At 61.3% G+C, this 57,671-nt stretch carries 49 protein-coding genes, 5 tRNA genes and 1 pseudogene (2 of these 55 cut by a window edge); 27 read left to right on the top strand and 28 right to left on the bottom strand.

The features are described from left to right. The 9 genes from CXQ82_RS04345 to CXQ82_RS04305 form a co-directional block, all read left to right on the top strand. Positions 1–614 carry the 3' portion of an ABC transporter substrate-binding protein gene (locus tag CXQ82_RS04345; RefSeq protein ID WP_101266480.1) on the top strand. The gene continues 988 nt to the left of window position 1, outside the view, so only the last 614 of its 1,602 coding nucleotides appear in the window; its start codon lies off the left edge, out of view; the stop codon is at positions 612–614. 258 nt (positions 615–872) lie between these two features. Next, on the top strand, positions 873–2,501 hold the full coding sequence (locus tag CXQ82_RS04340; RefSeq protein WP_101266478.1) for an ABC transporter substrate-binding protein: 1,629 nt from the start codon (positions 873–875) through the stop codon (positions 2,499–2,501). 331 nt (positions 2,502–2,832) lie between these two features. After that, positions 2,833–4,410, top strand: coding sequence for an ABC transporter substrate-binding protein (locus CXQ82_RS04335; RefSeq protein ID WP_371917350.1), 1,578 nt, complete (start codon positions 2,833–2,835; stop codon positions 4,408–4,410). A gap of 172 nt (positions 4,411–4,582) precedes the next feature. Continuing rightward, the gene (locus CXQ82_RS04330) at positions 4,583–5,986 is read left to right on the top strand and encodes an OprD family porin (RefSeq protein ID WP_101266473.1); all 1,404 of its coding nucleotides are present in this window, start codon (positions 4,583–4,585) and stop codon (positions 5,984–5,986) included. Between the two features lie 80 nt (positions 5,987–6,066). Next, on the top strand, positions 6,067–7,665 hold the full coding sequence (locus CXQ82_RS04325) for an ABC transporter substrate-binding protein (protein WP_101266471.1): 1,599 nt from the start codon (positions 6,067–6,069) through the stop codon (positions 7,663–7,665). 76 nt (positions 7,666–7,741) lie between these two features. Beyond that, positions 7,742–8,752: an ABC transporter permease subunit gene (locus tag CXQ82_RS04320; RefSeq protein WP_003171721.1), complete on the top strand. Its 1,011-nt coding sequence runs from the start codon at positions 7,742–7,744 to the stop codon at positions 8,750–8,752. Between the two features lie 10 nt (positions 8,753–8,762). Beyond that, on the top strand, positions 8,763–9,674 hold the full coding sequence (locus CXQ82_RS04315) for an ABC transporter permease subunit (protein WP_101273717.1): 912 nt from the start codon (positions 8,763–8,765) through the stop codon (positions 9,672–9,674). A 10-nt stretch (positions 9,675–9,684) separates the two neighbouring features. Further along, positions 9,685–10,653, top strand: coding sequence for an ABC transporter ATP-binding protein (locus CXQ82_RS04310; protein WP_101266469.1), 969 nt, complete (start codon positions 9,685–9,687; stop codon positions 10,651–10,653). Continuing rightward, positions 10,653–11,624 carry a peptide ABC transporter ATP-binding protein gene (locus CXQ82_RS04305; RefSeq protein ID WP_101266467.1) on the top strand — a complete coding sequence of 324 codons (972 nt, stop codon included), beginning with the start codon at positions 10,653–10,655 and terminating at the stop codon, positions 11,622–11,624. Before CXQ82_RS04310 ends, CXQ82_RS04305 begins: the two co-directional genes overlap by 1 nt. 113 nt (positions 11,625–11,737) lie before the next feature. Here the strand turns inward: CXQ82_RS04305 and CXQ82_RS04300 are convergent, their stop codons facing one another. The 3 genes from CXQ82_RS04300 to CXQ82_RS04290 all read right to left on the bottom strand — a co-directional run bounded on the left by CXQ82_RS04300 (position 11,738) and on the right by CXQ82_RS04290 (position 14,184). Next, the gene (locus CXQ82_RS04300) at positions 11,738–12,001 is read right to left on the bottom strand and encodes a hypothetical protein (protein WP_101266465.1); all 264 of its coding nucleotides are present in this window, start codon (positions 11,999–12,001) and stop codon (positions 11,738–11,740) included. 96 nt (positions 12,002–12,097) lie between these two features. Further along, positions 12,098–12,337 (bottom strand): hypothetical protein, encoded by a 240-nt coding sequence (locus CXQ82_RS04295; RefSeq protein WP_256581875.1) that lies wholly within the window; start codon positions 12,335–12,337, stop codon positions 12,098–12,100. 263 nt (positions 12,338–12,600) lie between these two features. Next, on the bottom strand, positions 12,601–14,184 hold the full coding sequence (locus CXQ82_RS04290; RefSeq protein WP_101266461.1) for a peptide chain release factor 3: 1,584 nt from the start codon (positions 14,182–14,184) through the stop codon (positions 12,601–12,603). Positions 14,185–14,515: 331 nt separating this feature from the next. Between CXQ82_RS04290 and CXQ82_RS04285 the strand changes: the two genes are divergently transcribed. The 5 genes from CXQ82_RS04285 (at position 14,516) to CXQ82_RS04265 (ending at position 19,612) form a co-directional block, all read left to right on the top strand. Further along, on the top strand, positions 14,516–15,232 hold the full coding sequence (locus CXQ82_RS04285; RefSeq protein ID WP_004372306.1) for an ABC transporter permease: 717 nt from the start codon (positions 14,516–14,518) through the stop codon (positions 15,230–15,232). Between the two features lie 20 nt (positions 15,233–15,252). Further along, on the top strand, positions 15,253–16,146 hold the full coding sequence (locus tag CXQ82_RS04280; protein ID WP_101266459.1) for a glycine betaine ABC transporter substrate-binding protein: 894 nt from the start codon (positions 15,253–15,255) through the stop codon (positions 16,144–16,146). A 12-nt stretch (positions 16,147–16,158) separates the two neighbouring features. After that, positions 16,159–16,812: an ABC transporter permease gene (locus CXQ82_RS04275; protein WP_027604864.1), complete on the top strand. Its 654-nt coding sequence runs from the start codon at positions 16,159–16,161 to the stop codon at positions 16,810–16,812. Continuing rightward, entirely contained in the window at positions 16,809–17,966 is a 1,158-nt protein-coding gene (locus CXQ82_RS04270) for a betaine/proline/choline family ABC transporter ATP-binding protein (protein WP_099587069.1), read from the top strand. Before CXQ82_RS04275 ends, CXQ82_RS04270 begins: the two co-directional genes overlap by 4 nt. 482 nt (positions 17,967–18,448) lie before the next feature. Next, entirely contained in the window at positions 18,449–19,612 is a 1,164-nt protein-coding gene (locus CXQ82_RS04265; protein WP_010213203.1) for a type III PLP-dependent enzyme, read from the top strand. Between the two features lie 49 nt (positions 19,613–19,661). Here the strand turns inward: CXQ82_RS04265 and CXQ82_RS04260 are convergent, their stop codons facing one another. Further along, the gene (locus tag CXQ82_RS04260) at positions 19,662–20,411 is read right to left on the bottom strand and encodes a tetratricopeptide repeat protein (RefSeq protein ID WP_101266456.1); all 750 of its coding nucleotides are present in this window, start codon (positions 20,409–20,411) and stop codon (positions 19,662–19,664) included. A 1-nt stretch (position 20,412) separates the two neighbouring features. Next, the gene (locus CXQ82_RS04255) at positions 20,413–21,093 is read right to left on the bottom strand and encodes a Fe2+-dependent dioxygenase (RefSeq protein WP_101266454.1); all 681 of its coding nucleotides are present in this window, start codon (positions 21,091–21,093) and stop codon (positions 20,413–20,415) included. A 206-nt stretch (positions 21,094–21,299) separates the two neighbouring features. Between CXQ82_RS04255 and CXQ82_RS04250 the strand changes: the two genes are divergently transcribed. Continuing rightward, on the top strand, positions 21,300–23,603 hold the full coding sequence (locus tag CXQ82_RS04250; RefSeq protein ID WP_101266452.1) for a TonB-dependent siderophore receptor: 2,304 nt from the start codon (positions 21,300–21,302) through the stop codon (positions 23,601–23,603). A gap of 135 nt (positions 23,604–23,738) precedes the next feature. Continuing rightward, the gene (locus tag CXQ82_RS04245; protein ID WP_101266449.1) at positions 23,739–26,264 is read left to right on the top strand and encodes a sulfite reductase flavoprotein subunit alpha; all 2,526 of its coding nucleotides are present in this window, start codon (positions 23,739–23,741) and stop codon (positions 26,262–26,264) included. Between the two features lie 132 nt (positions 26,265–26,396). Here the strand turns inward: CXQ82_RS04245 and CXQ82_RS04240 are convergent, their stop codons facing one another. The 4 genes from CXQ82_RS04240 to ptsP all read right to left on the bottom strand — a co-directional run bounded on the left by CXQ82_RS04240 (position 26,397) and on the right by ptsP (position 33,656). Beyond that, positions 26,397–27,938, bottom strand: coding sequence for an alkaline phosphatase (locus CXQ82_RS04240; RefSeq protein ID WP_101266447.1), 1,542 nt, complete (start codon positions 27,936–27,938; stop codon positions 26,397–26,399). A gap of 190 nt (positions 27,939–28,128) precedes the next feature. Next, the gene (locus tag CXQ82_RS04235; protein WP_101266445.1) at positions 28,129–29,844 is read right to left on the bottom strand and encodes a PTS fructose-like transporter subunit IIB; all 1,716 of its coding nucleotides are present in this window, start codon (positions 29,842–29,844) and stop codon (positions 28,129–28,131) included. A gap of 11 nt (positions 29,845–29,855) precedes the next feature. Next, complete coding sequence (gene pfkB, locus CXQ82_RS04230; protein WP_101266442.1) at positions 29,856–30,797, bottom strand: 1-phosphofructokinase; 942 nt, start codon at positions 30,795–30,797, stop codon at positions 29,856–29,858. Further along, the gene (gene ptsP, locus CXQ82_RS04225) at positions 30,798–33,656 is read right to left on the bottom strand and encodes a phosphoenolpyruvate--protein phosphotransferase (RefSeq protein WP_101266439.1); all 2,859 of its coding nucleotides are present in this window, start codon (positions 33,654–33,656) and stop codon (positions 30,798–30,800) included. Positions 33,657–33,950: 294 nt separating this feature from the next. Here ptsP and cra point away from each other — a divergent pair, with 294 nt between their 5' ends. Together cra and CXQ82_RS04215 are read left to right on the top strand one after the other, a co-directional pair. Then, on the top strand, positions 33,951–34,946 hold the full coding sequence (gene cra, locus CXQ82_RS04220; RefSeq protein ID WP_101266436.1) for a catabolite repressor/activator: 996 nt from the start codon (positions 33,951–33,953) through the stop codon (positions 34,944–34,946). 2 nt (positions 34,947–34,948) lie between these two features. After that, on the top strand, positions 34,949–35,725 hold the full coding sequence (locus tag CXQ82_RS04215) for a TatD family hydrolase (RefSeq protein WP_101266434.1): 777 nt from the start codon (positions 34,949–34,951) through the stop codon (positions 35,723–35,725). Here CXQ82_RS04215 and CXQ82_RS04210 read toward each other — a convergent pair. The 6 genes and pseudogenes from CXQ82_RS04210 to CXQ82_RS04190 all read right to left on the bottom strand — a co-directional run bounded on the left by CXQ82_RS04210 (position 35,672) and on the right by CXQ82_RS04190 (position 42,024). Further along, a complete protein-coding gene (locus tag CXQ82_RS04210) occupies positions 35,672–36,103 on the bottom strand; it encodes a hypothetical protein (RefSeq protein WP_101266432.1) in 432 nt (143 codons plus the stop codon). The two genes, CXQ82_RS04215 and CXQ82_RS04210, sit on opposite strands and share 54 nt — an antisense overlap. 125 nt (positions 36,104–36,228) lie before the next feature. Beyond that, positions 36,229–36,933, bottom strand: coding sequence for a methyl-accepting chemotaxis protein (locus tag CXQ82_RS31825; protein WP_371917349.1), 705 nt, complete (start codon positions 36,931–36,933; stop codon positions 36,229–36,231). A 153-nt stretch (positions 36,934–37,086) separates the two neighbouring features. Further along, positions 37,087–37,290: pseudogene (locus tag CXQ82_RS31820) on the bottom strand (HAMP domain-containing protein); the annotation flags it as partial. A gap of 1,125 nt (positions 37,291–38,415) precedes the next feature. Beyond that, on the bottom strand, positions 38,416–39,252 hold the full coding sequence (ampE, locus tag CXQ82_RS04200) for a regulatory signaling modulator protein AmpE (RefSeq protein ID WP_101266428.1): 837 nt from the start codon (positions 39,250–39,252) through the stop codon (positions 38,416–38,418). Next, positions 39,249–39,812 (bottom strand): 1,6-anhydro-N-acetylmuramyl-L-alanine amidase AmpD, encoded by a 564-nt coding sequence (ampD, locus tag CXQ82_RS04195; RefSeq protein ID WP_101266426.1) that lies wholly within the window; start codon positions 39,810–39,812, stop codon positions 39,249–39,251. The genes ampE and ampD overlap by 4 nt, the downstream gene beginning before the upstream one ends. A gap of 61 nt (positions 39,813–39,873) precedes the next feature. After that, positions 39,874–42,024, bottom strand: a complete 2,151-nt coding sequence (locus CXQ82_RS04190; RefSeq protein WP_101266424.1) for a DUF1631 domain-containing protein — start codon at positions 42,022–42,024, stop codon at positions 39,874–39,876. A gap of 245 nt (positions 42,025–42,269) precedes the next feature. Here CXQ82_RS04190 and nadC point away from each other — a divergent pair, with 245 nt between their 5' ends. Then, positions 42,270–43,118, top strand: a complete 849-nt coding sequence (gene nadC, locus CXQ82_RS04185; RefSeq protein ID WP_101266421.1) for a carboxylating nicotinate-nucleotide diphosphorylase — start codon at positions 42,270–42,272, stop codon at positions 43,116–43,118. A gap of 46 nt (positions 43,119–43,164) precedes the next feature. Here nadC and CXQ82_RS04180 read toward each other — a convergent pair whose 3' ends face one another. From CXQ82_RS04180 to CXQ82_RS04165, 4 genes are all read right to left on the bottom strand, one after another. Next, on the bottom strand, positions 43,165–43,470 hold the full coding sequence (locus tag CXQ82_RS04180) for a DUF6388 family protein (RefSeq protein ID WP_101266419.1): 306 nt from the start codon (positions 43,468–43,470) through the stop codon (positions 43,165–43,167). A gap of 150 nt (positions 43,471–43,620) precedes the next feature. After that, positions 43,621–43,693: transfer RNA gene (locus CXQ82_RS04175), tRNA-Thr, on the bottom strand. Between the two features lie 48 nt (positions 43,694–43,741). Beyond that, positions 43,742–45,142: an O-antigen ligase gene (locus tag CXQ82_RS04170; RefSeq protein ID WP_101266417.1), complete on the bottom strand. Its 1,401-nt coding sequence runs from the start codon at positions 45,140–45,142 to the stop codon at positions 43,742–43,744. 34 nt (positions 45,143–45,176) lie between these two features. Then, positions 45,177–45,590: a pilin gene (locus tag CXQ82_RS04165; protein WP_101266415.1), complete on the bottom strand. Its 414-nt coding sequence runs from the start codon at positions 45,588–45,590 to the stop codon at positions 45,177–45,179. Between the two features lie 202 nt (positions 45,591–45,792). Between CXQ82_RS04165 and CXQ82_RS04160 the strand changes: the two genes are divergently transcribed. The 4 genes from CXQ82_RS04160 to yacG are packed head-to-tail and all read left to right on the top strand — an operon-like array spanning position 45,793 to position 48,681. Then, positions 45,793–47,001: a type II secretion system F family protein gene (locus CXQ82_RS04160; RefSeq protein WP_101266413.1), complete on the top strand. Its 1,209-nt coding sequence runs from the start codon at positions 45,793–45,795 to the stop codon at positions 46,999–47,001. After that, positions 46,998–47,864, top strand: a complete 867-nt coding sequence (locus tag CXQ82_RS04155) for an A24 family peptidase (protein ID WP_101266411.1) — start codon at positions 46,998–47,000, stop codon at positions 47,862–47,864. The genes CXQ82_RS04160 and CXQ82_RS04155 overlap by 4 nt, the downstream gene beginning before the upstream one ends. Continuing rightward, positions 47,861–48,484 (top strand): dephospho-CoA kinase, encoded by a 624-nt coding sequence (gene coaE / locus CXQ82_RS04150; RefSeq protein WP_101266409.1) that lies wholly within the window; start codon positions 47,861–47,863, stop codon positions 48,482–48,484. Before CXQ82_RS04155 ends, coaE begins: the two co-directional genes overlap by 4 nt. After that, entirely contained in the window at positions 48,481–48,681 is a 201-nt protein-coding gene (yacG, locus tag CXQ82_RS04145) for a DNA gyrase inhibitor YacG (RefSeq protein ID WP_003188437.1), read from the top strand. Before coaE ends, yacG begins: the two co-directional genes overlap by 4 nt. Here yacG and CXQ82_RS04140 read toward each other — a convergent pair. Both CXQ82_RS04140 and CXQ82_RS04135 read right to left on the bottom strand, forming a co-directional pair. Next, a complete protein-coding gene (locus CXQ82_RS04140) occupies positions 48,678–48,893 on the bottom strand; it encodes a hypothetical protein (protein ID WP_003171680.1) in 216 nt (71 codons plus the stop codon). The genes yacG and CXQ82_RS04140 overlap by 4 nt on opposite strands. A gap of 65 nt (positions 48,894–48,958) precedes the next feature. Beyond that, the gene (locus tag CXQ82_RS04135) at positions 48,959–49,648 is read right to left on the bottom strand and encodes an energy-coupling factor ABC transporter permease (RefSeq protein ID WP_101266407.1); all 690 of its coding nucleotides are present in this window, start codon (positions 49,646–49,648) and stop codon (positions 48,959–48,961) included. A 130-nt stretch (positions 49,649–49,778) separates the two neighbouring features. On the opposite strand from CXQ82_RS04135, the gene CXQ82_RS04130 reads away from it, so the two are divergent. From CXQ82_RS04130 to CXQ82_RS04120, 3 genes are read left to right on the top strand one after another with little or no spacing between them, the layout of a single operon-like run. Continuing rightward, on the top strand, positions 49,779–50,408 hold the full coding sequence (locus CXQ82_RS04130; protein ID WP_010213242.1) for a DUF1780 domain-containing protein: 630 nt from the start codon (positions 49,779–49,781) through the stop codon (positions 50,406–50,408). Between the two features lie 56 nt (positions 50,409–50,464). Further along, positions 50,465–50,638 (top strand): DUF3094 family protein, encoded by a 174-nt coding sequence (locus tag CXQ82_RS04125; protein WP_016976295.1) that lies wholly within the window; start codon positions 50,465–50,467, stop codon positions 50,636–50,638. A 60-nt stretch (positions 50,639–50,698) separates the two neighbouring features. Continuing rightward, entirely contained in the window at positions 50,699–51,997 is a 1,299-nt protein-coding gene (locus CXQ82_RS04120) for an NAD(P)/FAD-dependent oxidoreductase (protein WP_065900570.1), read from the top strand. A gap of 192 nt (positions 51,998–52,189) precedes the next feature. Here CXQ82_RS04120 and CXQ82_RS04115 read toward each other — a convergent pair. From CXQ82_RS04115 to rluD, 7 genes are all read right to left on the bottom strand, one after another. After that, positions 52,190–52,266: transfer RNA gene (locus tag CXQ82_RS04115), tRNA-Pro, on the bottom strand. 94 nt (positions 52,267–52,360) lie between these two features. After that, a tRNA-Lys gene (locus tag CXQ82_RS04110) sits at positions 52,361–52,436 on the bottom strand. 5 nt (positions 52,437–52,441) lie between these two features. Further along, positions 52,442–52,518: transfer RNA gene (locus CXQ82_RS04105), tRNA-Pro, on the bottom strand. A gap of 9 nt (positions 52,519–52,527) precedes the next feature. Continuing rightward, positions 52,528–52,603, bottom strand: a tRNA-Asn gene (locus CXQ82_RS04100). 300 nt (positions 52,604–52,903) lie between these two features. After that, positions 52,904–55,468, bottom strand: coding sequence for an ATP-dependent chaperone ClpB (gene clpB / locus CXQ82_RS04095; protein WP_101266405.1), 2,565 nt, complete (start codon positions 55,466–55,468; stop codon positions 52,904–52,906). A 147-nt stretch (positions 55,469–55,615) separates the two neighbouring features. Next, complete coding sequence (gene pgeF, locus CXQ82_RS04090; RefSeq protein WP_101266403.1) at positions 55,616–56,341, bottom strand: peptidoglycan editing factor PgeF; 726 nt, start codon at positions 56,339–56,341, stop codon at positions 55,616–55,618. Next, positions 56,338–57,300: a 23S rRNA pseudouridine(1911/1915/1917) synthase RluD gene (rluD, locus tag CXQ82_RS04085; protein WP_005784662.1), complete on the bottom strand. Its 963-nt coding sequence runs from the start codon at positions 57,298–57,300 to the stop codon at positions 56,338–56,340. The genes pgeF and rluD overlap by 4 nt, the downstream gene beginning before the upstream one ends. A gap of 149 nt (positions 57,301–57,449) precedes the next feature. Between rluD and CXQ82_RS04080 the strand changes: the two genes are divergently transcribed. Beyond that, positions 57,450–57,671, top strand: partial view of an outer membrane protein assembly factor BamD gene (locus CXQ82_RS04080; RefSeq protein WP_101266402.1) — the 5' portion only. Its footprint extends 804 nt past the window's final position; only the first 222 of its 1,026 coding nucleotides appear in the window; the start codon lies at positions 57,450–57,452; the stop codon falls past the right edge of the window.

Genomic DNA, 57,671 nt, shown 5'->3' with positions numbered 1-57,671 from the left:
AATTGGCGCAAAACGCCCTGCCACCGGCGCAGTGGTCTTATGACCCGTCCATCAAGGATGCGCCTTACGATCCAACCAAGGCGCGGGCGCTACTAAAAGAAGCAGGGGTTGCACCAGGTACCACCATCAATTTGTGGGCGATGACAGTCCAGCGCGCCTCCAACCCGAATGCACGAATGTCAGCACAAATGATCCAGCAGGATTGGCAGAAAGTCGGGATCAAGGCCAATATCGTTAGCTATGAGTGGGGCGAGTACATCAAACGCGCTAAAAATGGCGAGCACGATGCGATGATTTATGGCTGGACCGGCGACAACGGCGACCCCGATAACTGGTTGGGCGTGCTCTACAGTTGTGCTGCCGTCAAGGGCAGCAACTACGCCAAATGGTGTAACCCAGCCTATGACAAGCTGGTGCAGCAGGCCAAGGTCAGCAGCGACCGCGAACAGCGCATCAAGTGGTATCAACAGGCGCAAAAAATCCTTAAGGAACAAGTGCCTATAACGCCTATTGCAAACTCGACGGTTTTCCAACCCCTGCGCAAGGAGGTCAAGGACTTCAAGATCAGCCCCTTCGGCCTCACACCGTTCTACGGCGTAAGTCTAGATAAGTAACAGCAGCGCCCCAACCGAGTGCGCTAGACGCCTCGGTTGAGCCTTCCTGGTGCATCCTCTGCACCGAAAAAACCCTCAAAAACGACGCAATTGTGTAGAAACTTTCATAATTGCGACATTCCTGTACGTTCGTACCACTCTTTGCCTATTGCAACGGTTCAGCATCTTGCAATGGGTATGGCGCCTGCATAAGTATCCGCAGGCCGACTCACGAGGTCGCCCTCACCACCAAAAATGACAACAAATCATGAGGCCAACATGCTTAAACACGCAGTCCTTCCGTTATTAGTGAGCGCAGGCCTTATGGCCGCAGCCCCATTCGCCCAAGCGGCGACTAACCTGGTGTTCTGCTCCGAAGGGAGCCCGGCTGGTTTTGACCCAGGCCAGTACACCACCGGAACAGACTTCGATGCCTCGGCCGAAACCATGTTCAACCGTCTGACCCAGTTCGAACGCGGCGGCACCGCTGTGATTCCTGGGCTGGCCACCAACTGGGACGTGTCCCCGGATGGCCTGACCTACACCTTCCATCTGCGCGACGGCGTCAAGTTCCACACCACCGCGTACTTCAAGCCGACCCGTACCTTCAATGCCGATGACGTGCTGTTCACGTTCAACCGCATGATCAACAAGGACGACCCGTTCCGCAAAGCCTACCCCACCGAGTTCCCGTACTTCACGGACATGGGGATGGACACCAATATCAAGAACATCGAGAAAGTCGATGACCACACCGTCAAGTTCACCCTTGGCACCGTGGACGCGGCCTTCATCCAGAACCTGGCGATGAGCTTCGCGTCGATCCAGTCGGCCGAATACGCCGCGCAACTGTTGAAAGAAGGCAAAGCCGCCGACATCAACCAGAAGCCAATCGGCACTGGCCCGTTCGTGTTCAAGAGCTACCAGAAAGACTCGAACATCCGCTACACCGGCAACAAGGACTACTGGAAACCTGAAGACGTGAAGATCGACAACCTGATCTTCGCCATCACCACCGACCCGTCGGTGCGTATCCAGAAGCTGAAGAAAAACGAATGCCAGGTCACCCTGTTCCCACGTCCGGCCGACCTCAAGGCGCTGGGCGAAGACAAGGACCTGAAACTGCCGAACCAGGCCGGTTTCAACCTCGGCTACATCGCCTACAACGTGATGGACAAGGTCAAGGGCAGCGACCAACCAAACCCGCTGGCAGACATCCGCGTGCGTCAGGCACTGGACATGTCGGTAAACAAACAGCAGATCATCGACTCCGTGTACCAGGGCGCGGGCCAACTGGCCGTCAACGCCATGCCGCCGACCCAATGGTCGTATGACACCACCATCAAGGATGCCAAGTACGATCCTGAGAAAGCCAAGGCACTGCTCAAGGAAGCTGGCGTCAAGGAAGGTACCGAGATCGTTCTGTGGGCCATGCCGGTTCAGCGTCCGTACAACCCGAACGCCAAGCTGATGGCCGAGATGCTGCAAAACGACTGGTCCAAGATCGGCCTCAAGGTCAAGATCACCAGCTATGAGTGGGGCGAGTACATCAAGCGCTCCAAAGGCGGCGAGAACCAGGCCATGATCATTGGCTGGAGCGGCGACAATGGTGACCCGGACAACTGGCTGAACGTGCTGTTCGGCTGCGACTCGCTGGCCGGTAACAACTTCTCCAAATGGTGCGACAAGAAATTCGACGGCATCGTAAAAGAAGCCAAGGCCACATCGGACGTCGCCAAACGCACCGAGCTGTACAAGCAGGCGCAACATATCCTCAAAGATGCAGTCCCGATGACACCTATCGCGCACTCGACGGTGTATCAACCCATGCGCAACACCGTACAGGACTTCAAGATCAGCCCGTTTGGCTTGAACTCTTTCTACGGCGTGAGCGTAAGCGGCAAGTAAGGATCAGTAACGGCGACGTTTCATCACGTCGCCGTTATTGCATCCGCCTGGACCCTAGGCAACAGAGCGCATTCGTCACCGCTGCGTCCTACAGCAACGGACCGCGACATGCAGTTCTATTGCCTACAAGGTCTATCCACTTTGGCGCATTTACTGCCAGGTCCGCGGCCCATAACGTCGTAGGACAGCAGAAGCGCCAGCATGGAAAAGGTACTTGCTGTGTGTGGGATCAGTGATGTCTCCCTGGCCGAAAGCCAGGGTGATTGCTCGCTGATGACAATTACAAACAAGGATCGGGATCGTCATGCGCCATACCACCGTTCTATCCGCAATGTTTGCCACCAGCCTGCTGGCTGTGGCCACGATGGGCCAGGCCGCCGACAAGAAGAGCCTGGTGTTCTGCTCCGAAGGCAGCCCGGCGGGCTTTGACACTGCGCAATACACCACGGCCACCGACAACGACGCGGCCGAACCGCTGTACAACCGCCTTGTAGAGTTTGAAAAAGGCGCGACCAACGTGGTGCCTGGGCTAGCGACCAAGTGGGATATTTCCGAAGACGGCCTGACCTACACCTTTCACCTGCGTGAAGGGGTGAAATTCCACAGCAGCAAGGAATTCAAGCCGACGCGGGACTTCAACGCCGACGACGTGCTGTTCACCTTCAACCGCATGCTTGACCCCGACCACCCGTTTCGCAAGGCCTACCCCACCGAGTTTCCGTACTTCAACGGGATGAGCCTGAACAAGAACATTGCCAAGGTCGAGAAAACCGACCCGCACACCGTGGTGATGACCCTGAACTCGGTGGACGCCGCGTTCGTGCAAAACATCGCCATGAGCTTCGCCTCCATCCTCTCGGCCGAGTACGCCGAGCAGTTGCTCAAGAGCGGCAAGCCCAGCGACATCAACCAGAAGCCGATCGGCACTGGCCCGTTCGTGTTCCAGCGCTATCAGAAAGACTCGCAGATCCGCTACGTGGGCAACAAACAGTACTGGGACCCGAGCCGGGTCAAGCTGGACCAGCTGATTTTCGCCATCAACACCGACGCGTCGGTGCGCGTGCAGAAGCTCAAGGCCGGTGAATGCCAGGTCACCCTGCACCCGCGCCCAGCGGATGTGGACGCCCTCAAGGCCGACCCGAACCTGCAACTGCTGACCAAGCCCGGGTTCAACCTCGGCTATATCGCCTACAACGTGCGCCACAAACCCTTCGACCAGCTCGAAGTGCGCCAGGCGCTGGACATGGCGGTGAACAAGCAAAGCATCCTGAATGCCGTGTACCAGGGCGCGGGGCAACTGGCGGTCAACGCCATGCCGCCGACCCAATGGTCTTACGACGAGACCATCAAGGACGCCGCCTACAACCCGGAAAAAGCCAAGGAACTGCTCAAGGCCGCCGGCGTGAAGGAAGGCACCGAAATCACCCTGTGGGCGATGCCGGTGCAACGTCCGTACAACCCCAATGCCAAGCTGATGGCCGAGATGCTGCAAAGCGACTGGGCCAAGATCGGCCTCAAGGTCAAGATCGTCAGCTACGAGTGGGGCGAATACATCAAGCGCACCAAGAACGGTGAGCACGATATCAGCCTGATCGGCTGGACCGGCGACAACGGTGACCCGGACAACTGGCTGGGCACCCTCTACAGCTGCGACGCCATCGGCGGGAACAACTACTCCATGTGGTGTGACCCGGCGTACGACAAGCTGATCAAGCAAGCCAAGGTCGTCACCGACCGCGAACAACGGACTGTTCTGTACAAACAGGCGCAGCAACTGCTCAAGCAGCAGGTGCCGATCACGCCAGTCGCCCACTCGACGGTCAACCAGCCGTTAAGCGCCAAAGTCGAAGGTTTCAAAGTGAGCCCCTTCGGCCGCAACGTGTTCTCGGGCGTCAGCATTACCCCATAAGAAAATAACCGGATGCAGGAGGGCGGGAAACCGCTCTCCGGCAAACGTGCAGCCTTTTGTTGGGAAATTTCCCACGGCAAACGTTTGCACTAGCTTGAACGAGTTACACACCCAAATAGCCGGATCACCAAAAAAGACCGGCATTAAAAAGAGAACCAAAGGAGCTTCACCCATGAAACTGAGCAGCAAAGCGCTTCTGGCCCTGGCCATCAGCAGCATCACGGCCACCGCCTACGCTGAACCCGCCAGCCAGGACTTCGTTCCTACCACATTGGCCGGCTCCAGCGCCCAAGGCGAAGCCAAAGGCTTCATCGAAGATTTCAGCCTGGGCGGCACCACGCGTAACTGGTACTCCCACGAAAGCCTCTATCGTGGCGGTTCCTTCGACTACACCGAGCATGGCGTAGCCAAGACCGACCGTAATCGTACCAACTGGGTACAGGGCACCATCATCAACGCCAGCTCGGGTTTCACCCAGGGCACTGTAGGCGTGAAGACCGAAGTAGCGGTGTACAACGCCCTGGTTCTGGACCGCAGCAAGCGCGACATCAAGGGCGGCTCCAACCGTACCCTGGCTGATTCCGACGGCAACGCTGTAGACCAGTGGAGCAAACTGGGCCTGGCCAACGTGCAGTTCCGCGTATCGAACACCACGCTGACCGCCGGTCGTCAGAACTTCAGCACGCCAATCGTCGACACCATCGGCAACCGTGCGCTGCCGTCGAGCTTCCAGGGCGTGAGCTTCAACAGCGAAGAGTTCAGCAACCTGTCGTTCCAGGGCGGCGCGTTTGACCGCGTTTCGCCACGTACCGAACAGAGCCTGTCGAAATTCCGTTCCGAGTACAGCGCAGGCGGCGCAGGTGGCGCGACCACCGACAAGGTCTACACCCTGGGTGCCAACTACCAGCCGTTCAAGAGCCTGAAGACCAGCGTCTTCGGTGCCAACGTCAAGGACTTCTGGAACCAGTACTACTTCGGCGCAACCCACGAGTTGGGTGACAGCCAGACCCTGTCCCTCACCACCGGCCTGAACTACTACAAGACCGTGGACGAAGGCAAAGCGCTGATGGGCGAGATCGACAACGATACCTACTCGCTGTCGCTCGGCCTGGCTCACCAGGCTCACAGCCTGACCTTCTCCTATCAGGCAGTAGACGGTAACGAGTACTTCGACTACCTGCACGAAACCAACGGCATCTACCTGGCCAACTCCCTGACGTCCGACTTCAACGGCCCGAACGAGAAATCGTTCCAGATCGCCTACGCCATCAACATGGCCGAATACGGCGTCCCAGGCCTGAAGTTCAACGCCTACTCCGCTCGCGGCTGGGGCATCGATGGTACTCACTACCGTAGCGGCAACGGCGCACTCGGCTACGGCGCGCAGATTTTGACCCAGGATGGCGAGAAGCATCAGGAATACGGTGTCGGCGCGAGCTACGCAATCCAGAGCGGCCCACTCAAGGCCACCGCGATTCGTGCCACCTACGTGGAACACCGTGCCAGCGCCAACCAATCCGACGGCAGCATCAAAGAATTCCGTCTGGTTACCACCATCCCGTTCAACATTCTTTAATTAGTACCAGGTAAACGCCGGGCTCAGGACGAGCCCGGCGTCTACGCTTGTCTGGTCCCATCGATTGCAGAGGGCTCTGAATGAAAATGCTTCCGCTACAAGCCGCCATTGCTGCCGCCCTTTTGAGCGTGGCTGTGGGCATTTCGGCCAAACCGCTGGTGGTCTGCACCGAAGCCAGCCCGGAGGGTTTCGATCCGGTCCTGTACACCACGGCCGTCACCGCTGACGCCGCCGCGGAAACCATGTTCAACCGCCTGGTGGACTTCAAGCCCGGCACCACCGAAGTCATCCCCGCGCTGGCCAAAGACCTGCCCGAGATCAGCGCCGATGGCCTGACCTACACGTTCCACCTGCGTGACGACATCAAGTTCCACACCACCGACTATTTCAAACCCACGCGCAACCTGAATGCCGACGACGTGCTTTGGAGCTTCCAGCGCCAGCTGGACCCGAATCACCCGTGGCACAACAAGTCCAACGTGGGCTACCCGTACTTTGAAAGCATGGGCTTCAAGGAACTGCTCAAGAGCGTGACCAAGACCGACGATCACACTGTGGTCTTCACCCTGACCCGCCCTGAAGCACCGTTCCTGGCCGACCTGGCCATGGCGTTTTCTTCGATCCACTCCGCCGAATACGCCGACCAGTTGCTCAAGGCCGGCAAGACCGATGACCTGAACGCCAAGCCGATCGGCACCGGGCCGTTCATCTTCACCCGCTACGCCAAGGACGCCCAGGTGCGTTTCAAGGCCAACCCGGACTACTTCCGTGGCAAGCCACCGGCTGATCCGCTGATCCTGGCGATTACCACCGATAACAACGTGCGCCTGCAGAAACTCAAGGCCAACGAATGCCAGGTCGCGCTGTATCCGAAACCGGATGACGTGCCGAGCATGAAGGCCGACCCGAACCTGAAAGTCGCGGAGCTGGCGGCGATGACCACCGCCTATACCGCCCTGAACACCACCCACAAGTACATGAGCGACGCACGCGTGCGTCACGCGATCAACATCGCGTTCGACAAGAAAGGCTACAACGAGTCGTTGTATGGCAAAGGCAACGCCGTCGACGCCACCGGCCCGTACCCACCGACCCTGCTGGGCTTCAACGACAAACTGAAAAACCCGCCACGCGACCTCGACAAGGCCCGCGCCCTGCTCAAGGAAGCCGGTGTACCGGAAGGCACCGAATTCACCCTGTTCACCCGCAACGGCGGCGGCCCGACCAACCCCAACCCGATGCTCGGCGCCCAGCGCATGCAGGCGGATCTGGCCCAGATCGGCTTGAAAGTGAACATCAAGGTCATGGAATGGGGCGAAATGCTCAAGCGCGCCAAAGCCGGCGAGCACGACATGGTTTCTGCCGGTTGGGCGGGGGATAACGGGGACCCGGATAACTTCCTCACCCCTAACCTGAGTTGCGATGCCGCCAAAAACGGCGAAAACTACGCGCGCTGGTGTAACAAAGAGTTTCAAGACTTGATCGACAAGGCGCGCGCTGACGCTGAACCCACCCAGCGTGCCGCACTCTATGAACAAGCACTGGACGTTTTCGACAAGGACCAACCATGGATTCCCATGGCTTACCCGAAAATGTTTACCGCCATGCGTAAGAACGTCGAGGGTTATACCCAAAGCCCTCTGACCACAAATAACTTCGCCACCACTCAGGTGAAGTAAATAAGAGAAACGCTCGGCACCGCCCACCAGGACGGTGCCGAACCTGCCTAACCGGCTGATTGAGGTACACAACAAGATGTTTAGTTTTATTGCCCGCCGACTGGGGTTACTGATCCCCACGTTTTTCGGCATCACTTTGTTGACGTTTGCGTTAATTCGCATGATCCCTGGCGACCCCGTCGAAGTCATGATGGGCGAACGCCGCGTCGACCCCGAGATGCACGCACAGGCAATGGAACGCCTTGGCCTTAACAAGCCGCTGTATGCGCAATACCTGGACTATGTCGGCAAGCTCGCCCAAGGCGACCTGGGTGAATCCCTGCGCACGCGCACCAGCGTGTGGACCGAGTTCACCGCGCTCTTCCCGGCGACCCTGGAACTGTCCATGGCCGCCCTGTTGTTCGCCGGTATCCTGGGCCTGTTGGCCGGGGTGATCGCGGCACTCAAGCGAGGATCCCTGTTCGACCACGGGGTGATGGGCATCTCCCTGGCGGGATATTCGATGCCGATCTTCTGGTGGGGCCTGATCCTGATCATGTTCTTCTCGGTAAGCCTGGGCTGGACCCCGGTTTCCGGGCGGATCGACCTGCTCTACGACATCGAGCCGCGCACCGGCTTCATGCTGATCGACACCCTGCTGGCCGACGAGCCGGACGCGTTCTGGGACGCCCTGCACCACCTGATCCTGCCGGCCATCGTGCTCGGCACCATCCCGCTGGCAGTGATTGCGCGGATGACCCGTTCGTCGATGCTCGAAGTGTTGCGTGAAGACTACATCCGCACCGCCAAGGCCAAGGGCCTGTCGCCGGCACGCGTAGTATTCGTACACGGCCTGCGTAACGCGCTGATCCCGGTACTCACCGTGGTCGGCCTGCAAGTCGGTACCCTGCTGGCCGGTGCGGTACTGACCGAAACCATCTTCTCGTGGCCTGGCATCGGCAAATGGCTGATCGAAGCCATTGGCGCGCGGGACTACCCGGTGGTGCAAAACGGCATCCTGCTGATCGCCTGCCTGGTGATCCTGGTGAACTTCGTGGTGGATATCCTCTACGGCTTCGCCAACCCACGCATCCGTCACCAGCGCTGAGATCATGACCATGACCACACCTACTCCAGTGTCAGCAGTCGATCAAAGCCTGCTGTACCCGTCCCCGTACAAAGAATTCTGGCAAGCCTTCTCCAAGAACAAAGGCGCGGTTGCCGGCCTGCTGTTCATGCTGCTGATCGTGTTCTGCGCGATCTTCGCCCCTTGGGTGGCGCCGCATAACCCCAGCGAGCAATACCGCGACTTCATGCTGACCCCGCCGTCGTGGCTGGAAGGCGGGCAGATCCAGTTCCTGCTCGGTACCGACGAACTCGGCCGCGACTTGCTCTCACGCCTGATCCAGGGCTCGCGCCTATCGCTGCTGATCGGCTTGTCGTCGGTGGTGATGTCGCTGATCCCGGGCATCCTGCTGGGTCTGTTCGCCGGGTTCTTCCCGCGCTTGCTCGGCCCGACCATCATGCGCTTGATGGACATCATGCTGGCCCTGCCGTCGCTGCTGCTGGCCGTTGCCATTGTCGCGATCCTCGGCCCTGGCCTGATCAACACCGTGATCGCCATTGCTATCGTGTCGCTGCCATCCTATGTCCGTCTGACCCGCGCGGCGGTGATGGGCGAATTGAACCGCGACTACGTAACTGCCGCCCGCCTCGCCGGCGCCGGCCTGCCGCGCCTGATGTTCATCACCGTGCTGCCTAACTGCATGGCACCGCTGATCGTACAGGCCACCCTGAGTTTCTCTTCGGCGATCCTCGATGCCGCGGCCCTGGGCTTCCTTGGCCTTGGCGTACAACCGCCAACCCCGGAGTGGGGCACCATGCTGGCTTCGGCCCGTGACTACATCGAACGCGCCTGGTGGGTGGTGAGCCTGCCTGGTTTGACCATTTTGCTCAGCGTGCTGGCAATCAACTTGATGGGCGACGGCCTGCGCGATGCGCTGGACCCGAAACTCAAGAACGCCGCCTGAGGAGATTCCCATGTCACTGTTAGAAATCAAGAATCTCAATGTGCGCTTCGGCGACAAAACCGCCGTGCCGGTGGTCGATGGCCTCGACATCTCCGTCGACAAAGGCGAAGTACTGGCGATCGTTGGCGAGTCGGGCTCGGGTAAATCCGTGACCATGATGGCGCTGATGGGCCTGATCGAGCACCCCGGCATCGTCACCGCCGACTCGCTGACCTTCGACGGCAAGGACATGCTCAAGCTGAGCAACCGCCAGCGTCGCCAGATCGTCGGCAAAGACCTGGCGATGGTGTTCCAGGACCCGATGACCGCGCTGAACCCCAGCTACACCGTGGGGTTCCAGATTGAAGAAGTGCTGCGCCTGCACCTGAAAATGTCCGGCAAGCAAGCCCGCAAGCGTGCCATCGAACTGCTCGAAAAAGTTGAAATCCCAGGCGCCGCCAGCCGTATGGATGCCTACCCGCACCAGCTGTCCGGTGGTATGAGCCAGCGCGTGGCAATCGCCATGGCCATCGCCGGTGAGCCGAAACTGCTGATCGCCGATGAACCGACCACCGCCTTGGACGTGACCATCCAGGCGCAGATCATGGAACTGCTGCTGGCCCTGCAGAAAGAGCAGAACATGGGCCTGGTGCTGATCACCCACGACCTCGCCGTGGTTGCCGAAACCGCCCAGCGCGTGTGCGTGATGTACGCCGGCCAAGCGGTGGAAGTCGGCCAGGTGCCGCAACTGTTCGATATTCCCGCGCATCCGTACAGCGAAGCGCTGCTCAAGGCGATTCCCGAGCACAGCCTGGGCGCCACGCGCCTGGCCACGCTGCCCGGCATCGTGCCCGGCCGCTATGACCGCCCGCAGGGTTGCCTGCTGTCGCCGCGCTGCCCGTATGTGCAAGAGAGCTGCCGCCAGACCCGCCCGGGCCTTGACCCTAAATCCAACAGCCTCGCGCGCTGCTTCTACCCCTTGAACCAGGAGGTGGCGTAATGGCCGTCGTTCTTACCGCCCGCGACCTGACCCGTCACTACGAAGTGTCCCGTGGCCTGTTCAAGGGCCACGCGCTGGTACGCGCGCTTAATGGTGTGTCGTTTGAACTGGAAGCCGGCAAGACCCTCGCGGTTGTCGGCGAGTCGGGCTGCGGCAAGTCCACCCTGGCGCGTGCGCTCACGCTGATTGAAGAGCCGTCGTCGGGCTCCTTGAAAATCGCCGGGCAGGAAGTCGCCGGCGCCGACAAGGCCCAGCGCAAGCAACTGCGCAAAGACGTGCAGATGGTGTTCCAGAGCCCGTATGCCTCGTTGAACCCACGGCAGAAAGTCGGTGATCAACTCGGCGAGCCGCTGCTGATCAACACCAACCTGTCCGCCGCCGAACGCCGCGAGAAAGTCCAGGCAATGATGAAGCAGGTGGGCCTGCGCCCCGAGCATTATCAGCGCTACCCGCACATGTTCTCCGGCGGCCAGCGCCAGCGCATCGCCCTGGCCCGCGCGATGATGCTACAACCCAAAGTGCTGGTGGCGGATGAGCCGACGTCCGCACTGGACGTGTCGATCCAGGCCCAGGTGCTGAACCTGTTCATGGACCTGCAGCAGGAATTCAACACAGCCTACGTGTTCATCTCCCACAACCTGGCCGTGGTGCAGCACGTTGCCGACGACGTAATGGTGATGTACCTCGGCCGCCCGGTGGAAGTCGGCCCCAAGGAAGACATCTACGCCCGCCCGTTGCACCCCTACACCCAGGCGCTGCTGTCGGCGACCCCGACCATTCATCCGGACCCGAACAAGCCGAAGATCAAGATCGTCGGCGAGCTGCCCAACCCGTTGAACCCGCCGCCTGGCTGCGCTTTCCACAAGCGCTGCCCGTACGCGACGGCGCGGTGCAGCAGCGAGGAGCCGCTGTTGCGGCCGTTGGATAACCGCCAGGTGGCTTGCCACTACGCGGAGCAGTTTGTGGCCTGAGCCCGCAATAAAAATGCCCCGGGTGTTCGGCCCGGGGCATCAAATGAGTTCTACAGCCCTTCCCGTCAGGTTGCGCATCAGCCTGGCGGGAGGGGCTTTCTTTTGGGCGCGGCCTACGTCTGGCTGTCGCCGTCGTCATCGTCCGGGTCATCGCTGTCCGGCTCGTTGGTGGTGGAGTCATCGTCGTCCTTGCTGCCGCCCTGGTCCTTGTCACCGCCTTCGGACTCCGATTTGGCCAGTTGCAAGTCTTGCGCGCTGTGTGTCGCCGACAGCGCGGCACCGTTCTGCACCGGGTTATGTGCCCAAGCCGTCGACATGCCCAACGACAACAGCACCAGCACTTTTATCAACAGCACGACTCGTTGAAAAATACTCATGGTCGATTCCGTCCAGTCAGTAGGTAAATCCCGCTCGGCAGTGATCCACCGCCGCCAGGATTGACGCTAGCCCCGATGCGCGGTTTGCGCCAGGCCTCAGGTGTCGCCGTCGTCGTAGGTTTCGCTGTCTTCACCTTCGTTGTAGGGGTTTTCCGCATCTTCCTTGGGCGCAGGCTGGGCTTGGGGCTGCCAGCTGCCGGAGTTGACTTCGTTCTGCTTTTTCTTGGTGACCGGGCCGGTGTCTTTCCACTGGGGGGTTCCGGCGCCGGCCAGCGCTGAGGTGCTCGCCAGCCCCAGGCACCCCAGCAGCACCATATGGATGACGCGTTGAGTCATACGCAAGATCGCCTCCTGATCCGTCGGTGAATGGGTGTAATAGTTGAAACGCTAGACCGGATGTGGGCTTCCCGCCAACTCCTGGTTATACGCAGATCAAAATGTGGGAGCGGGCTTGCTCGCGAAGGCGGTGGATCCGCCAGCACAACGGGTGAATGACACACCGCTTTCGCGAGCAAGCCCGCTCCCACATTTAGCTCTGTGGCGGGCATGAAAAAGGGCGACGCCATGACAGCTTCGCCCTCTTGTATACCGCTCAGACCTTAATGGTGTTCGCGGGTCGCGCGGAATTTCACATCCGGCCAGCGCTCTTCCATCAATGCCAGGTTAACCCGGGTCGGGGCCAGGTAGGTCAGGTGACCGCCGCCGTCGACCGCGAGGTTTTCCACGGCCTTGTTGGAGAACTCCTCCAGCTTCTTCTTATCGCTGCAATCGATCCAACGCGCGGAATACACGGTAATCGGCTCGTAGGAGCATTCAACCTTGTATTCCTCTTTCAGGCGGCTGGCCACCACATCGAACTGCAGCACACCGACGGCGCCGAGGATGATGTCGTTGCTGCGCTCGGGGAAGAACACCTGGGTGGCGCCCTCTTCCGCCAACTGCTGCAAACCCTGGCGCAGTTGTTTGGATTTGAGCGGGTCACGCAGGCGCACGCGGCGGAACAGTTCCGGGGCGAAGTGCGGGATACCGGTGAAACCCAGGGTTTCGCCTTCGGTGAAGGTGTCGCCAATCTGGATCGTGCCGTGGTTGTGCAAACCGATGATGTCGCCGGCAAACGCCTCTTCCAGTTGCTCACGCTCGGAGGAGAAGAATGTCAGGGCGTCGCCGATGCGCACGTCCTTGCCGGTGCGCACGTGGCGCATCTTCATGCCTTTTTCGTATTTGCCGGAGCAGATCCGCATAAAAGCGATACGGTCGCGGTGTTTCGGGTCCATGTTCGCCTGGATCTTGAACACGAAACCGGTGAACTTCTCTTCCACCGGCTCCACGGTCCGTTCGTTGGCTACACGCGCCAACGGGCGCGGGGCCCAGTCCACTACGGCGTCGAGGACGTGGTCAACGCCGAAGTTGCCCAGGGCGGTACCGAAGAACACCGGGGTCAGCTGGCCGTCGAGGAACTCCTGCTGGTTGAACTCATGGCAGGCGCCCTGCACCAGTTCCAGTTGGTCGACAAAACGGTCGTACTCGTCACCCAAATGGGCGCGGGCTTCGTCCGAGTCGAGTTTTTCGATGATCTTGGTTTCGGTGCGTTCGTGACCGTGGCCGGCGGTGTAGACAATGATGTAGTCGTCAGCCAGGTGGTACACGCCCTTGAAGTCGCGGTAGCAACCGATCGGCCAGGTAATCGGCGCAGCCTTGATCTTGAGGACCGCTTCGATTTCATCCAACAACTCGATCGGGTCGCGGATATCGCGGTCGAGTTTGTTGATGAAACTGACGATTGGCGTATCACGCAGGCGGCACACGTCCATCAGCGCGATGGTACGCGGCTCGACGCCTTTACCGCCGTCGAGGACCATCAAGGCCGAGTCCACCGCAGTCAGGGTGCGGTAGGTGTCTTCGGAGAAGTCTTCGTGGCCTGGGGTGTCGAGCAGGTTGACCATGTGGTCGCGATACGGGAACTGCATGACCGACGTGGTAATGGAAATACCCCGTTGCTTTTCCATCTCCATCCAGTCGGATGTGGCATGGCGGTCGGATTTGCGCGATTTCACCGTGCCGGCCACAGCGATTGCCTTGCCCATCAGCAGGAGCTTCTCGGTGATGGTGGTTTTACCGGCATCGGGGTGGGAAATAATGGCGAAAGTGCGGCGTTTCGCGACTTCGGCGGCCTGGTGGGTCATGGGAAATCGCCTGGCAGGTGAGTCAAAAAAGGGCGGCGAGTATAGCGCAAACCCAGGGGGACGGACCACCGTTCACCCCATTGGGGGTGGCTAAATGCTGCCAAGTATGGAACCTTTTAAAAGGTAGAGACGTCCACTCCCCTGCTATCGCACTCGGAACAGGGGCTGATAAATCAGCAAGTTAGCCTGACGAGGCTGCGCTCATGGCTCGAACTCGCACCGCATTGCCGGTGTAGACGAGCTGCATTTCGCGACCACATTCAGAGGCAGCCAGGAATGGCATTGCCGCTCGGGAATGTGGACGCCGACAGAAGAAAAAAGGAGTCCGCCTGTGGCTATTCGCTATGGCAAAGGGCTGATAGGAGGAGCGGTTGTCGTCGCCCTCTTGGCCCTGCTGGTCCACTGGATCGGCATCAACACGATCGAACTGTACCGCGACGATTTGTTGTTTTACCTGCAAGCACACCTGATCCTCGTTCTAGTCTCCATGCTGGCGGCCCTCATTGTGGGCATCCCCGCCGGTATCCTGCTCAGCCGACCGAATATGGTCGGGCGCGCAGAACGTTTCATGCAGATCTTCAACATCGGCAACACCGTCCCGCCCCTGGCCGTACTGGCCATCGCCCTCGGCGTCCTTGGCATCGGCAGCGGCCCGGCCATCTTCGCGCTGTTCCTCGCCTCCCTCCTGCCCATCGTGCGCAACACCTACGAGGGCCTGAAAAACGTTCAAGGCTCGCTGAAGGAAGCCGCCACCGGCATCGGCATGACGCCGCGCCAGGTGCTGTTTCGGGTGGAACTGCCCAACGCCGTGCCGATCATCATCGGCGGTGTGCGTGTGGCCCTGGCGATCAACGTCGGCACCGCGCCGCTGGCGTTCCTGATTGGTGCCAACAGCCTGGGCAGCCTGATCTTCCCCGGCATCGCCCTGAACAATCAGCCGCAACTGCTGCTCGGTGCCGCGTGCACCGCACTGCTGGCGTTGCTGCTTGACGGTCTGGTGACCATGGCCAGCCGCCTCTGGCTGGAACGCGGGCTGCGTCCGTCTTAAGGCTTGGCAAAGGAAATCACATGAAAAAACTGACGTTGATACTGAGCTGCGTCCTGCTGTTTGCAGGTGTTGCTCAAGCCGCTGAAAAACCGGTAATCCGCATCGGCGCACGGGTGTTCACCGAACAGACCCTGCTCGCCGAAATCACCTCCCAGTACCTGCGCGCCAAGGGCTACGACACCCGCGTGACCGGCGGCCTGGGCAGCAACCTGGCGCGCAGTGCCCAGGAAAGCGGGCAACTGGATATGCTCTGGGAATATACCGGTGTGTCGCTGGTGGCTTATAACCATGTCGATGAGAAACTCGACAGCGAACAAACCTACGCCCGTGTGAAAGAACTCGACGCGAAAAAAGGCCTGGTCTGGCTGTCGCCGTCGAAATTCAGCAATACCTACGCGTTGGCGCTGCCCGACAACGTGGCCAAGGAATTCCCGCAAATCAACAGCATCAGCGACCTGACCAAGGCCCTCGCCGAGGACAGCAAACAAAACCGCCTGGTGGCCCTGGACACCGAGTTCGCCAACCGGTCCGACGGCATGGGCGGCATGGTCAAACTGTATGACATGAACCTGACGCGCAAAAACACCCGGCAGATGGACGCTGGCCTGGTCTACACCGCCTTGCGTAATGGCCAGGTATTTGCCGGCTTGGTCTACACCACCGACGGGCGCCTGAATGCCTTCAAGTTGAAACTGCTGGAAGACGACAAGCACTACTTCCCGGACTACACCGCCGCCCCCGTGGTGCGCCAGGTTTATCTTGACGCTCACCCGCAACTGGCTGCCGACCTCAAGCCCTTGGCCGCCCTCTTCGACGACGCAACCATGCGCGAGCTGAATGCACGCGTCGACGTCGACCATGAAAGCCCCTCCGCTGTTGCCGCCGATTTCCTGCGCCAACATCCGATCAACTAAGAAGGAGAAGACATGGAATTCCTGAACGCCTTTTCCCATCTTGATTGGGCCCAAGTCCTGCACCTGACCTGGCAGCACATCACCCTGGTCGGTATCGCGGTGATCCTCGCAATTGTCGTCGGCGTGCCCCTGGGCGTGCTGATGACCCGCTTCCCGACCCTGGCCGGCCCGTTGCAAGCCAGCGCCACGGTGTTGCTGACCGTACCCTCCATCGCCCTGTTCGGCCTGCTGCTGCCGTTCTACTCCAAATTCGGCCAGGGCCTGGGGCCGATGCCGGCGATCACCGCCGTGTTCCTCTACTCCCTGCTGCCGATCATGCGTAACACCTACCTGGCCCTCACCGGCGTGGAACCGGGCATTCGTGAAGCCGCCAAAGGCATCGGCATGACCTTCGGCCAGCGCCTGCGCATGGTCGAACTGCCGATTGCGGTGCCGGTGATCCTCGCCGGTGTGCGCACCGCCGTAGTGATGAACATTGGTGTGATGACCATCGCCGCCACCATCGGCGCCGGTGGCCTGGGTGTACTTATTCTGGCTTCCATCAGCCGCAGCGACATGTCGATGCTGATCGTTGGCGCCGTGCTGGTCAGTCTCCTGGCCATCTTCGCCGACCTGCTTCTGCAATGGCTGCAACGCTCGCTGACTCCAAAAGGATTGCTCAAATGATCGAACTTCAAAACCTGTCCAAGACCTTCCAAAGCAACGGCAAGACCATTACTGCCGTCAACGATGTAAGCCTGACCGTCAATGAAGGCGAGATTTGTGTGTTCCTCGGCCCCTCGGGCTGCGGCAAGAGCACCACGCTGAAAATGATCAACCGCCTGATCAAACCCAGCTCGGGCAAGATCCTGATCAACGGCGAAGACACCACCGACCTCGATGAAGTGACCCTGCGTCGCAACATCGGCTATGTCATCCAGCAGATCGGCCTGTTCCCCAACATGACCATCGAGGAAAACATCGTGGTCGTGCCCAAGTTGCTGGGCTGGGACAAACAGAAATGCCACGACCGCGCCCGCGAGTTGATGAGCATGATCAAGCTGGAACCCAAGCAGTACCTGCATCGCTACCCGCGTGAACTGTCGGGCGGCCAGCAACAGCGCATCGGCGTTATCCGCGCGCTGGCGGCGGATGCCCCGCTGCTGCTGATGGATGAGCCGTTCGGCGCGGTCGACCCGATCAACCGCGAGATGATCCAGAACGAGTTCTTCGAAATGCAGCGTGCGCTGAACAAGACCGTGATCATGGTCAGCCACGACATCGACGAAGCCATCAAGCTGGGTGACAAGATTGCGATCTTCCGCGCCGGCAAGCTGCTGCAGATCGACCACCCGGACACCCTGCTGGCGCACCCGGCTGACGAGTTCGTCAGCAACTTCGTGGGCCAGGACAGCACCCTCAAACGCCTGCTGCTGGTGAAGGCCGAAGACGCGGCGGACAACGCCCCGTCGGTGAGCCCGGAAACCCCGGTAGCCGATGCCTTGGAGCTGATGGACGAAACCGACCGCCGCTATGTGGTGGTCACCTGCGCCGAGAACAAGGCGTTGGGCTATGTACGACGTCGCGACTTGCACCGTCAGACCGGTACCTGCGGCCAATACCTGCGCGAATTCAACGCCACGGCGGCGTACGACGAGCACTTGCGCATCCTGCTGTCCCGCATGTACGAGTTCAACCGCTCGTGGCTGCCGGTGATGGATGCGGAACGGGTGTTCCTGGGCGAAGTGACCCAAGAGTCGATTGCCGAGTACTTGAGCTCTGGCAAGTCGCGTGGGGGCAAGACTAGTATTGTTTCGCCGGCTGAGACTGCGCTGGCCTGATCTGAGCTGACACACCTGGGATCAAAATGTGGGAGGGGGCTTGCCCCCGATGGCAGTGTGTCAGTCAGCCTATGCATGGATGACACACTGCTATCGGGGGCAAGCCCCCTCCCACATTTGCTCTCTGTTGAGTCAGGGAGATGTCCTCAATTTCTCCTCTCCAGGGAACATCAATCCGTCACACCTGTCGGTTACATAAGTAGCTGCACGCGGTCCCGCGACGAACGCGTGCAAAAACGCGACATTTTTAGTTGATCTAAAGCCCCTCACGCCCTAAAGTTCGCGCCGAACGTCCATGCTGGAAACGATCCATCCGGCTCAAGTACTGACGACGAGACAGCAAGGCCAAGGGAAGCGGTTATTCCCGTGGCCTTTTTGCTTTCGGCGACATGCCTTGGGAAGTAGGCGAACCAAAGTGGGGATACGGAGGACGTTCATTTGCACCCATTGATCAATCTAGTTTGCCAGTAGGAGTTCCCAGCATGTCGATCAACGTCGAAGACTATTTCGCGCGCGCCACTTTTGACAAAATGAAGGCGTTCGCCGACAAGCAAGAAACCCCGTTCGTGGTGATCGATACCGCGATGATCAGCCAGGCCTACGATGACCTGCGCGCCGGTTTCGAGTTCGCCAAGGTGTATTACGCGGTCAAGGCCAACCCTGCCGTGGAGATCATCGACCTGCTCAAAGAGAAAGGTTCGAGCTTCGACATCGCCTCGATCTACGAGCTGGACAAGGTCATGGACCGCGGCGTCAGCGCCGACCGTATCAGCTACGGCAACACCATCAAGAAATCCAAGGACATCCGCTACTTCTACGAGAAGGGCGTGCGCCTGTTCTCCACCGACTCCGAAGCCGACCTGCGCAACATCGCCAAGGCCGCTCCGGGGTCGAAAGTGTATGTGCGTATCCTCACCGAAGGCTCGACCACGGCTGACTGGCCGCTGTCGCGCAAATTCGGCTGCCAGACCGACATGGCCATGGACCTGCTGATCCTCGCCCGTGACCTGGGCCTGGTGCCTTACGGCATCTCGTTCCACGTCGGTTCGCAACAACGCGACATCAGCGTGTGGGACGCGGCGATTGCCAAGGTCAAAGTGATCTTCGAACGCCTGAAAGAAGAAGACGGCATCCACCTCAAGCTGATCAACATGGGCGGTGGCTTCCCAGCCAACTACATCACCCGCACCAACAGCCTGGAAACCTACGCCGAAGAAATCATCCGCTTCCTCAAAGAAGACTTCGGCGACGACCTGCCGGAAATCATCCTGGAGCCAGGCCGCTCGTTGATCGCCAACGCCGGTATCCTGGTCAGTGAAGTGGTGTTGGTAGCGCGTAAATCGCGCACCGCCGTCGAGCGTTGGGTGTACACGGATGTGGGCAAATTCTCCGGCCTGATCGAAACCATGGACGAAGCCATCAAGTTCCCGATCTGGACCGAGAAGAAAGGCGAGATGGAAGAAGTGGTCATCGCCGGTCCTACCTGCGATAGCGCCGATATCATGTACGAAAACTACAAGTACGGCCTGCCGCTGAACCTGGCGATTGGTGACCGTTTGTACTGGCTGTCGACCGGTGCCTACACCACCAGCTACAGCGCGGTTGAGTTCAATGGCTTCCCGCCGTTGAAGTCGTTCTACGTGTAAGACCGCTGCACACAAAAAACCCATGACATGTCATGGGTTTTTTTATGCCTCAAGAAAAGCTGGCGGCGCGTTGCTGGTAGGCGTCAGCCATCGCGCGTATCTGCGGGTCATTCGCCGCCGCGAGGGCCTTGTGCGCCGTGTTCAGGAACTTGAGATTGCCGCCGGCCAGCGCCTTGCCCAACCAACCCAGCGCCTCATCGATTTGACCGCTGTCGGCCAGCACCGCCGCATAGCTGAACTGCCCACGAAAATCGCCACCTTCGGCTGAGCGCCGATACCAGTCCACGGCCGCCTGCAGATCCCGCGGACAATGCTGACCATCTTCCAGATAACGCCCCAACAGGTTCATCGACTTGGCATGCCCCTGCTCTGCCGCCTGGCGATAAAAAGCCAGCGCGTGTTGCTGGTCTTCAGCCACCCCACGCCCGGTAGCCAGCAGGTTGGCGTAGTTGTACTGGCCCCAATCCAACCCGGCCTCGGCCGCCTGGCGATATTCCCGCGCCGCCGCCGCTTCATCCACGGCACAGCCCCAGCCATGCTCCAGGCAGCGCCCGGCCATATTGCGCGCCATCGAATGCCCGCGATTGGCCGCTATCTGGAACCAGCGCAACGCCAGCGCTTCATCGCGCGCAATACCCTGCCCTTCCAGCAGGATTTGCCCGAGTAACGCCTGCGCATCCACTACGCCCTCCTTCGCCGCGATCAGGATGGCCTGAGCCGCACGCACCGGCGAGTCGTCGAGCATGCCCTGCAACTGCTCGACGTTGAGCACTTCTTCGCGGCGCAATAAAAACCCCATGTCAGACCTCGACCCAGCGGCGCAGCAGGTTGTGGTAGGTGCCGGCGAGCTGAATCAGCGCCGGATGGTCGGGCACGTCCGCGGTCAGTTGCTGGATCGCGCCGTCCATCTCGAACAGCAGGGTGCGCTGGCTGTCTTCGCGCACCAGGCTTTGGGTCCAGAAGAACGAGGCATAACGCGCGCCACGGGTCACGGCGTTGACTTTGTGCAGGCTGGAGCCGGGGTACAGCACTAGGTCGCCGGCTGGCAGCTTGACCTGTTGCAGGCCGAAGGTGTCCTGGATCTCCAGTTCGCCGCCGTCGTATTCCTCCGGGTCGCTGAAGAACAGGGTGGACGACAGATCCGTGCGCACCCGCTCGTGGCTGCCCCGGGCCTGGCGCACGGCATTGTCGATATGGAAGTCGAAACTGCCACCGGCCGTGTAGCAATTGAACAAGGGCGGGAAAACTTTGTGCGGTAACGCCGCTGACATAAACAGCGGGTTTTTCCACAACCGCTCAAGCATCGCCGCGCCGATTTCCTTGGCCAGCGGGTGGCCTTCGGGCAATTGCAGGTTGTGTTTGGCCTTCGCGGACTGGTGCCCGGCGGTGATTTTTCCGTCGGCCCAGTCGGCGTTTTCCAGGGCTTGGCGAATGCGCTGCACCTCCTCGCGAGAGAACAGGCCGGGAATGTGCAGCAGCATGGGGTGATACCTGAAAGCAGAGAGGCGCCAATGGTATTGATTCTTATCCGCTCTGTAAAACGCCGGTGACGGATGAGTCGGTAAAAACCGTAAGCAAAAAGTGTAAAGAATGTAAATTCAGTGCAATTAGCAATGTATCGCAATTGATATGAATACTTGTTCACCCTATATTCCGCCGCCTCACATCCTTGGGGAAAGGACACGTCATGTCGCGCACTTCAATAAAAACACCTACCAGTTCGCCACGTTTACTGGCCTCGGCCATCGGCGTAGCCCTCGGCGCCAGCTCTGCAGCCCATATGGCGCAAGCGGCCGAAGACACTGAGCAAAAGGACCAGCGCAACAGCATCTCCCTGGGTGCCACCAGCATCACCGGCGAAGACCAGGACAGCACCTCCTATCAGGTCGAAAAAGCCGCTTCGCAGAAATACACCGCGCCGCTGGTGGATACCCCGCGCTCGGTCACCGTGGTGCCGCAACAAGTACTCAAGGACACCGCCGCCACCTCATTGCAGGATGCGTTGCGCACCGTACCGGGCATTACCTTCGGCGCCGGCGAAGGCGGCAACCCCCAGGGCGACCGCCCGTTCATCCGGGGTTTTGATGCCCAGGGCGACACCTACCTGGACGGCGTGCGCGACACCGGCGGCCAGAGCCGCGAGATCTTCGACATTGAATCGATCGAAGTCAGCAAAGGCCCCAACTCGTCGTTCGGCGGCCGCGGTTCGGCCGGCGGCAGCCTCAACCTGGTGAGCAAGACCCCGCAAGCCCGGGACTTCACCAACGGCGGCTTCACCTACGGCTCCGACCAGACCCGCCGCTACGTACTCGACGTGAACCGTCAGTTCCTCGATGACAGCGCCGCGTTCCGCCTGAACCTGATGAGCCACGAGCAGAACGTAGCCGGTCGCGATGCGGTCAATTACGACCGCTGGGGCGTTGCGCCGTCGCTGACCTTCGGCCTGGGCACCCCGACCCGCGTCAACCTCAGCTACTACCATATGGAAAGCAACGACCTGCCGGATTCGGGCATCCCGTACGGCTACGGCTCTGCCACCGCCACCACCCACGTGCACGACAAGCCCACCGACGGCGGCGACAGCAACAACTTCTACGGTCTCAAAAGCCGCGATTTCCGCAAGACCCGCGCCGATATCAGTACGATCTCCGTCGAGCACGACCTGAGCGACAGCATGACGCTGAAAAACACCCTGCGCCATGGCAGCACCGGCCAGGACTACGTGCTCACCCAGCCGGACGACAGCCAGCGCAACGTCAACCGTTTCGGCACCGTGTGGCGTCGTGCCAATACCCGCGTTTCCACCACCACTACCACCACCAACCAGACCGACCTGTTCGGCACGTTCCAGGCACTGGGCTTCAAGCACAGCTACTCCACCGGCCTGGAATTCACCGGTGAAGAAACCCGCGTCAGCGGCTACACCGTCACGCCGAACACCAACCCGACCTGCACCGTAGCCGGTGGCGGCCGTGGCGGCCAGTGCACCTCGCTGAGCAACCCCAACCCGGACGACGCCTGGACCGGCAGCATCGCGCGCAACTACAACGGCACCAACACCAAGGCCACCAGCCGCGCCGCCTATGTGTTCGACACCATCGAACTGGACCCTAAATGGCTGCTGAACGTCGGCCTGCGCTACGACACCTTCGACACCCAAGCCAATACCAACGCCGTGCCAACCGCGACCGTCCAGGCGCGCAGCAAGGTCAAGGACGACAGCCAGTTCTTCAACTGGCAGGCGGGCATGGTCTGGAAGCCGCTGGACAACGGCAGTATCTACACCTCCTACGCCACCTCGGCCTCGCCGGCCGGCGGCCTGGTGGGTGAAGGCGTGGACAGCAACGCGATCCCGACCGGTATCAACACCAGCGACCTGCAACCGGAAGAAACCGTCAACTACGAGCTGGGCACCAAGTGGGACCTGTTCCACAACCGCCTGTCCCTGTCGGCCGCCGTGTTCCGTACCGAGAAGAAAAACACGCGCATCCTGGTGGACTCCAACACCTACGAAACCGCCGGCGAATCCCGCGTCGACGGCCTGGAGCTGTCGGCCAGCGGCAAAATCACCGACCAGTGGCAAGTGTTCGCCGGCTACAGCTACTTGAAAGCCGAGTTGGTTGACCCGGGCAAGAACGGTAACCGCCAGGGCGTGGTCCAGGTTGGTTCCAACAAAGGCAACCAGATGCCCAACACGCCAGAGAACTCGTTCAGCCTGTGGACCACTTATAACCTGACCCCGAAACTGACCATCGGCGGTGGCGCGTTTTATGTCGACCAGGTTTACGGCGACGCGGCCAACACGGTTTATGTGCCGTCCTACACCCGCTACGACGCCATGGCCAGCTACAAGCTGACCAAGAACGTCGACCTGCAACTGAACGTGCAGAACCTGACCGACAAGACCTATTACGACAAGGCCTACGCCTCGCACTTCGCCAACCAGGCGGCCGGTCGTACGGCGTTGTTGTCCACCAGTTTCCACTTCTAAACGCGGCAACCCAGAGCAAAAAGCCCCACGTATCGGATGCGTGGGGCTTTTGCGTGTAAAACAGAATTTTTCTCGTTAACCCACGGCATAATGCGCGCCGTGCCCTACATATTCAGATAGACGAGGCGGTCAGACGTGTTGAAGAAAACCCTGTTCCAGTTGCACTGGTTCTTCGGCATCACTGCCGGGCTGGTGCTGGCCTTGATGGGGATCACCGGGGCGGCGGTGTCGTTTCAGGATGAAATACTGCGGGCGCTCAACCCCACGGTATTAAGCGTCGAAAAACGCGAAGCCGGCGTGCTGCCGCCCGCCGAGCTGGTGCGCAAGCTGGAAGCCACCGAAGGCAAGACCGTGTCGATGCTGTGGGTAGAAAGCGAAAGCGGCAACGCCGCGCGCGTGTTCTTCACCCCGCCGCCGGGTGAGCGCCGTGGCCAGATGCGCTACTTCGACCCCTATACCGGCGACTACATGGGCGACGCCGTGGGCCAGGACGTCTTCGGTTTCCTGCTGCAATTTCACCGCTTCCTGGTAATGGGCGAAACCGGGCGCAATATCACCGGCGCCTGCACGCTGATCCTGGTGTTCTTCTGCCTCTCCGGCCTGTACCTGCGCTGGCCGCGCCAAGTGGCGAGCTGGCGCGCCTGGCTGACCCTGGACTGGCGCAAAAAGGGCCGCAGCTTCAACTGGGATTTGCATTCGGTGTTCGGCACCTGGTGCCTGCTGGCCTATCTGCTGTCAGCGTTGACCGGGTTGTCGTGGTCCTACGACTGGTACAGCCAGGGGCTGACCAAGCTGTTAGCCGACGCCCCACAAAACGAGCGTGTGCGCAAACGCGGCCCGGCGCCCGAAGGCCCTGCGCCGGTCGCTGATTACGACGCCATCTGGAGCAGCATCTACAGCAATGCGGGCGCCGGCCTGAGCGCGTATAACATCCGCATGCCGGCCGTGGCGGGGCAACCGGCCACCGTCTACTACCTGCTGAGCAACTCGCCCCACGACCGCGCGCTGAACCAGATCAACCTGGACCCGGCCACCGGCGAGGTCAAATCCCACGACAGGTACGCCAGCAAGAGCCTCAAGGCGCAGTTGCTGACCAGCATCTATGCGCTGCACACCGGCAGTTACTTCGGCCTGGCGGGGCGCATTATCCTCACCGTCAGTTCGCTGCTGATGCCGCTGTTTTTTATCACCGGCTGGCTGCTGTACCTCGACCGTCGGCGTAAAAAGCGCCAGGTCCGGGATGCGCGCAAAGGCCTCGGCGCCAACCACAGTGATGCCCCGGCCTGGCTGATCGGCTTTGCCAGCCAGAGCGGCTTTGCCGAACAACTGGCCTGGCAGACCGCCGGGCAATTGCAGGCGGCCGGCCTGCCGGTGAAGGTGCAGCCATTGGGCAGCGTCAGCCAGGACGACCTGCGCCAGTCGGAAAACGCGCTGTTTGTAGTCAGCACCTTCGGCGACGGCGAAGCCCCCGACAGCGCGCGCGGGTTCGAACGCAGCGTGCTCGGCCAAAACCTGTCCCTCAAAGGCCTGAACTACTCGGTGTTGGCCTTGGGTGATCGCCAGTACGAACACTTCTGCGGCTTTGCCCGGCGCCTGCATTTCTGGCTGACAGACCAGGGCGGCAACCCGCTGTTCGCCCCGGTGGAAGTGGACAGCGGCGACAGCGCCGCCCTGCTGAGCTGGCAACAACAGCTGGGCCAACTCACCGGCCATGCACCGGCGGCGGCATGGCCGACCGCCCAGTATGAACACTGGACGCTGAGCCAGCGCACCCTGCTCAACCGTGACAGCAGCGGTTCCGATGTGTACCTGCTGGGCCTGACGAGCGCCTCGCCGCAGCGCTGGGAGGCCGGTGACCTGGTGGAAGTCCTGCCGCGCAACTGCCCGTGGGCCATCGAACACTTCCTGCTCGGCATGGGCCTGGCCGGCAGCGACGGCGTGTTGGTCGACGGCCTGCCGCAAAGCCTCAACCAGGCCCTGGCAACACGCCAACTGCCGGACAACCGCGCCCACCTGGTGGGCCTGCATGCCCAGGCCCTGGTGAATGCGCTGGCGCCGTTGGCGATGCGCGAATACTCCATCGCCTCGATTGCCAGTGACGGCGTGCTGGAGCTGATCGTGCGCCAGGAGCGGCACCCGGATGGCAGCCTGGGCCTGGCCTCGGGCTGGCTTACCGAGCACGCGGCCCTCGGTTCAGCGATCAGCCTGCGCCTGCGCCGCAACAGCGGTTTCCACCTGCCGCAGGCGCCGGTGCCGTTGATCCTGCTGGGCAATGGCACCGGCCTGGCCGGCCTGCGCAGTTTGCTCAAGGCGCGCATTGCGGATGGTCAGCAGCGCAACTGGCTGTTGTTCGGCGAACGCAATATCGCCCACGACTACCTGTGCCAGGACGAGTTGCAAGGCTGGCTCGCCAGTGGCGACCTGGCGCTGCTGGACCTGGCCTTTTCCCGCGACCAGGAGGAAAAGATCTACGTCCAGGACCGCCTGCGCGAATCGGCCGATGTGCTGCGTAAATGGCTGGCCGACGGCGCAGCGATTTATGTGTGCGGGAGCTTGCAGGGGATGGCTGCCGGGGTGGATCAGGTGCTGCATGAGGTGCTGGGCAGTGAGGCGGTGGAGCGCTTGATCGAGCAGGGGCGCTATCGCCGGGATGTGTACTGATTCAATCACAATATAGATCTAAATGTGGGAGGGGGCTTGCCCCCGATGACTGTGGGTCAGCTAAAAATGAGCTGACTGACCCACTGCTATCGGGGGCAAGCCCCCTCCCACATTTTCTGAGCACATTTCAAATCAAATGGGTTGCAGTTTTTGCTCGAACACTGAGACCCCATCCAAGTCCCGCAGGATGACCGTCAACTCCGCCGTCTGCCCATCAATCTGCACCTCACCAAAAAACTGAAACCCTGCAAACGGCGAAGTGTTCTGTGCCGGCGGCGCTTTCTCGAACACCACCTCGGGCCCAAAGGTTTTATCCAACGGATTCGGCCCGAAACTCCCAGCGTTCAACGGCCCCGCAACAAACTCCCAGAACGGCTCAAAATCCTGGAACGCCGCACGATCCGGGTGGTAGTGATGCGCCGCGCAGTAATGCACGTCCGCCGTCAGCCACACATGGTTACGCACCTGTTGCGCCCTTAAAAAGCCGAGCAATTCGGCGATTTCCAGCTCACGACCTTGCGGCGCACCCGGGTCATTGTTGGCGATCGCTTCCCAACGCGGCACGCCAGGGCTGACCTCACCATCGGGCACGCCCAGGCCAATCGGCATGTCGGCGGCGATCACCTTCCACTGCGCCTGGGAGGCCTTGAGTTCGCGCTTGAGCCAGTCCAATTGCTCGCGGCCGAGGAAGGCTTTTTCTGCGCCCAGGTTGTCGTCGTTGGGGCCGCGATAGCTGCGCATATCGAGTACAAACACATCCAGCAACGGGCCATAGCTGAGCTTACGATAAATGCGCCCACCGCCATCGGCGCTTTGCTGGCGCATCGGCGAATATTCCAGCCAGGCCTGGCGCGCGCGGCCCACCAGGGTGTTGATGTCCTTGGTCTGGTAGCGCTCATCGAGCTGTTTGCTCGGCGACCAGTTATTCACCACTTCATGGTCATCCCACTGCCAGATCTGCGGCACTTCGGCGTTGAAGCGGCGCACGTTTTCATCCAGCAGGTTGTAGCGGTAATTGCCGCGATATTCATCGAGGGTTTCCGCGACTTTGCTCTTGGCTTCGGTGGTGATATTGCGCCAGATGCGCCCGCCTTCAGTGGCCAGTTGCGCCGGCACCGGGCCATCGGCGTAGATGGTGTCACCGCTGTGGATAAAAAAGTCCGGCAGGCGCAGACGCATGGCTTCGTAAATGCGCATGCCGCCAATGTCCGGGTTGATGCCAAAGCCTTGCCCCACCGTGTCGCCGCTCCACACAAAACGAATGTCGCGACGCGCTGACGGCACGCTGCGCAGGTGGCCGAACCAGGGTTCGCTGGCCACGCCGGTCTGGGCGTCTTCGAAGTGCACGCGATAAAAGATCGCCTGGTCGGCGGGCAGGCCGCTGAGTTCGACGCGGGCGGTAAAGTCCGTGCGGCTGTCGGCAAGGGGCGAAACGAATTTGCGCGGGTTGCTGAACACGCTGCGGGTGTCCCACTCCACCACCATCTTCGCGGGGCGGTCGCTGCGGCTCCAGATCATCGCACGGTCGCCGAGCAAGTCACCGGACTGCACGCCGTCGGTGAGTTGCGGCCGATCCTTGACCGAAGCAATCACCGCCGGCGCCAGGCCCGGCAACAACAGGCCAGCGCCAACGGCTTGCATCACGCGGCGGCGGCCGAGATCGAAGTGGCTCATGCAGGTGCCCTCTTGAGTATCAAAAGGGAGACTAAAGCATGCGGGGATGAAGCCCATGTGACATAACTACAGGCACTGGAGATCCAATGTGGGAGCGGGCTTGCTCGCGAAAGCCGGGTGTCAGTCAATACATCCTTGACTGATACACCGCTTTCGCGAGCAAGCCCGCTCCCACATTGTTTAACCCGCGTCAGGCTTTGGCGGAGGTGACCACCAGCTCCACCACTTCCGGACGCTTGATCAGCGCGTACACCACACCGGTCAGCACACTACCGGCAACAATCGCCAGCAAGTACAGCAGCGCATGGTTCATCGCATTCGGGATCACCAGCACAAACAGGCCGCCGTGGGGCGCCGCCAGTTTGCAGCCGAAATACATCGACAGCGCACCGGTCAGCGCGCCGCCGGCGATGCTGGCCGGGATCACGCGCAACGGGTCCTTGGCGGCAAACGGAATGGCGCCTTCGGAGATAAAGCACAGCCCCAGGATCATCGCCGCCTTACCGGCCTCGCGTTCGGTCTGGGCGAACTTGCGCCGCGCCAGGAACGTAGCGATGCCCATGCCGATCGGCGGCACCATGCCGGCGGCCATCGTCGCCGCCATCGGTGCGCCGCTCGACGCCGCCAGCAGGCCGACGGAAAACGCATACGCCGCCTTGTTGATCGGCCCGCCCAGGTCGACACACATCATGCCGCCCAGCAAGATCCCCAACAGCACCGCGTTGGTGGTGCCCATGGTGGCGAGGAAGTCGGTGAGGCCGGTGAGCATGCGCGCTACCGGCGGGCCCACCAGGTAGATCATCGCCAGGCCGGTGAACAGGCTCGCCAGCAGCGGGATGATCAGGATTGGCTTGAGCGCCTCCATGCTTTGCGGCAATCGCACGGCACGGGTGATCAGCTTGACGCAGTAGCCCGCCAGGAAACCGGCGAGGATACCGCCGATAAACCCCGCGCCCAATGTGCCCGCCAGCAGGCCGCCGATCATGCCGGGCGCAATACCAGGCCGGTCGGCAATCGAGTAGGCGATATAACCCGCCAGCAGCGGCACCATCAGGGTAAAGGCGGTGTTGCCGACGGTTTTTAATGCGGCCGCCAACGTGCCTTCCTGTTCAAACGCATGAATGCCGAACGCAAACGACAAGGCAATCAGCAACCCGCCCGCCACCACCATCGGCAACATGAACGACACGCCAGTCAGCAGGTGTTTATAGACGCCGGTTTTTTCCGACTTCTTGGCCACCGCCCCGCTGTCGGCGCTTTCTACCGCACCTTCGGCGAGGGCCTTGTTGAGGGTCGCTTCGGATTGCTTGAGGGCAATGCCGGTGCCACAACGGTAGATCTTCTTGCCGGCGAAACGCTCGGTGGCCACTTCGATATCGGCGGCCAGCAAGACCACGTCAGCCTCGGCGATAGCCTGCGGGCTCAACGGCGTGCGCGCACCGACCGAGCCTTGGGTCTCGACCTGCAGGTCATAACCCAGGCGCTTGGCCGTTTGCTGCAAGGCTTCGGCGGCCATGAAGGTGTGGGCCACACCGGTCGGGCACGCGGTGATCGCGACGATGCGCGGCGCGTTTTTCGCCGCCTGTTCAGCCGCGACATACACCTGCGCCTCTTCGGCACCGCGCCGCAGCACCGCGTCGACATCCGCCAGCGCCTGGGCCGGCGTGCTCTGGAACACGCGCTTGCCGACAAACCGCTGCATGTCTACCGGCGTGCTGCTGACCAGCAGCACCCACTCGGCGTCGTCGATAACCGCCTGGGACAACTGGCGCTCCGGGCGCTGCACATCCACCACTTCAACACTGGTGCTCCAACCCTGGCGCTGCGCGGCGGCGTCCAACAAGCGGGCGCACAGCACACTGGTGACCATGCCGTTCGGGCAGGCGGTAACAATGGCTAACTTCATCACAAACCCTCTTATTGTTCTGTCAGCGTGCGCACATCGACGCCGCCTTGCAGATGCGCCAACTGCGCGTCATCGCTGATGCCAAAACCGATCTGCGTCACCGCCATCGCGGCAATCGCCGTGGCGCGACGCAGGGTCTGTTCGGGGGCTTCAAAACTGAGTAGACCGTGGAGCATCCCCGCCAGCAGCGAGTCACCGGCGCCCACGGTGCTGGCCACGCTGACCTTCGGCGGCGTGGCATGCAAAGCCGCGCTCGGGCTGAACCAGTTGACGCCGTCGGCGCCATGGGACACCACCACGTGTTGCACGCCCTGCAGTTGCAGACGCTGGGCGGCCTGGGCCTGTTGCGCAACCGAATCGGTCGGGCAATCGAGGGCCTCGGCGAGTTCTTCGGTGTTGGGTTTGATCAACCACGGCCCGGCTTTGAGCCCGGCGCGCAGAGCTTCGCCGCTGGTGTCCAGGGCGACTTTCAAGCCGAGGCCCTGCAAGTGTTCCAGCAGGTTCTGCAACCACTGCGGGCTGACGCCACGCGGCAAGCTGCCGGCGACGACCACCGCATCGTGGCCGGGTGCGATCCACGCCAACTGGTCGAGCAACGCTTGCTGCGCCTGCTCACTGACAAACGGCCCCGGCGCGTTGATGTCGGTCACCCGGCCATCCTGCTCGGCAATCTTGATATTGCTGCGGGTTTCGCCCGGCACGCGGATAAACGCGTCGGCAAACCCACGCCGTGCAATCAGCGCCTCGAACGCCTGGGCGTTGTCGGCACCGAGAAAGCCACCCACGGTCACGTCGTGGCCCAGGTCGGCCAGCACTTGCGCCACGTTCACGCCCTTGCCGGCGGCGTGGGTCAGCAGGGTGTCGCTGCGGTTGACCGCACCCGGCTCTAACTGCGCCAGGCGTACGGTGAGGTCCAACGCCGGGTTCAGCGTCAGGGTCAGAATCTTCGCCATTTACACGGCCTCCACAAGGGCACGCACTTCGGCGGGCGAACCCACCGCCAGTGCTTTTTGCGCCAGGCCCTGGGCCTCGCTCAGACTGAATTCACGCACCCGCGCCTTCACTTCAGGAATGCTGCGGGCCGACACACTCAACTCATCCACACCCAGGCCGACCAACACCGGCACCGCCAGCGGGTCGGCCGCCAGCTCGCCGCATACGCCCACCCACTTGCCATGGGCATGGGCGGCGCGCACGGTGATGTCGATCAGTTGCAACACCGCCGGGTGCAGGCCATCAGCCTGGGCTGACAAGGTCGGGTGGCCACGGTCGATGGCCAGGGTGTATTGGGTCAGGTCGTTGGTGCCGACGCTGAAAAAATCCACTTCCTTGGCCAGCACCGGCGCCAGCAATGCGGCCGATGGCACTTCGATCATGATCCCCAGTTGCAGGTCGGCCACCGGGATTTCCAGGCGCAGGCGCTCGGTCATGTCACGGGCGGCGCGCCATTCGTCCACGCTGCCGACCATGGGGAACATGATGCGCAGCGGGCGGTTGTCGGCAGAACGCAGCAGCGCGCGCAGCTGCGCCTCCATGATCTGCGGGCGTTGCAGGGTCAGGCGGATGCCGCGCACACCCAGGAAGGGGTTTTCTTCCTCGGCAATCGGCCAGTAAGGCAGCGGTTTATCGCCGCCCACATCGAGGGTGCGCACCACCAGCGGGCGCCCACCGAGGCCGTCGAGCACGCGGCGGTATTCGGCTTCCTGGGTGGCTTCGTCCGGCGCTTGAGGGTGGGCCATGAAAATAAGTTCGGTGCGCAGCAAGCCAATGCCTTCGGCGCCCTGCTCCACTGCGCTGGCCACACCGGCACTTTCGCCGATATTGGCGAACACTTCCACGGCGTGACCATCACGGGTCAGGGCCGGTTCATGGCGCTGGGCTGCGGCGGCTTGCAGGCGTTGCTCGCGGGTATCGCGCTCGACAGTGGCGCGTTGCAGGGTCGCGGCGTCGGGGGCTACATGCAGGCGGCCGCGCTGGCCATCCAGCAACAGCGCGGTGCCGCTGGCCAGCAGCAACACGGCTGGGCCGGCACCGACCAATGCAGGAATCCCGAGGGCGCGAGCGACGATGGCACTGTGGGCGGTGGCGCCGCCACGGGCGGTGAGGATGCCCGCCACCCGCGCCGGGTCCAGGCGCGCCACGTCGGACGGGCCGACTTCATCCATCACCAGGATGTAAGGTTCGCTAGGCTCCTGGGCGGTTTCGAGGCCACACAGTTGCGCCAGCACACGGCGGCCAATGTCGCGCAGGTCGGCGGCGCGCTCGGCAAGCAAGGCATCCTGCAGCGACTCCTGCTGCTTGGCGGCGGCTTCGATCACACTCATCCACGCGGCTTCGGCGCTTTCGCCTTGCTTGAGGCGGGTGTCGACTTCGTCGGTGAGCTCGGGGTCGTCGAGCATTTCCTGGTGGGTGATGAAAATTTCGCGGATGGCCTTGGCCTGGCTGCGTTCGATCAGGCCTTGGATGTCGAGGCGCACCTCGGCCAGCGCGGTCTGCAGGCGCTGGCGCTCAATCGCAGCAGACTCGCCACGCAGCGGGTAGTCGAACACGTGTTGAACCTGGATATGCGCCGGGCCGATGGCGATGCCGGGCGCGGCAGCAATCGCCTGGAGCTGGCTGCCGGCCTGCGGTGCACTGACCACCGGTTCGATATCGAGGGTGGCGGCCTGGGCGCTCACGGTCGGCAACGCCTCGACCTCTTCGCCAAGGCCCTCTTCAACCGCCGCCAACAGCGCCGGAAGCGCATCGCCGGCAATCGTTGGCTCGGCGACAAACTCCAGCACCTGACCGCGCCGGGCACCGAGGCTGAGCAGCTTGCTCAGGCTTTTCACCGACACGGCGCCTACCGGGCCATCGATGAGGCGCACGCGGATATCGCCGTCAAAACTTTTCGCCAGTTGCGCGAGAATTTTCGCCGGCCGCGCATGCAGGCCGTGGGCGTTGGCCAGGGTAATGCGCGCGCTGGGCCAATCCGGCGGCAGTTCGCCGCCAAGCACTTCAAGCACCGCGCGGCTGCTGGTGGCGCGGCCCAACTCCTGGCCGCGCCCTTCGATCAGCAACGCGCAAAGGCGTTCAAGCAGGGCTTGATGGGCTTCGCCGAGGCTGGCCAGGCAGAACAGCCCATTGAGCGGCTGGCCGAGGTAGCGCATGGGTTTGTCCGGGGTGACAAAAGCCAGGCCCGGGCGCTTGACGGTCTGCTCGCTGTGCAGCCACCACAGACCATCGCCCAGAGGCAGCGCATCGACCTGCTGCAACACGGCGGCGAAACCGTTGCTGACACAATCGGCCTGACGCAACAGACGCGCGCCACGCCATACCAGCTCTTCAAAATCATCGGCAGACACGCCGAGGCTGATCATCTGCGCGTCCAGCGCCAGTTCCTGCGGCGCACCTTGCAGCAGTTTCAGCAACGCTTCGGCGCTGCCGGCACGGCGCAACGCCTGGCCCAGGTCGGTTTCACCGAGGGCGCGGGTGAGCAGTTGCAACAGGCGCAGGTGTTCGTCGGATTTGGCGGCAATGCCGATGGCCAGGTAGACAATCTGGCCATCGCCCCAGTCCACCCCTTCGGGGAACTGCAGCAGGCGCACGCCGGTGGAAAATACCTGGTCACGGGTTTCGGGGGTGCCATGGGGGATGGCAATACCTTGGCCGAGAAAGGTAGAGCCTTGGGCCTCACGGGCCTGCAACCCGCTGAGGTAACCCTCGGCAACCAGGCCATCGGCCACCAGTTTGTCAGCGAGCAGGTGCAGGGCAGCAGATTTATCCACAGCCGTCTGGCCCATGGAAATCTGCTCTACAGTGAGCTCAAGCATGCCGTTCTCCTAGTTAGTGCGGTGGCCGCACTAGGTATTGTTTTGAATAAAACAGTGTAAGGGGGATTCGGGATAACTGACTGAGCAGTCAATTGGCAGTAGGCACTCAGTCGCGAACGTCGTAAAAATACGCTGGCTGAAACGTTTAATCTAGAATTTATGGCAGATTACGCGTTAATTGAGCATCCTTGAAGGACCACTCGGCGCTTGAGCTGAGACATTAGTCGCGTGCAGTAATCGGTTACGATTGGACAAAATGTCGGGGCAAGCTCCAAAAAACAAGGAAATCCCGGTTTGAAACTCAGTGATATCGCACGTCTCGCCGGTGTGTCCGTGACCACCGCCAGCTACGTCATCAATGGCAAGGCCGAGCAACAACGCATCAGCAACGCAACCGTCGAACGGGTGCGTGCCGTCGTTGAAGCCCACGGCTTTACTCCCAACCCCCAGGCGGCCGGGCTGCGCAGCCGGCATACACGCACCTTGGGTTTTATCCTGCCAGACCTGGAAAACCCCAGTTACGCGCGCATCGCCAAATTGCTCGAGCAAGGCGCCCGCGCCCGTGGCTATCAGTTGCTGATCGCCAGCTCCGACGACGAGGCCGGCAGCGAACGCCAATTGGCGCAGCTGTTCCGCGCCCGCCGCTGCGATGCACTGTTTGTTGCAAGCTGCCTGCCGGCCAGCGATGACAGTTACCGCGAGCTGCAAGCCAAGGGGCTGCCGGTGATTGCCATCGACCGGGTGATGGAGCCGGGGCAATTCTGCTCGGTGGTCAGCGACGACCGCCAGGCCTGCCAGCAACTGACCAGCAGCCTGCTGCAACCGCTGCCCAAGCAGATCGTGCTGATCGGCGCACGGCCCGAGCTGAGCATCAGCCAGGAGCGCGCGGCGGGTTTTCAGCAAGCGCTGCAAGGGTTCACCGGCGAGGTCGTGGTCGAACACGGCGAGGCGTTCAGCCGCGACTGTGGCCGACAGCTGATGGAGCAACTGCTGCAACGCCTGGGGCATTTGCCTGACGCATTGGTGACCACCTCCTACGTGCTGCTGCAAGGCGTGTTTGATGCATTGCATGACTTCCCGTTGAAGTCGCGACCACTGCGTCTGGGCACCTTCGGCGATACCCAGCTGCTGGATTTCCTGCCGCTGCCGGTCAACGCCATGGCCCAGCAACATCAGTTGATCGCCGACACCGCCCTGCGCCTGGCGCTTGCCGCGATTGAAGATGAGAGTTACCAACCCGGCGTGCACGCCATCGGCCGTACGTTCAAGCAGCGTATTCACGAGGCCTGAACGTGGAGCTGATCGACACCCACACCCACCTGGACTTCCCGGACTTCGACAGTGATCGCGGTGAAGTCCTCGCCCACAGCCGCGAAGTGGGCGTGGGACGCATGGTGGTGCTTGGGGTGTATCAGCAGAATTGGCAGCGTCTGTGGGACCTGGTGCAAACCGATGAAGGCTTATTCGCCGCATTCGGGCTGCACCCGGTGTATCTCGACGACCACCGCCCCACCGACATGGCCGAACTGGGCGACTGGCTGACCCGCCTGCAGGGTCATCGGCAGCTGTGCGCAGTGGGCGAAATCGGCCTGGATTATTTTCTCGACACACTGGACCGCGAGCGCCAGCAGCCGTTGTTCGAAGCGCAGCTGAAGTTGGCGGTGGACTTCCAACTGCCGGCGCTATTGCACGTACGCCGCAGCCACGCGGCGGTGATCGCCACCCTAAAACGCATCCGCCTGCCTCGTGGCGGCATCATCCATGCCTTTGCCGGTAGCCGCGAAGAGGCCCACGAGTACATCAAGCTGGGGTTCAAACTGGGCCTGGGCGGTGCCGCGACCTGGCCCCAGGCCCTGCGCATGCACAAGGTGCTGGCGCAATTGCCGCTGGACGCGGTGGTGCTGGAAACCGACTCGCCCGACATGGCGCCTGCCATGTTCCCCGGCCAGCGCAACAGCCCGCGGCACCTGCCGGCGATCTGCACCGCGCTGGCCGCGCACATGGGCACCAGCCCGCTATTGCTGGCTGAGGCGAGCACACGCAATGCGTGCGAGCTGTTCAATTGGTAGGGCGGGCTTCACCACCTGCAGGTCCAAGGTTATCCGTTGCCGGTAGCGGGCATAACGCAACGCCAGGAAATGCACCAGCAGCACCACCAGTGACACATTCAACTGCCCGAGCATACTGATCAGCCCCACCCACTCCGCCACCAATGCCACGATCAGCACCACGCAGGTCAGCACCATCATGCTCGGGCTCACCAACGCCCAGTGATCCAGGGATTTGAGCTGACGCAGCTGCCGTGGGCAGCCCGCCTGCAGGATGCGCTGGCAGTACGGGCACTCGAACGGCTCGTCGATGGCGATGGCATTCAATTGCCAAGGCTTTAGTTCAAACGTGATGTTGCAATGGGCGCAGTGCCCTTTGATGCCGATTACAGTGGTCATCGCCGTGCCTCCCCTGAACCTGAATGTGTGTGCCCCATTCAAGCTCATTCCCAAGGTGGGAACAGAGACGTAGGCAAATCAAGACAAGTCCCCCATCACATAACGATAATTCCCACGCTTACGCCCTACACACGGAAGGCGCCGATCAGCTGTTTCAACTCGATCACCTGCATCGACAACTGCCGGCTTGCCGCTTCGGTTTGGTGCGCGCCCTCGGCGGCATGCTCACCGGCACGATTGATGGCGACGATATTCTGGTCGATATCGTGCGCGACGGCGGTCTGCTGCTCCACGGCGGCGGCGATCTGCTGGTTTTGGTCCACGATCATTCCTACGGCCCCCAGGATGTTTTCCAAGGCCTGCTGGACCTTTTCCGACTCGCCAACCGTGCCGCTGGCCATTTCATGGCTGCTCCCCATGGCTTTCACCGCTGCCGCCACGCCGCCGTGCAGGCGGCTGATCATCTGTTCGATTTCTTCCGTCGAGTGCTGGGTGCGCCGGGCCAGGGTGCGCACCTCGTCGGCCACCACCGCAAAGCCGCGCCCCTGCTCGCCGGCCCGCGCCGCCTCGATGGCGGCGTTGAGTGCCAGCAGGTTGGTTTGCTCGGCGATGCTCTTGATCACCTCCAAAACGCTGCTGATGGCGTGGCTGTCGATGGCCAACTGGTTGATGACCCGCACCGACTGGTCGATCTCCGAAGCCAGCCGCGCGATGCTGCCCTGCTGGGATTGCACCAGGCCACGGCCGTTGACGGTTTCATCGTTGACGCTGTGGGCACTGCTGACCGCCGCCGCTGCGCTGCGCGCCACTTCCTGGGCAGTAGACGACATCTGATTCATGGCCGTGGCGACCTGCTCGATCTGAGTACGCTGGCCGGAAACCGCCCTATTGCTCTGGGCCGAGACGCTTTCCACCTGGCCGGCCTGAAGTTCGACCTGGCTGACGGTGTGCCCGACGCGTTCGATCAAGTCATGGATTTTTGCCACGGTGCCGTTGAACACCTGGCCCAGTTCGCCCAGCTCATCGCGGCTATGGGCGACAAAGGTCACCGTCATGTCGCCGGCCGCCACCTTGTCCATCATCGCCCCCAGGTGCCGCAGCGTTGTGCGTGTAGAGGCGTAAAAGCCGGCGTACAGATAGAAGATCAGCAGAAACACCGCCGTCAGCGCCGAAACCAGCACCACCATGTGCATGCGGTTCTGCGCCAGGCGCTGCTCCAGTTGCTGGCCGATAAAGGTCAGGGTGGCCTCATCGAGTTGATAGGTCTGCGCCATCAATTGGCTGACGCTGTCGTAAAAGCCCTGCCAGGGTGCGTCGAGGGTTTCGGCCATCACCACCTGTTCCTCAAACAGCTCGCTGCCTTGCTTGAGGCTGGCGTTGCTGGCTTTGGCCAGGTCGGCCAGCGCTGCGTGCGCGGCATTACTGGCGCCGAGGGCGTCGTGCAATTTCAGGCCGTATTCGGCGTGGAGTTTTTCCAACTGTTGCAGCAATTCGTCAAAGCGCGTGCTGGACGCGGAATTGAGAAAGCCCTGGCCCAGTGAATACGCGCCCATCGCCCGACCTTCGCCGAGGGTCTGGGTGACTTGCGGGGTAACGCTGGTGACCAACTCGCTGAGTTGGCGCAGATCGCTCTGGGGGTCGCGGCTGAGGCCGGCCTGGCTGGCGATGATCTGGCTGAGCATTTGCGCTTTGTTGAGCAATTTGCCGATCAAGGCACTTTTGCTCAACAGCGAGGTTTCCTGCTGCTGCGCCTTGAAGGCCGCTACCAACTCGTCGCGCTTGCTCTCAAACGCGGCAAGTTGATCAGGTTCGGTGGTCATCGCGTTGAGGCCTTGCAGGCGGCTCAATACGCTTTGTTCCAGGGCTGTGATCTTGCCTTCCAGGTCACCGGCCTTGCCGGCCTGGCCGAGGGTTGCGTTGATCTGCACCTGGTTGTTGAGGGTTTCGAGGTCGCGGCGCAGCGCCAGGCTGCTGCCCAGCAGATCGAGGCTTTGCAATTCGGTGCGTGTACCCTGGAATTCGCGCCAGGAATCGCGCACCAGGTAGTAGTTGGTCGCCAGCATCGGCAGCAGGAACAGCACGCTGATCAGGCTGAACTTCATGCCGAAACTCAGACGGTTCATCAGCGCGACAGCGGGATAGAGCAAGCTCTTCACAGGTGACCTCCCCTTGTTTTATTTTTATTTGAGGCGCAGGGCGGCGGCAGAAAGCCACTATTTGGCGCTCTGTCTGTATAGCTCAATTTGGAGGGGAGTTTTGTAACTTAAGGTTAACGAACTGTGGGAGGGGGCAAGCTCCCTCCCACAGTTTTATTAGGGCAGCACGGTCCAGATTGCAAAACCGGCGTACCAGAGCACCGCGGCGCGTAGCAGCAGTTCCCATAGGCGATCGAGACTGTTGATGCCGTCGGCGCCTACCGCCGGCGGTGGAATTTCGGCAGCCACCAGGCCGACCTTTTCCACCAGTTGCGCGGCGCTGATATCCCAGTTCAACAACTCATGCAGCATCACCCGGCTGACCGCGACAAAGTTGCCCACCAAGGCAAAACTGGCCGCCAGCAGGCGTACCGGCAGCCAGTCAAAAGCGTGCCGCAACTGCGCGGCGCGCTCGGCCACCAGCGGGTTTTTACTGTGCTCACTGGCCAGGGCCAGCAGGCGATACGCCAGGGCCGCAACCGGCCCCAACAGGAAGTACCAGAAAATCACCGCGAAAAAGCTCTGGTAGGCCTGCCAGAGCAAATGGCCCTGGACGCGCTCGAGCAGTTGTTCGCCACTGTCGGCGCTCAGGCTCAGATCGCGCTCGGCCACGTGCTCGGCGGCTTGCAGATCGCCGCGTCGCCAGGCATCGCGAAACGGGCCAAGGCCGGCCAGCAAATCGCCGCGCCCCAGGCTGTAGATCAGCACCAACAGGTGCACCGGCAGCGCCAACAAGCCGTAGGCCACCGGTTCCAGCACCAGCAGCAACAGCGCCAGCAAGGCCACCGGCAACAACACCAGCAACACCAGAATCAGCCAGGGTTGCTTGCCCATGCGCGGGCTCGCTTCCAGCTTGGCCAACTCACGCAGCCAACCGCCATCGCGCTGCAACCGCCGGCGCAGGGCCGAGAATTTCTCGATCCATACCGCCAGCACCAACACCAGAAAACTCATCGTGCGTGTCCTCCATCCTGCAGGGCGCTGCGAAAGCGCGCCCAATCAAAAGCGGGGCCGGGATCGGTCTTGCGCCCCGGGGCAATGTCGCTGTGGCCACAAATGCGCTGCGTGGTGATGCCTGGGTAGGCCGCCAGCAACTGGCCGGTCAGATCGATCAGCGAGGCATATTGGGCATCGGTGAACGGCAGGTCATCCGTGCCTTCCAGCTCAATGCCCAAAGAAAAGTCATTGCAGGTTTCACGCCCGTCGAAGCACGAAACCCCGGCATGCCAGGCCCGGTCGATACAGGACACAAACTGCGTCACCGCGCCGTCGCGCTCAATCAGAAAATGCGCGGATACCCGTAGGTCAGCAATCCCCTCAAAGTAGGGATGTTCCGTGACATCCAGGCGATTCTGGAAAAACTCCTGCACTTTACCGGTGGCGAATTGCGCCGGTGGCAGGCTGATGTTGTGCACCACCAACAGTGAGATTTCGCCTGTAGGGCGCTCGTTGAAGTTGGGCGAAGGGCAATGACGGATGCCCTGGCACCAGCCGCTGGTGGGGTCCAACTGCATACAGGTTCCTTGGGTAAGACAACGTGTTACCAGTATGCCGCGTTCGCCCCTGTGGTTGCGATCACTTGCCGCGATTGAATTGACGCAGCTTGCCCACCACCGCCGCCATCGCGCGCTCGAACAGCGGCCCGTCATCCAACGTGTGCAGCGCGCCACGCTTGAACGCCAGCGCCAGCTGGCCGGCGCTTTGCTCCAGGACCTTGAGCCCGGTGCGGCTGACAAAAATATAGCTGCCGGCCGGTGCCATGATCGCGGTGAGCCGGCAACGCAGGCTGTTGGCGGTACCGTCCTCATACTCCACCCAAGTGCCGATCTGCAGTTGGCGAGCCTTGAGCAGCTCGGGGTCATTGGCCGGCAGGTCGACGGCCGGGTCATGCGGTGCCGTGCTGAGCACAAAAGGCTCGCGCACCGCGATCAACTCGTCGATGCCGCCGGGCGCCTGGATATGCAGGGCCTGCAAGCGCAGAAAAAATTCACGCGTGCTGAAAGGGTCGAACGCCGCACTGGTCAGGCCATCACGTAGCGCCTTGAGCAAGCCCGGCAACTCTTCGAGCAGGTGGCGCCCGGCCTCGGTGTCCTGCTGCAGGCTGACGCTCCAGATCAGCTCGTCCATCGTGCGCAGCCCGGCCTGCCATTGCACCGATTGCTCGCCGTGCTTGAGGCTGGCCAGCAACAGTACCTGGCTCCATGCCTGCTGCAGGAACTGCACTACCGCCAGCGGCAACACCTTGCCCAGCAAGCGTCGATTCAGCACATCCGCCACCCGCTGGCGGGCCGCCTCGGTGCGCACGCGGCCTTCCTCGGCGTCGCGGGTATGCTGTTCAATCAGCTCGCTGCGCCGCCACTCATCCGCGCTGAACGCGCAGAACTCGGCAAGCAACTGGGAAAAAATCGCCGGGTCTTCGACAAACTCGTTGAGCAAACGCTGCACCACTTGCTCGATACGCAGGTAGAGGTTGTCGCGCTGGTAGTCCTCGCGCGGGCTCCAGCCCATGGCCGCCGCAGCGATTTCATTGAGCAGGCGACGCGCCGGGTGGCTGGCGCGGCTGAAAAAGTGCTTGTCCAGCACCGCCACTTTCAGCAGCGGGATCTGCAGGCGCGCGATCAGCGCCTTGAAGGCATCGGGCACCGTGCGGTCGTTGAGGATGAATTCGAACAATAAGGCGATCAGGTTGATCACGTCTTCGTCCGAATTCTCGACTACCCGCGACTTGCCACTCTTGACGCTGACGCGGGTGAGCAATTGCTCAAGCTGGTTGCGCAGGTCGAAATCATCTTCAGCCTCAGGCTCCGGCACATACTGCTGCAAATGGGACAGCAGGCGCAGCAGGTCGCGGGTGGCAATGGGCTGCGGTTCGGCGCTGGCTTCAAGGGTGGGCGCTACGCTGCCGCGCAGTGGGGCCAGCAAGGCCTGCAAGGCGCCGAAGGCTTCCTGGCCATTTTCGTCAACCGGGTGCTCGGCGCTCGGCGGCATGTTCTGGCTCGGCTGCTCACGGGCCGCACGCCCGCCAGGGCGGCGCGATGGCACGGCCTTGAGCTCGGGCAAAACCCCGGTCGCGACCAGCAGTTGGTTGGCTTCGCCGTACAGTTGGTCGGCGTCGCTGAGTACGTATTTTTCGAAAAGCTTGAGCATGATCAGCTTGACGCGGATCTCCACGCCGAGGCTGCGCCCTGCGCGCAGGAAGCACTCACAGAGCAGCGCCGGGCCCAAGGGATTCTCACGGTCATCCAGGCGGTTGCCGAGCAGCGCGCTCAGGCGCGCGGTCAGTTGCCCAAGGGCCACGCCGTCGCGGTGGCGCACCCGCCCGAGCATGGCCTCCAGCGCCACGGCTTTTTCCAGCTCATCCCGGGATGTACCCGGCGCCGCGTCATAGGACAGCACCGGCACCAATTGCAGCTCACCCCGCCCGGCCTGGCCCAGGTCGGCAAACGCATCGAACAGGCGCTCCATGAACACGCGCTCGAAATTCTTGCGCTTGAGGCGCAGGTCACGCATGGCTTCAAAGAAAATATGGTGATCAACGTTGCTGCGGGCCTTGTCGGCCATTTCGAACAACGTGTCGTCGGCGTTATCGAACAGTTCCTGCAGCCCCTGCTGCAACTGTTGCGCAGCCTTGTCGCGGACTTGCAGCAACACTACCGGAAGCCGGGCGAGCGGCGATGGCGTGGTCTGTGCCTTGTTGATTGGCACCACCTTTCCGTCATTGTGCATCCTGGCCTCCTGAAACGGCGGTATTGAATTGGGTAAAAATCGGGCACAGGCCCGTTGGGCACTATGGAAAACCGGCTATCACCAGGTCGTCAAAGCTATGACGCCAATTGCAAGGCGCGAGATTATCTGGCAAATGAGGGGGGTTGCGCCAGCAAACTCTGCCATTGCGCGGTAAATCAGCGCCGAGCCTGCCTTCGGGCCCGCACTGCCCCTATAATCGGAGCACTTTGTTTGTGGAGCCTGTTATGCCGAATCTCCGTCTTGCCGACCTCACCGCCGAAATCGAAGCCAACGTGCGCCGCGCACTGCTGGAAGACATCGGCAGCGGCGACATCACTGCACAATTGATCCCGGCCGAACGGCTGGCCACGGCAACCATCATCACCCGCGATAGCGCGGTTATCGCCGGTACCGCCTGGGTGGACGCAGTCTTCCGCCAACTCGACCCACGGGTCGCGGTGCATTGGCAGGTGGCCGACGGCGAACGCGTCAGCCCCAACCAGGTGCTGTTTCACCTCGAAGGCCCGGCACGCTCGCTGCTCAGCGGCGAACGCTGCGCGCTGAATTTTCTGCAACTGCTGTCAGGGGTGGCCACACGCGCCCAGTACCTGGCGGATTTTGTTGCCAGTACCCAGGTCAAGTTGCTGGATACGCGCAAAACCCTGCCAGGCCTGCGCCTGGCGCAGAAGTACGCGGTAACCTGTGGCGGCTGCCACAACCACCGCATTGGTCTGTATGACGCGTTCCTGATCAAGGAAAACCATATCGCCGCCTGTGGTGGCATCGCCCAAGCCATTACGGCCGCGCACAAGATCGCCCCGGGCAAACCGGTGGAAATCGAAGTGGAAAGCCTGGACGAACTGCGCGAAGCACTGGCGGCAGGCGCCGATATCATCATGCTGGATGAGCTGAGCCTGGATGATATGCGTGAAGCCGTGCGCCTGAACGGCGGCAAGGCCAAGCTGGAAGCCAGCGGCGGGATCAATGAAACCACCTTGCTGCCCATCGCCGAGACCGGGGTGGACTACATCTCCATCGGCGCGATGACCAAGGATGTGAAAGCGGTGGATTTGTCGATGCGCCTCAGTATCTGAAGCGCCTCAACGGTAGGAGCGAGCTTGCTCGCTCCTACACGCTGTTTTAAACGACCAGGTCGTTCATCTCGCAATACTCTTCCCACTCGACACCCAGCACCTCGGCCGCCTCTTTGTGCAAGGCCAGCCGCGCTGCTTCGAACTCTTCCGGTGTCGAGGTGTACTTGAGGGTCAGCTCCCACGGCTGGTAGCCCTGGCTCTCGGCCTCATCCTCGAACGCCCACTGGATCTGATCACGCTGATCATCGGCGCTCAGGTCCTTGATCTCTTCTTTAAGCTGCGGCGTGGCCTCGAGGTATTTTTCGAGGGCTGCTTGGTGCCGAACTTCCTGGGTCATCGCTGTAGTGGTCATGTTGTTCTCTTAGATCAAGGAATGGGGATGCATCTGGGTCATCAAGGTTGCGCAGATACAAAAGAGCGGGCGTGAATACCGACTCGTCTGGCCTTCAGAACCATTCTGGGATCATCTGAAAACGTTGCCTTTGAAACGGTGCTGCCTTTGTGCCCGAGACAGGAGTTGAACCTGCGACCTTCGCGTTACGAGTGCGCTGCTCTACCAACTGAGCTACACGGGCGGTGGACTAAAGCTAGCACCGCATCGGGCGTCCGGCAACTTACGAGCGTCAGTGGGAAATCACCCCCTGGACCCAGAAGCGGGGCTGCAGGTGAGTGTTATAAGTGTGCAGGTATTGCTGCTGGGCGTACTTGAAATGGGGCACATCGCGCACCGCGATAACTACCAGCAGACCAACGGCCAGCACACTCAATGTTTTCCACGCCTGCCAGGCCAACGGCTGTACGGCAGTGACCGGCGTTCGCCACACATGCAGCGCCATCAACCAGCCCACCACCAGCGCCAGCCAGACCTGGGAGTTGGGCATGACGATCACACCGTCGACCATCGACTGCACCAACGCACCGACCAACGCGGCAAACAGGCATAACCGCAGCAGATCAGCGCGCGCCGTGGACAGCGCCCGCGCCTGCAGCACACCCACCGTGGCCCAGCCACCGCGCCACGCCAGCAGCGCCACACACAGCGCCGAGGGCACCCCCCATTCGCTGGCCCATTGCAAAACGGCCTGGTGGGGGTGAGCGGCAATCGGGTTGGCAATATCGGCAAAGTGCATAGGCCCCAAGCCCAACCAGGGGTGCTCGACGAGCATATCCCAGGCCTGCGACCAGATCGGACCGCGCCCCGACAGCGAAGTGGTGAGACGATCACTGGCACCATTGGAGATCTCGATCCCCAGGTAATCCGCCAACCGCGTAAACACCAGCCAGTACAGCAACAGCCCGCCCAGCACGGCGGCCAACTGCCAACCCAGCCAGCGCCGCCCCCATGGCCCAAGTACCGCCAGCACCGCGCCAGCCAAGCCCATGCCCAGCCAGGTACCGCGCGTGCCGCCACTGATTGCGATCAACCACCAGACGCACAGCAACGCAAACGCCGCACCTCGCAGGGAACGGCAAACGTTGGGTATCAGCAGGGGCAGCGCCAGCAGCGGCAAGGTGAATGTCTGGAACTGACCATAGAAGCGCTTGTTGGAAAAGCCTGACAGCAACAGGTCGGGATCCAGCGTAGGTTGGCCACTGCTGAACGCAAGTGCACCGGCATACAGGTATTGGCTCGACTTGATCAGGCACAGCAGCACCACCATCAGGATCAGCGCACGATCCAGCGGCTCGCCCCCCTGACGACGAAGTGCGGCAAACGCCAAGGCGATCGCCGCGCAACTGACAAATAACGCGACTTCGGTGAACGCCCACAGCGGCTGAGCGGCGAGTGCCGAAGACACCAGCCCCAGCCCGATAATCAACACGAGGCCAAGGCCGGTGGGCCGATCCACCCACCGCTCCAGCGGGCTGAGCCACAGCCCATACAGCACCGCACAAACGCCGATGGCAATCTGCATTACACGTTGTAGATCATGCCCGCTGAACGGCGCGCATATCCCAACCACCAGCAGACACAGCACGGCTACCAGAAAAATACCGCCGCGCTGCTGTACGGATAACGCCATCGGCCACCTCTCGTCCATGTGGATGGTTTAGCAGTTATGCCCCGTCCGCGCCGCAGCCCTTGGCAGCATATTTTGCTTCAACGGTTGTCGTGCACTTCCAGCCAGCGGTGGCGCTGCGCGTCAGACTGATGGTCTTGCCCAGTACCGGCGCGGGCGCGTCGAGTATTTCGCAACTGATGGTGCCCGCGCCCGTGGCCACATCGCCTGCCACGTCGATCTTGCAGTTGGCGGTGGGGCTGGTGCCGCCAATCAAGGCCAGGGTGGGGGCGGCACCCTGGTTGATGGTGTCTTCGTAGCCGGCCTTCAACGCGGTGATTTCAGCCAGTCCGGCGGTGAACTTGGCCTTGGCCTGGTGCGTCGTGTACATGGGCAAGCCGATGGTGGCCAAGATGCCGATGATTGCCACGACGATCAATAACTCGATCAAGGTAAAACCTTTCTGACGCATCACATTCACTCTCCAGAATAAAACTCATGACAAGGCGCTTCCTGCGCCCCGTGGTGTACAGCGGCGCCAGTGTACTCATCCGGGCGCGGTCAAGCGCCTGCAAGACGCACATTCTGACATTTTATCCTGGGTCGCCAGCCGGCCCGAAGCCGTCACCTGACTAAGCTATAAATCTTCAACGACCTGCGTGCGGAACCGCGACATGAACAACGCTTCGACGATTTACGCCTGGGAAGGCACCAACCGCAAAGGACGCAAGGTGTCCGGGCAAACCAGCGCTCACAACCCCGCCCTGATCAAGGCGCAGTTGCGCCAGCAAGGCATCAACCCAGGGCGGGTGTACAAAAAAACCGCGATGCTGGCGAACTTCACCGCGCCGATAAAAAGCGCGGACATCACCCTGTTCACCCGTCAACTGGCCACGCTGCTGAACGCCGGGATTGCACTGTTGCAGGCCTTCGACATCATCAGCGAAGGCTTCGACAACCGCGCCATGCGCGAGCTGGTGCAAGGGCTGAAACAGGAGATCGCCGCCGGCATTAGCCTGAACGAGGCATTGCGTCGACAACCGCGCTACTTCGACGACTTGTATTGCAACCTGGTGGCGGCCGGCGAACAAGCCGGGGCGCTTGAGACCTTGCTGGAGCGCGTGGCAATCCACCGGGAAAAAAGCGAGCGGCTCAAAACCAGAATCAAAAAGGCCATGACTTACCCTATCGCGGTACTGGTCATTGCCAGCCTGGTCACCGGCGTGCTGCTGGTGCACGTGGTGCCACAGTTCCAGAACCTGTTCGCCGGGATCGACGGCACGCTGCCCGGTTTCACCTTGCAGGTCATCGCCCTTTCCGAATTCATGCAGCGCGCCTGGTGGATGCTGGTGCTGGGCCTGGGCGCATGCGCCATTGCGCTGCGCCATGCCTACCGAGCTTCACCGGGGTTTCGTCATCGGCTGGACGCCGGTTTGTTGAAAACGCCCCTGGCAGGCAAACTGCTGCACAAATCAGCCGTGGCCCGCTATGCGCGCACGCTTTCCACTACCTTTGCGGCCGGTGTGCCGCTGGTGCAAGCCTTGGGTTCCGTGGCCGGAGCCGCAGGTTCAGGGCCGTTCAAACAGGCAATCGAGCATATGCGACATGACGTATCTACCGGCATGCAATTGAATCAATCCATGGCCAACAGCCGCCTGTTTCCCGGTATGGCGATCCAGATGACAGCCATCGGCGAGGAGTCGGGCACGCTGGACCACATGCTGGAAAAAGTCGCCTGCCACTACGAAACCGAAGTGGACGACCTGGTGGACAACCTGACCAGCCTGATGGAACCGCTGATCATGGTGGTGCTGGGGGGCATTGTCGGGGCGCTGGTCATCGCCATGTATTTGCCGGTATTCCAATTGGGAAATGCATTTTGAGCCTGCTGCTGAGTGAACACCCATGGGCCTTTACCGCGATGGCTTTGGTGCTGGGGCTGATCGTCGGTAGCTTTCTCAACGTGCTGGTATGGCGCCTGCCAAAAATGCTCGAACGGGAGTGGCGCGCCCAGGCGCATGAGGTGCTCGGGCTGCCTGTCGAGCCGGCCGGGCCGACCTACAACCTGATGCAGCCGAATTCCTGCTGCCCGCACTGCGATCATCCGATCCGCCCCTGGGAAAATATCCCGCTGCTCAGCTATCTGTTCCTCAGGGGCCGCTGCGCGCATTGCCAGGGCACGATCAGCGCCCGCTATCCGCTTACCGAGTTGGCCTGCGCACTGATCACGGCCCTGGTGGCCTGGCATTTCGGCTTTGGTTGGCAAGCGGCAGCGGTGATGGTACTAAGCTGGGGGTTGCTGGCGATGAGCCTGATCGATATGGAGCACCAGCTACTGCCGGATGTATTGGTGCTGCCGTTGCTGTGGCTGGGGCTGATCGTCAACGGTTTCACACTGTTCACCACACTGCCCGACGCCCTGTGGGGCGCAGTGATCGGCTATATGAGCCTGTGGACAGTGTTCTGGCTGTTCAAGCTGGTCACCGGCAAGGACGGCATGGGCCACGGCGACTTCAAGTTGCTGGCACTGTTGGGTGCCTGGGGTGGCTGGCAGATCCTGCCGATGACGCTGTTGATGTCGTCCCTGGTGGGGGTGTTTGTCGGGCTGATCCTGCTGCGCCTGCGCAAGGCCCAGGCCTCGACGCCGATGCCGTTTGGTCCGTATCTGGCAATTGCCGGCTGGATTGCATTGCTCTGGGGTGGTCAAATAACCGACTTCTATTTGCAGTCTGTCGGTTTCAGATGACCACTTCTGTTGCAACACCCTGGATTCTCGGCCTCACCGGTGGCATCGGCAGCGGCAAGAGCGCGGCGGCCCAGCACTTTATCGACCTGGGCATCGACCTGGTGGACGCCGACCACGCCGCGCGCTGGGTGGTCGAGCCTGGCCGGCCGGCGCTGGCACGCATCGCCGAGCATTTTGGCGCGGGCGTCCTGCAGCCTGATGGCCAGCTGGACCGTGCCGCCCTGCGCAAGCTTATCTTTGAATTACCCGAAGAACGGCGCTGGCTGGAGGCCTTGCTGCACCCACTGATTGGCGAGGAAATCCGCAGCCATCTGGCGCGCGCCCGGTCGCCTTACGCGATCCTGGTGTCACCGCTGCTGATCGAATCCGGGCAGTACAGCATGACCCAGCGCATCCTGGTGATCGACGTGCCGCAATCGCTGCAGATTCAGCGTACCCTGCAGCGCGACGGCATCAGTGAGCAACAGGTGCAGGCGATCCTCAAGGCCCAGTCCAGCCGCGAAGACCGCCTGAACCATGCCGATGACGTGCTGGTCAATGACCAGGACCTCGCCTGGCTGCACAGCGAGGTCGAGCGACTGCACCACTTTTACCTTACTTTGCGTGGAGGCCGATCATGAGCCAACCCTTGACCGTCGACTGCCCAACCTGCGGTGCACCCGTGGAATGGAAAGCGACCAACCTCAACCGGCCGTTCTGCTCGGACCGCTGCAAACTCATCGACCTGGGTGCCTGGGCCGCTGAGGAACACAAGATCCCCGTGGCACCGGATGCTGAAGACGAGCTGTTTTCCGAAGACCTGCCGCCGCGCCATTAAGGCCGCATAAAGGCGTATTCCTGCTGGTCGTCGAGGTTTTCTGCAAGGTATTGCAGCTCGTCGGCCAGGTCTTCGAAACTGCGCACGCCCTTGCTCTGCTGCACCACGGCGCTGAGCATCGCGCGCAGGGTCAATCCGGGGTCAAAGCCGATTTCCTGTGCCGCGTCCTGGCTTCTGCGCAACTCCTGCCGTGCCCATTCATACACACTCATGATCCGTGCTCCTGAAAAATTCTGCAGAGCATGAGCCTGCCGAGTCGCGCAGGATTTGACCTGGATCAACGCTGCGAATCGTCATCCTTCCAGGGTGCCGAGAGATAGCGGGTGCGGTTGAACGTCTCAAGCCATTCCGGGCAAAACACCACCAGGGCGCTGATAACCATGCCGTTGATAAAGGCCTCGGGGAAGATGATCAGCCACAGGTAACCGACGAAATCCTCCAGCCATTCGGGCATGGCAAAACGACCGTCAAACCACAGCAAGCCCAACCCCAGCAACAGGCAGAGCAAGGCCGACAGCGCGGCGGCAAAAAAGCCGGAACAGAAGATGTACACAAACGGATTGCGCGGTTGCGCCCGCTCTACCAGCATCGCGCAGCCTTCGGTAACCAGCACCGGCAGCACCACCAGCAACAAGCCGTTGATGCCCAGGGCCGCCAAATCCTGGCGCCCCAACGCCATCAACCCCAACTGGGCGGCGAACCCGCCAACGATTGCCAGCGGCCAATCCAGCAGCAGGGTCACGGCGGTCATGCCGATAAAGTGGTAGGAGACGCCTGTATCGAAATCCCGCCGCACCAACCACAACATGAACAGCGCGAACACGGTGCCAAACAGCACATGCTGGCGCCGCCGGTCGGCAAACAACTCGACCCACGGCGAACGCAGCACCGCCCACACCAGCACCGGCGCATACAGCAACCAGCCGACGCTGAGCGTGGCTGGCGCCAGCACGGCGGCACTGATCACGTACGTCGTCCCACTGCAAAAAATATCACGCCACACCTCTGATACTGGAGCTGGAGTCGAGTGGCCAGTCTACACCGAGGTTTTGCAGCGGGACTTCCTGCGGTCATCATTTGGACGCTAAGCTGCAAGCATGGATGACTCAGATTACCTGCGCCTGCTCACCGTCGCGGCCGAACAAGCCAACGCGTTCCTGTCCAATGCCCGCAAATGGGAGCGTGAGCGTTGGGTCTGCCAGCGCCTGCTGCAAGGCTTGAACGTGCCCTACCGTGCCGAAGAGTTTCACGCCGCCGGGCAAGAGCCGCCAGACGTGCTGTTTCGCGACGCCAGTTTCGAGGTTTTTTTCGTGCTGGATGAAGGGCGGCGCCTCAACGACGAATGGCGCGACGAACTGCTGCGCCGGCGCAGCGCGTTCTCCCTCAGCCAACTGGTGCGGCGCGAAGCCAAGCCACGGCGTATTCCCGCCCATGAGTTCCTGTTGCGCCTGGCACCGACCCTGCGCAAGAAAGCGCACAACTACAAAGAGCGCGGGATGGACCTGGGCGAGCTGGATATCGTCGCCTTTACCAGCCTCAAGCGCGAAGTGCTGGACCTCAACAGCCATTTCCCGCCCCCCACCGAATACCTGCGCCAGGGCTGGCGCTCGCTGTCGCTGGTGGGGCCGACGTTTGCGCGGGTGTTGTTCGCGCACCCGGATGCGCCGGATTTCTTGCGCAACAACCTGGGCCGCAGCATAGTGTTCGACGTGGGCATCAGCCTCTGATCCCCCCGGACTGTAACGTGGCGCCCTTTTGCAACGTCTACCTGACGAGGCCTTATATGACCAGCCGCCTGAACCCCGATGACCAACAGCATGTCGAAGAGTACCTGCAACTCTCCCAGAATCGAGTTGAGCGCAAGCCGTTCCGGCCGTGGCTGCTCCTTGGTGTGGTGCTGGTGGTGGTGATCGGGCTCGGTTTGCTGAGCCGCCTTTTGAGTTACCTGACGCTATGAGCTGCCTGGCGCTCGCGGGGGTAACTGCTCCGATTTCTTTTAGCCTTGCGAGATATCCCCATGACCCATCGTATTATTATCGTCGGCGGCGGCGCCGGCGGCCTGGAGTTGGCTACCCGCCTGGGTAAGACCCTGGGCAAGCGCGGCACCGCCAGCATCACACTGGTGGACGCCAACCTGACCCATATCTGGAAGCCACTGCTGCACGAAGTGGCGGCAGGCTCACTGAACTCTTCGGAAGACGAACTCAATTACGTCGCCCAGGCTAAATGGAACCACTTCGAGTTCCAATTGGGGCGAATGAGCGGGCTCGACCGTGAGCAGAAGAAAATCCAGCTGGCCGCCACCCTCGACGAAGAGGGCCGCGAGCTGGTGCCCGCGCGCGTGCTGGGCTACGACAGCCTGGTGATCGCCGTCGGCAGTACCACCAACGACTTCGGCACCGAGGGCGCAGCGCAACATTGCCTGTTCCTTGATACCCGCAAGCAGGCCGAGCGGTTTCACCAGCAATTGCTCAACCACTACCTGCGCGCCCATGCGGGGCAGACCGACACCATTGAACAGATCAGCGTAGCCATCGTCGGCGCCGGCGCCACCGGTGTCGAGCTGGCCGCCGAGCTGCACAATGCCGCCCATGAGCTGGCGGCGTATGGCCTGGACCGCATCAAGCCGGAAAACATGCACATCACCTTGATCGAAGCGGGCCCACGGGTATTGCCGGCCCTGCCAGAGCGCATCGGCGGGCCTGTGCATAAAACCCTGGAGAAGCTCGGCGTGACAGTACTTACCAACTCGGCCGTCAGCGAAGTGACGGCCGACGCGCTGATCACCAGCAGCGGCCAGGTTATTCCCGCCAGCCTCAAGGTGTGGGCCGCCGGTATTCGTGCACCGGGTTTCCTCAAGGACATCGATGGCCTGGAAACCAACCGCATCAACCAATTGCAGGTGTTGCCGACGCTGCAAACCACCCGCGACGAAAACATCTTTGCCTTTGGTGACTGCGCCGCCTGCCCGCAACCGGGCACCGACCGCAATGTACCGCCGCGCGCCCAAGCGGCTCACCAGCAGGCCTCGTTGCTGGCCAAGTCGCTGAAACTGCGCATCGAAGGCAAGGACCTGCCGTCTTACAAGTACACCGACTACGGCTCGCTGATTTCGCTGTCGCGCTTCTCGGCGGTGGGCAACTTGATGGGCAACCTCACCGGCAGCGTGATGCTTGAGGGTTGGTTGGCGCGGATGTTCTATGTGTCGCTGTACCGCATGCACCAAATGGCGCTGTATGGCTTCTTCCGCACGGCGATGCTGATGCTGGGGAGCAAGATTGGGCGGGGCACCGAGCCACGTCTTAAATTGCATTAACAACAAGGCCCCAAATTGGGCCTGAAAATGTGGGAGCGGGCTTGCTCGCGAAAGCGGTGTGCCAGTCATTAGATCTGGCACTGCACCTCCGCCTTCGCGAGCAAGCCCGCTCCCACATTTGTTTTGCGGTAGATTCAAGATTTTCGTGCACAAAAAAAATCCCCGTGTCTTTCGATACGAGGATTTTTAATATGGTCGGGGTAAGGGGATTCGAACTCCTGACATCCTGCTCCCAAAGCAGGCGCGCTACCGGACTGCGCTATACCCCGGTAAAAAAAAGGCGACCTCTCAGTCGCCTTCTTCGATCAGCGCTTTTGGCCTCTGATCTTAAGATTCGATTCCAGCGTTAACTGGTCTCAAAAATGGTGGGTCGTGTGGGATTCGAACCTACGACCAATTGGTTAAAAGCCAACTGCTCTACCAACTGAGCTAACGACCCAAATATGGTCGGGGTAAGGGGATTCGAACTCCTGACATCCTGCTCCCAAAGCAGGCGCGCTACCGGACTGCGCTATACCCCGGTTTGAAATTGGCTCCGTGACCAGGACTCGAACCTGGGACCCAATGATTAACAGTCATTTGCTCTACCGACTGAGCTATCACGGAACTACACATTTCAAAGTGTTACGTTACTGCGTACTACCTTCTCTTCGACGCTTCCGTATCGCTACGTTAGTGCCTCTGAGGCGCGCTATTCTACAATCTTAAAAACCCCTGTCAACCCTTTAAATTGCTTTTAAGACAATGATTTGCGCTTCTTTCTGATTTCTTCTTGGGGAGAAGAAACCCGTGGGCTGACGTTGCTGCGGGGCGCACTTTACAAGCCTTTGCCTTACAGTTCAACGCCCTATCGAAAAAAAAGGCCTCGCAATGCGAGGCCTTCTGTTATTGCCCTACCGGCTGGGCTCAGTGGAAGACGATTTCGTCGTTTTCCACGGTCGCCGTGACGCTGGTGCCTGGCATAAAGCTGCCCGACAGGATCAACTGCGCCAGCGGGTTCTCGATCCAGCGCTGGATTGCACGTTTCAAAGGCCGTGCGCCATACACCGGGTCGTAACCCACCGCGATCAGTTTATCCAACGCCTCGCGGCTCAGCTCCAGCGAGAGCTCGCGCTCGGCCAGACGGGCACGCAAGCGGCCCAACTGGATCTCGGTAATACCCGCGATCTGATCCCGCGCCAAAGGCTCGAAGATCACCACTTCATCGACCCGGTTGATAAATTCCGGGCGGAAGTGCGAGGTCAACGCATCCATTACCGCGGCACGCTGTGCCTCACGATCCCCCACCAGCTCCTGGATCTGTGCCGAGCCCAGGTTGGAAGTCATTACGATGACCGTGTTGCGGAAGTCCACGGTACGCCCGTGGCTGTCCGTCAGGCGGCCATCTTCCAACACTTGCAGCAGGATGTTGAATACATCCGGGTGCGCCTTCTCGACTTCATCCAGCAGGATCACCGAGTAAGGCTTACGCCGCACGGCTTCGGTCAGGTAGCCGCCCTCTTCGTAACCCACATAGCCTGGTGGTGCGCCGATCAAGCGGGCCACCGAGTGTTTTTCCATGAACTCGGACATATCGATCCGCACCATGGCCTCTTCGGTATCAAACAGGAACTCGGCCAAGGCCTTGCACAGCTCGGTCTTACCCACACCGGTCGGGCCGAGGAACATGAACGAGCCGCTCGGACGGTTCGGGTCGGACAAACCCGCCCGCGAACGCCGCACGGCGTTGGACACCGCCACCACGGCCTCTTCCTGGCCAATCACGCGCTGGTGCAACAGGTGTTCCATTTTCAGCAGCTTGTCGCGCTCGCCCTCAAGCATCTTCGACACGGGGATTCCGGTCCACTTGGAGACGACCTCGGCAATTTCTTCCTCGGTCACCTTGCTGCGCAACAGTTGGTTTTCGGCCTTGCCGTGCTGGTCGACCATCTGCAGGCTGCGCTCCAGGTCGGGGATCACCCCGTACTGCAACTCGGCCATGCGGTTCAGGTCGCCTTTACGGCGCGCGGCTTCCAGCTCCTGACGGGACTGCTCGATCTTTTGCTGGATCTGAGCGGAACCCTGCACTTCGGCTTTTTCCGAGGTCCAGATTTCTTCGAGGTCAGAATACTCACGTTCCAGGCGTACGATTTCTTCCTGGAGTTTTTCCAGGCGTTTCTTCGCCGCGTCGTCCTCTTCCTTCTTGAGCGCCTGGGATTCGACTTTCAGTTGAATCAGGCGCCGATCCAGACGGTCGAGCACTTCGGGCTTGGAGTCGATCTCCATGCGGATGCGGCTGGCCGCTTCGTCGATCAGGTCGATGGCCTTGTCCGGCAACTGCCGGTCGGTGATATAGCGATGGCTCAATTTAGCCGCCGCAATGATCGCGCCGTCAGTGATCGCCACCTTATGGTGGACCTCATAGCGCTCTTTCAGGCCACGCAGGATCGCGATGGTGTCTTCTTCACTCGGCTCTTCCACCAGTACTTTCTGGAAGCGCCGCTCAAGGGCCGCGTCTTTCTCGATGTACTGGCGATACTCGTTAAGCGTGGTGGCGCCCACACAGTGCAATTCACCCCGCGCCAACGCTGGCTTGAGCATATTGCCGGCGTCCATGGAGCCTTCGCCTTTACCGGCGCCGACCATGGTGTGCAGTTCGTCGATAAACAGAATGATCTGCCCTTCCTGCTTCGACAGCTCGTTAAGCAGGGACTTCAGGCGTTCTTCGAACTCACCGCGGAACTTGGCACCGGCGATCAGCGAGCCCATGTCCAGAGACAACAGACGCTTGCCTTTAAGGCCGTCCGGCACCTCACCATTAATGATGCGCTGGGCCAGCCCTTCGGCAATCGCGGTTTTACCCACGCCAGGCTCGCCGATCAGCACCGGGTTGTTCTTGGTACGACGTTGCAGCACCTGGATGGTGCGCCGAATTTCATCGTCACGACCGATCACCGGGTCGAGCTTGCCTTCTTCGGCGCGCTTGGTCAGGTCAACGGTGTATTTGTCCAGGGCCTGGCGCGACTCCTCATGATTGGGGTCATTCACCGCGTCGCCGCCACGCAGGTTGTTGATGGCGTTTTCCAGGGCTTTCTTGCTCACGCCCTGACCGAGCAACAATTTCCCGAGCTTGCTGTTTTCATCCATGGCGGCAAGCAGCACCAGCTCACTGGAGATGAACTGGTCGCCCTTCTGCTGGGCCAGGCGGTCAGCCTGGTTGAGCAGCCGCGCCAAATCCTGCGACATATTCACGTCGCCGGTCGGGTTTTGGATTTTTGGCAGTTGGTCGAGCTCTTTGCTCAACTCCTTGCGCAGGCTGTTGACGTCAAAGCCCACCTGCATCAGCAAGGGCTTGATAGAACCACCTTGCTGTTCCAGGAGCGCCTGCATCAAGTGTGCAGGCTCAATGGCCGGGTGGTCGAGGCCCACCGCCAGGGATTGAGAGTCCGATAGAGCCAACTGCAATTTGCTGGTTAAACGATCAATACGCATTAGTCACCTTCCTTTTGAGCAGGCCGGAGCTATAAAACATTCCTGAATGAAGAAACCTGCCAGATACCCTTATAGATGGGGTGGATTCTGGAAGATTCAAGCAAGCGATGGCTGATATGGGCCAGCGTTGACCCAGATCAAGGGAGTCTAGCGCTCGAGCCAGATAAGGGAGGCAAAACGTCCGGTGCGCGGGCTGCGCCGGTAGGAAAAGAAGCGTGGGTCGGTCACGGTGCACAAACCGCCACCATACACAGCGGTGACGCCCCGGGCAGCAAGGCGCAGGCGGGCCAACCCGTAGATGTCAGCCATGAACTTGCCGGGGTTGCGGCTTGGCGCAAAGGCGTCGGCGCTGGCCGGCAACTGCTGCATAAAGGCTTCGCGCACTTCCGGGCCGACTTCAAAGGCGTGCGAGCCAATGGCCGGACCGAGCCAGACCAATACGTCATCAGGCTTGGCATCGAGGCTGTCGACAGTTGCTTCGAGCACACCTGCCGCCAAGCCACGCCAACCCGCATGGGCTGCAGCAACGCGGGTGCCGGCGCGGTTGCAGAACAACGCGGGCAGGCAGTCAGCGGTCATTGAAGTGCAGGCAATGCCGGGGGTGCTGGTCCAGCTGCCATCGGCTTCGGCAGTGCGTGACGGGTCAGCCTCGACCACGGTTATCCCGTGGACTTGGCGCAACCAGGCAGGCTGAATATTGAACGCGTGCGTAAGACGCCGGCGGTTTTCCAGGACGGCCTCGAGGTCGTCCTCGACATGATCGCCCAGGTTGAGGCTATCGAACGGCGCCAGACTGACGCCGCCCGCACGGCTGGTGACACAGGCTTTCACCCCGGCCGGCGCGGGCCAGTCAGGAATCAGCCAGTCACTCATCCGATAAACGCCTCGCGATCCTGCTTGAGCAGCGACAACAACCAGACCAGATCGTCCGGCAACGGCGATTCCCAGCTCATCCGCTTACCGCTCGTCGGATGGTCCAGTTCCAGGAAGCGTGCATGCAGTGCCTGGCGCGGGAAGGATTTGAGCGATTCAACCATGGTCTGGCTGGCCGCAGGTGGAATGCGGAAGCGACCACCGTAGGCAGGATCGCCCACCAACGGGAAGTTGATGTGGGCCATGTGCACACGAATCTGGTGGGTACGCCCGGTTTCCAGCTTGACCCGCACATGGGTGTGGGAGCGGAAGCGCTCCAGCACACGGTAGTGGCTGACGGCCTGCTTGCCGCCCTCCATGACCGCCATACGCTGGCGCTGCTGGCCGTGACGACCGATCGGCGCGTTGATCTTGCCACCCGCCACCACGACACCGATCACGATGCACTCGTAGATCCGGCTGACGCTGCGGCTCTGCAATTGTGTGACCAGCTGCGTCTGCGCCTGAATGGTCTTGGCCACCACCATAAGGCCGGTGGTGTCCTTGTCCAGGCGGTGCACGATGCCGCAGCGCGGGACATTGATGATGTCCGGCACGTGGTGCAACAGGGCATTGAGCAAAGTGCCATCAGCGTGCCCGGCCGCCGGGTGAACCACCAGGCCTGCGGGTTTGTTGATGACCAGGATGTCATCGTCCTCGTAGACGATATCCAGCTCAATGTCCTGGGCGACCCATTCTCCCTGGGCTTCCTGCTCGGCAGTCAGCTCAAGAATCGCACCGCCATGCACTATGTCTCGCGGGCGGATAACCGCTCCATCCACAGTCAGGCGGCCGTCTTTGATCCAGGCGGAAAGGCGCGAGCGCGAGTGCTCAGCGAATAATTGTGCGGCGACTTGATCGAGGCGTTGGCCGCCCAATTCGGACGGCACCTCTGCGCGAAGTTCAATTTTATCGGACATGCTCAGACTAGGCGTGGCACAGCCTTTGGTTTCGGCTGCGCGCTTGTGGTTAAATACGGCGTCTTTTGCCCCGAGGCTTTCAACGGGGCGCTCATCATAACAGGACGGCCCCGCCCAAGACAGCGGCCGTCATAGGGACGCAAGCCGCCATGCAAGTGAAACACCTGCTGCTGATCGCCATCCTCGCCATGACTGCTGCTTGCTCGTCAACAAAGGAAGTCGTCGACGAAAACCTGAGCGAAGTCGAGTTGTACCAACTGGCTCAGAAAGACTTGGACAATAATAGCTACACCAGCGCCACAGCGAAGCTGAAGGCACTGGAGTCGCGCTATCCGTTCGGGCGCTACGCCGATCAGGCCCAGCTCGAGCTG

It is taken from the genome of Pseudomonas sp. S09G 359, from assembly GCF_002843605.1.
GTDB lineage: Bacteria > Pseudomonadota > Gammaproteobacteria > Pseudomonadales > Pseudomonadaceae > Aquipseudomonas.
The sequence above is the reverse complement of the archived record's forward strand: the minus strand, read 5'-3'. Positions and strand labels throughout refer to the sequence as shown.

Excerpts from the sequence above, each read along its gene's own strand:
- CXQ82_RS04340 (WP_101266478.1), top strand. The coding sequence starts at position 873 with ATGCTTAAACACGCAGTCCTTCCGTTATTAGTGAGCGCAGGCCTTATG.
- CXQ82_RS04335 (WP_371917350.1), top strand. The coding sequence starts at position 2,833 with ATGTTTGCCACCAGCCTGCTGGCTGTGGCCACGATGGGCCAGGCCGCC.
- CXQ82_RS04330 (WP_101266473.1), top strand. The coding sequence starts at position 4,583 with ATGAAACTGAGCAGCAAAGCGCTTCTGGCCCTGGCCATCAGCAGCATC.
- CXQ82_RS04325 (WP_101266471.1), top strand. The coding sequence starts at position 6,067 with ATGAAAATGCTTCCGCTACAAGCCGCCATTGCTGCCGCCCTTTTGAGC.
- CXQ82_RS04320 (WP_003171721.1), top strand. The coding sequence starts at position 7,742 with ATGTTTAGTTTTATTGCCCGCCGACTGGGGTTACTGATCCCCACGTTT.
- CXQ82_RS04315 (WP_101273717.1), top strand. The coding sequence starts at position 8,763 with ATGACCACACCTACTCCAGTGTCAGCAGTCGATCAAAGCCTGCTGTAC.
- CXQ82_RS04310 (WP_101266469.1), top strand. The coding sequence starts at position 9,685 with ATGTCACTGTTAGAAATCAAGAATCTCAATGTGCGCTTCGGCGACAAA.
- CXQ82_RS04305 (WP_101266467.1), top strand. The coding sequence starts at position 10,653 with ATGGCCGTCGTTCTTACCGCCCGCGACCTGACCCGTCACTACGAAGTG.
- CXQ82_RS04300 (WP_101266465.1), bottom strand. The coding sequence starts at position 12,001 with ATGAGTATTTTTCAACGAGTCGTGCTGTTGATAAAAGTGCTGGTGCTG.
- CXQ82_RS04295 (WP_256581875.1), bottom strand. The coding sequence starts at position 12,337 with ATGACTCAACGCGTCATCCATATGGTGCTGCTGGGGTGCCTGGGGCTG.
- CXQ82_RS04290 (WP_101266461.1), bottom strand. The coding sequence starts at position 14,184 with ATGACCCACCAGGCCGCCGAAGTCGCGAAACGCCGCACTTTCGCCATT.
- CXQ82_RS04280 (WP_101266459.1), top strand. The coding sequence starts at position 15,253 with ATGAAAAAACTGACGTTGATACTGAGCTGCGTCCTGCTGTTTGCAGGT.
- CXQ82_RS04275 (WP_027604864.1), top strand. The coding sequence starts at position 16,159 with ATGGAATTCCTGAACGCCTTTTCCCATCTTGATTGGGCCCAAGTCCTG.
- CXQ82_RS04270 (WP_099587069.1), top strand. The coding sequence starts at position 16,809 with ATGATCGAACTTCAAAACCTGTCCAAGACCTTCCAAAGCAACGGCAAG.
- CXQ82_RS04265 (WP_010213203.1), top strand. The coding sequence starts at position 18,449 with ATGTCGATCAACGTCGAAGACTATTTCGCGCGCGCCACTTTTGACAAA.
- CXQ82_RS04260 (WP_101266456.1), bottom strand. The coding sequence starts at position 20,411 with ATGGGGTTTTTATTGCGCCGCGAAGAAGTGCTCAACGTCGAGCAGTTG.
- CXQ82_RS04255 (WP_101266454.1), bottom strand. The coding sequence starts at position 21,093 with ATGCTGCTGCACATTCCCGGCCTGTTCTCTCGCGAGGAGGTGCAGCGC.
- CXQ82_RS04250 (WP_101266452.1), top strand. The coding sequence starts at position 21,300 with ATGTCGCGCACTTCAATAAAAACACCTACCAGTTCGCCACGTTTACTG.
- CXQ82_RS04240 (WP_101266447.1), bottom strand. The coding sequence starts at position 27,938 with ATGAGCCACTTCGATCTCGGCCGCCGCCGCGTGATGCAAGCCGTTGGC.
- CXQ82_RS04235 (WP_101266445.1), bottom strand. The coding sequence starts at position 29,844 with ATGAAGTTAGCCATTGTTACCGCCTGCCCGAACGGCATGGTCACCAGT.
- pfkB (WP_101266442.1), bottom strand. The coding sequence starts at position 30,797 with ATGGCGAAGATTCTGACCCTGACGCTGAACCCGGCGTTGGACCTCACC.
- ptsP (WP_101266439.1), bottom strand. The coding sequence starts at position 33,656 with ATGCTTGAGCTCACTGTAGAGCAGATTTCCATGGGCCAGACGGCTGTG.
- CXQ82_RS04210 (WP_101266432.1), bottom strand. The coding sequence starts at position 36,103 with ATGACCACTGTAATCGGCATCAAAGGGCACTGCGCCCATTGCAACATC.
- CXQ82_RS31825 (WP_371917349.1), bottom strand. The coding sequence starts at position 36,933 with ATGTCGTCTACTGCCCAGGAAGTGGCGCGCAGCGCAGCGGCGGCGGTC.
- ampE (WP_101266428.1), bottom strand. The coding sequence starts at position 39,252 with ATGAGTTTTCTGGTGTTGGTGCTGGCGGTATGGATCGAGAAATTCTCG.
- ampD (WP_101266426.1), bottom strand. The coding sequence starts at position 39,812 with ATGCAGTTGGACCCCACCAGCGGCTGGTGCCAGGGCATCCGTCATTGC.
- CXQ82_RS04190 (WP_101266424.1), bottom strand. The coding sequence starts at position 42,024 with ATGCACAATGACGGAAAGGTGGTGCCAATCAACAAGGCACAGACCACG.
- nadC (WP_101266421.1), top strand. The coding sequence starts at position 42,270 with ATGCCGAATCTCCGTCTTGCCGACCTCACCGCCGAAATCGAAGCCAAC.
- CXQ82_RS04180 (WP_101266419.1), bottom strand. The coding sequence starts at position 43,470 with ATGACCACTACAGCGATGACCCAGGAAGTTCGGCACCAAGCAGCCCTC.
- CXQ82_RS04170 (WP_101266417.1), bottom strand. The coding sequence starts at position 45,142 with ATGGCGTTATCCGTACAGCAGCGCGGCGGTATTTTTCTGGTAGCCGTG.
- CXQ82_RS04165 (WP_101266415.1), bottom strand. The coding sequence starts at position 45,590 with ATGCGTCAGAAAGGTTTTACCTTGATCGAGTTATTGATCGTCGTGGCA.
- CXQ82_RS04160 (WP_101266413.1), top strand. The coding sequence starts at position 45,793 with ATGAACAACGCTTCGACGATTTACGCCTGGGAAGGCACCAACCGCAAA.
- coaE (WP_101266409.1), top strand. The coding sequence starts at position 47,861 with ATGACCACTTCTGTTGCAACACCCTGGATTCTCGGCCTCACCGGTGGC.
- yacG (WP_003188437.1), top strand. The coding sequence starts at position 48,481 with ATGAGCCAACCCTTGACCGTCGACTGCCCAACCTGCGGTGCACCCGTG.
- CXQ82_RS04140 (WP_003171680.1), bottom strand. The coding sequence starts at position 48,893 with ATGAGTGTGTATGAATGGGCACGGCAGGAGTTGCGCAGAAGCCAGGAC.
- CXQ82_RS04130 (WP_010213242.1), top strand. The coding sequence starts at position 49,779 with ATGGATGACTCAGATTACCTGCGCCTGCTCACCGTCGCGGCCGAACAA.
- CXQ82_RS04125 (WP_016976295.1), top strand. The coding sequence starts at position 50,465 with ATGACCAGCCGCCTGAACCCCGATGACCAACAGCATGTCGAAGAGTAC.
- CXQ82_RS04120 (WP_065900570.1), top strand. The coding sequence starts at position 50,699 with ATGACCCATCGTATTATTATCGTCGGCGGCGGCGCCGGCGGCCTGGAG.
- clpB (WP_101266405.1), bottom strand. The coding sequence starts at position 55,468 with ATGCGTATTGATCGTTTAACCAGCAAATTGCAGTTGGCTCTATCGGAC.
- pgeF (WP_101266403.1), bottom strand. The coding sequence starts at position 56,341 with ATGAGTGACTGGCTGATTCCTGACTGGCCCGCGCCGGCCGGGGTGAAA.
- rluD (WP_005784662.1), bottom strand. The coding sequence starts at position 57,300 with ATGTCCGATAAAATTGAACTTCGCGCAGAGGTGCCGTCCGAATTGGGC.